Annotated in this window: 50 protein-coding genes, 1 pseudogene and 1 CRISPR repeat array (1 of these 52 only partly in view); of the genes and pseudogenes, 18 read left to right on the top strand and 33 right to left on the bottom strand. The window is 69.9% G+C overall.

Annotated elements, in window-relative coordinates:
* Window positions 1-138 precede the first annotated feature (138 nt).
* The 3 genes from ITX44_RS26495 to ITX44_RS26485 form a co-directional block, all read right to left on the bottom strand.
* On the bottom strand, window positions 139-981 hold the full coding sequence (locus ITX44_RS26495) for an MmyB family transcriptional regulator (RefSeq protein WP_205359902.1): 843 nt from the start codon (window positions 979-981) through the stop codon (window positions 139-141).
* A gap of 170 nt (window positions 982-1,151) precedes the next feature.
* Window positions 1,152-2,252 (bottom strand): helix-turn-helix transcriptional regulator, encoded by a 1,101-nt coding sequence (locus ITX44_RS26490; protein WP_205359901.1) that lies wholly within the window; start codon window positions 2,250-2,252, stop codon window positions 1,152-1,154.
* A 120-nt stretch (window positions 2,253-2,372) separates the two neighbouring features.
* Complete coding sequence (locus ITX44_RS26485) at window positions 2,373-2,891, bottom strand: hypothetical protein (protein WP_205359900.1); 519 nt, start codon at window positions 2,889-2,891, stop codon at window positions 2,373-2,375.
* A 1,060-nt stretch (window positions 2,892-3,951) separates the two neighbouring features.
* On the opposite strand from ITX44_RS26485, the gene ITX44_RS26480 reads away from it, so the two are divergent.
* The 9 genes from ITX44_RS26480 to ITX44_RS26440 all read left to right on the top strand — a co-directional run bounded on the left by ITX44_RS26480 (window position 3,952) and on the right by ITX44_RS26440 (window position 10,958).
* Entirely contained in the window at window positions 3,952-4,275 is a 324-nt protein-coding gene (locus ITX44_RS26480; protein WP_205359899.1) for a transcriptional regulator, read from the top strand.
* Window position 4,276: 1 nt separating this feature from the next.
* A complete protein-coding gene (locus tag ITX44_RS26475; protein WP_205359898.1) occupies window positions 4,277-5,383 on the top strand; it encodes a hypothetical protein in 1,107 nt (368 codons plus the stop codon).
* Window positions 5,383-6,081, top strand: coding sequence for an ATP-binding protein (locus ITX44_RS26470; RefSeq protein ID WP_205359897.1), 699 nt, complete (start codon window positions 5,383-5,385; stop codon window positions 6,079-6,081). The genes ITX44_RS26475 and ITX44_RS26470 overlap by 1 nt, the downstream gene beginning before the upstream one ends.
* Before the next feature lie 90 nt (window positions 6,082-6,171).
* Window positions 6,172-6,744: a WhiB family transcriptional regulator gene (locus tag ITX44_RS26465; RefSeq protein ID WP_205359896.1), complete on the top strand. Its 573-nt coding sequence runs from the start codon at window positions 6,172-6,174 to the stop codon at window positions 6,742-6,744.
* The gene (locus ITX44_RS26460) at window positions 6,741-7,790 is read left to right on the top strand and encodes a DUF2637 domain-containing protein (protein WP_205359895.1); all 1,050 of its coding nucleotides are present in this window, start codon (window positions 6,741-6,743) and stop codon (window positions 7,788-7,790) included. The genes ITX44_RS26465 and ITX44_RS26460 overlap by 4 nt, the downstream gene beginning before the upstream one ends.
* 104 nt (window positions 7,791-7,894) lie before the next feature.
* Window positions 7,895-8,119 carry a hypothetical protein gene (locus tag ITX44_RS26455; RefSeq protein ID WP_205359894.1) on the top strand — a complete coding sequence of 75 codons (225 nt, stop codon included), beginning with the start codon at window positions 7,895-7,897 and terminating at the stop codon, window positions 8,117-8,119.
* Window positions 8,029-8,724 carry a MobC family plasmid mobilization relaxosome protein gene (locus ITX44_RS43100; RefSeq protein WP_372440994.1) on the top strand — a complete coding sequence of 232 codons (696 nt, stop codon included), beginning with the start codon at window positions 8,029-8,031 and terminating at the stop codon, window positions 8,722-8,724. Before ITX44_RS26455 ends, ITX44_RS43100 begins: the two co-directional genes overlap by 91 nt.
* Entirely contained in the window at window positions 8,721-10,448 is a 1,728-nt protein-coding gene (locus ITX44_RS26445) for a relaxase/mobilization nuclease domain-containing protein (protein ID WP_205359892.1), read from the top strand. Before ITX44_RS43100 ends, ITX44_RS26445 begins: the two co-directional genes overlap by 4 nt.
* A gap of 105 nt (window positions 10,449-10,553) precedes the next feature.
* Window positions 10,554-10,958 (top strand): hypothetical protein, encoded by a 405-nt coding sequence (locus tag ITX44_RS26440; RefSeq protein ID WP_205359891.1) that lies wholly within the window; start codon window positions 10,554-10,556, stop codon window positions 10,956-10,958.
* Window positions 10,959-11,157: 199 nt separating this feature from the next.
* On the opposite strand, the gene ITX44_RS26435 is transcribed toward ITX44_RS26440, so the two are convergent.
* The 4 genes from ITX44_RS26435 to ITX44_RS26420 form a co-directional block, all read right to left on the bottom strand.
* Entirely contained in the window at window positions 11,158-11,373 is a 216-nt protein-coding gene (locus ITX44_RS26435; protein WP_236061639.1) for a hypothetical protein, read from the bottom strand.
* A 201-nt stretch (window positions 11,374-11,574) separates the two neighbouring features.
* Entirely contained in the window at window positions 11,575-11,787 is a 213-nt protein-coding gene (locus ITX44_RS26430; RefSeq protein ID WP_205359889.1) for a hypothetical protein, read from the bottom strand.
* A 107-nt stretch (window positions 11,788-11,894) separates the two neighbouring features.
* Entirely contained in the window at window positions 11,895-12,149 is a 255-nt protein-coding gene (locus tag ITX44_RS26425; protein WP_205359888.1) for an SPDY domain-containing protein, read from the bottom strand.
* An 825-nt stretch (window positions 12,150-12,974) separates the two neighbouring features.
* On the bottom strand, window positions 12,975-15,788 hold the full coding sequence (locus tag ITX44_RS26420; protein ID WP_205359887.1) for a hypothetical protein: 2,814 nt from the start codon (window positions 15,786-15,788) through the stop codon (window positions 12,975-12,977).
* 254 nt (window positions 15,789-16,042) lie between these two features.
* Between ITX44_RS26420 and ITX44_RS42300 the strand changes: the two genes are divergently transcribed.
* The gene (locus ITX44_RS42300; protein ID WP_265934298.1) at window positions 16,043-16,165 is read left to right on the top strand and encodes a hypothetical protein; all 123 of its coding nucleotides are present in this window, start codon (window positions 16,043-16,045) and stop codon (window positions 16,163-16,165) included.
* A 1,351-nt stretch (window positions 16,166-17,516) separates the two neighbouring features.
* Window positions 17,517-17,921 carry a hypothetical protein gene (locus tag ITX44_RS26415; RefSeq protein ID WP_205359886.1) on the top strand — a complete coding sequence of 135 codons (405 nt, stop codon included), beginning with the start codon at window positions 17,517-17,519 and terminating at the stop codon, window positions 17,919-17,921.
* A gap of 501 nt (window positions 17,922-18,422) precedes the next feature.
* Here ITX44_RS26415 and ITX44_RS26410 read toward each other — a convergent pair.
* The 8 genes from ITX44_RS26410 to ITX44_RS26375 all read right to left on the bottom strand — a co-directional run bounded on the left by ITX44_RS26410 (window position 18,423) and on the right by ITX44_RS26375 (window position 24,776).
* Window positions 18,423-19,346, bottom strand: coding sequence for an SPDY domain-containing protein (locus ITX44_RS26410; protein ID WP_205359885.1), 924 nt, complete (start codon window positions 19,344-19,346; stop codon window positions 18,423-18,425).
* 18 nt (window positions 19,347-19,364) lie between these two features.
* Entirely contained in the window at window positions 19,365-20,216 is an 852-nt protein-coding gene (locus tag ITX44_RS26405) for an SPDY domain-containing protein (protein WP_205359884.1), read from the bottom strand.
* A gap of 85 nt (window positions 20,217-20,301) precedes the next feature.
* On the bottom strand, window positions 20,302-21,138 hold the full coding sequence (locus ITX44_RS26400; RefSeq protein WP_205359883.1) for a winged helix-turn-helix transcriptional regulator: 837 nt from the start codon (window positions 21,136-21,138) through the stop codon (window positions 20,302-20,304).
* A gap of 18 nt (window positions 21,139-21,156) precedes the next feature.
* Window positions 21,157-22,263, bottom strand: coding sequence for a hypothetical protein (locus tag ITX44_RS26395; RefSeq protein ID WP_205359882.1), 1,107 nt, complete (start codon window positions 22,261-22,263; stop codon window positions 21,157-21,159).
* Window positions 22,260-22,940 carry a hypothetical protein gene (locus tag ITX44_RS26390; protein WP_205359881.1) on the bottom strand — a complete coding sequence of 227 codons (681 nt, stop codon included), beginning with the start codon at window positions 22,938-22,940 and terminating at the stop codon, window positions 22,260-22,262. Before ITX44_RS26390 ends, ITX44_RS26395 begins: the two co-directional genes overlap by 4 nt.
* Window positions 22,937-23,419 (bottom strand): type II toxin-antitoxin system RelE family toxin, encoded by a 483-nt coding sequence (locus ITX44_RS26385; RefSeq protein WP_205359880.1) that lies wholly within the window; start codon window positions 23,417-23,419, stop codon window positions 22,937-22,939. The genes ITX44_RS26390 and ITX44_RS26385 overlap by 4 nt, the downstream gene beginning before the upstream one ends.
* Window positions 23,416-24,180: a glycosyl hydrolase gene (locus tag ITX44_RS26380; RefSeq protein WP_205359879.1), complete on the bottom strand. Its 765-nt coding sequence runs from the start codon at window positions 24,178-24,180 to the stop codon at window positions 23,416-23,418. The genes ITX44_RS26385 and ITX44_RS26380 overlap by 4 nt, the downstream gene beginning before the upstream one ends.
* Window positions 24,177-24,776 (bottom strand): DUF4913 domain-containing protein, encoded by a 600-nt coding sequence (locus tag ITX44_RS26375; protein WP_205359878.1) that lies wholly within the window; start codon window positions 24,774-24,776, stop codon window positions 24,177-24,179. The genes ITX44_RS26380 and ITX44_RS26375 overlap by 4 nt, the downstream gene beginning before the upstream one ends.
* 963 nt (window positions 24,777-25,739) lie before the next feature.
* Between ITX44_RS26375 and ITX44_RS26370 the strand changes: the two genes are divergently transcribed.
* Complete coding sequence (locus ITX44_RS26370) at window positions 25,740-26,702, top strand: hypothetical protein (RefSeq protein WP_205359877.1); 963 nt, start codon at window positions 25,740-25,742, stop codon at window positions 26,700-26,702.
* Window positions 26,703-27,525: 823 nt separating this feature from the next.
* On the opposite strand, the gene ITX44_RS26365 is transcribed toward ITX44_RS26370, so the two are convergent.
* Entirely contained in the window at window positions 27,526-28,692 is a 1,167-nt protein-coding gene (locus ITX44_RS26365; RefSeq protein ID WP_205359876.1) for a DnaB-like helicase N-terminal domain-containing protein, read from the bottom strand.
* Between the two features lie 331 nt (window positions 28,693-29,023).
* Between ITX44_RS26365 and ITX44_RS26360 the strand changes: the two genes are divergently transcribed.
* Together ITX44_RS26360 and ITX44_RS26355 are read left to right on the top strand one after the other, a co-directional pair.
* Window positions 29,024-29,335 (top strand): hypothetical protein, encoded by a 312-nt coding sequence (locus ITX44_RS26360; RefSeq protein WP_205359875.1) that lies wholly within the window; start codon window positions 29,024-29,026, stop codon window positions 29,333-29,335.
* 116 nt (window positions 29,336-29,451) lie between these two features.
* Window positions 29,452-29,889: a DUF6228 family protein gene (locus ITX44_RS26355; RefSeq protein WP_205359874.1), complete on the top strand. Its 438-nt coding sequence runs from the start codon at window positions 29,452-29,454 to the stop codon at window positions 29,887-29,889.
* A gap of 23 nt (window positions 29,890-29,912) precedes the next feature.
* Here the strand turns inward: ITX44_RS26355 and ITX44_RS26350 are convergent.
* A pseudogene (locus tag ITX44_RS26350) lies at window positions 29,913-31,686 on the bottom strand (type IV secretory system conjugative DNA transfer family protein).
* A 224-nt stretch (window positions 31,687-31,910) separates the two neighbouring features.
* Between ITX44_RS26350 and ITX44_RS26340 the strand changes: the two are divergent.
* On the top strand, window positions 31,911-32,501 hold the full coding sequence (locus ITX44_RS26340; protein WP_236061637.1) for an SMI1/KNR4 family protein: 591 nt from the start codon (window positions 31,911-31,913) through the stop codon (window positions 32,499-32,501).
* 122 nt (window positions 32,502-32,623) lie between these two features.
* Here the strand turns inward: ITX44_RS26340 and ITX44_RS26335 are convergent, their stop codons facing one another.
* The 4 genes from ITX44_RS26335 to ITX44_RS41495 form a co-directional block, all read right to left on the bottom strand.
* A complete protein-coding gene (locus tag ITX44_RS26335) occupies window positions 32,624-33,064 on the bottom strand; it encodes a hypothetical protein (protein WP_205359872.1) in 441 nt (146 codons plus the stop codon).
* A 36-nt stretch (window positions 33,065-33,100) separates the two neighbouring features.
* A complete protein-coding gene (locus ITX44_RS26330) occupies window positions 33,101-34,348 on the bottom strand; it encodes an ATP-grasp domain-containing protein (protein WP_205359871.1) in 1,248 nt (415 codons plus the stop codon).
* Between the two features lie 89 nt (window positions 34,349-34,437).
* The gene (locus tag ITX44_RS26325) at window positions 34,438-35,712 is read right to left on the bottom strand and encodes an MFS transporter (protein WP_205359955.1); all 1,275 of its coding nucleotides are present in this window, start codon (window positions 35,710-35,712) and stop codon (window positions 34,438-34,440) included.
* A 5-nt stretch (window positions 35,713-35,717) separates the two neighbouring features.
* Window positions 35,718-36,941, bottom strand: a complete 1,224-nt coding sequence (locus tag ITX44_RS41495) for a hypothetical protein (RefSeq protein ID WP_236061635.1) — start codon at window positions 36,939-36,941, stop codon at window positions 35,718-35,720.
* A gap of 939 nt (window positions 36,942-37,880) precedes the next feature.
* Here ITX44_RS41495 and ITX44_RS26315 point away from each other — a divergent pair.
* A complete protein-coding gene (locus tag ITX44_RS26315) occupies window positions 37,881-38,489 on the top strand; it encodes a hypothetical protein (protein ID WP_205359870.1) in 609 nt (202 codons plus the stop codon).
* An 813-nt stretch (window positions 38,490-39,302) separates the two neighbouring features.
* On the opposite strand, the gene ITX44_RS26310 is transcribed toward ITX44_RS26315, so the two are convergent.
* The 9 genes from ITX44_RS26310 to ITX44_RS26270 form a co-directional block, all read right to left on the bottom strand.
* Window positions 39,303-39,800, bottom strand: a complete 498-nt coding sequence (locus ITX44_RS26310) for a hypothetical protein (RefSeq protein WP_205359869.1) — start codon at window positions 39,798-39,800, stop codon at window positions 39,303-39,305.
* 24 nt (window positions 39,801-39,824) lie between these two features.
* On the bottom strand, window positions 39,825-40,529 hold the full coding sequence (locus ITX44_RS26305; RefSeq protein ID WP_205359868.1) for a hypothetical protein: 705 nt from the start codon (window positions 40,527-40,529) through the stop codon (window positions 39,825-39,827).
* A 139-nt stretch (window positions 40,530-40,668) separates the two neighbouring features.
* Window positions 40,669-42,174, bottom strand: coding sequence for a putative type IV secretion/conjugal transfer ATPase (locus ITX44_RS26300; protein ID WP_205359867.1), 1,506 nt, complete (start codon window positions 42,172-42,174; stop codon window positions 40,669-40,671).
* Between the two features lie 34 nt (window positions 42,175-42,208).
* The gene (locus tag ITX44_RS26295; protein WP_205359866.1) at window positions 42,209-42,661 is read right to left on the bottom strand and encodes a DUF6238 family protein; all 453 of its coding nucleotides are present in this window, start codon (window positions 42,659-42,661) and stop codon (window positions 42,209-42,211) included.
* Between the two features lie 34 nt (window positions 42,662-42,695).
* Entirely contained in the window at window positions 42,696-44,162 is a 1,467-nt protein-coding gene (locus ITX44_RS26290) for an SCO6880 family protein (RefSeq protein WP_205359865.1), read from the bottom strand.
* A gap of 81 nt (window positions 44,163-44,243) precedes the next feature.
* Window positions 44,244-45,575 carry an SCO6881 family protein gene (locus ITX44_RS26285; RefSeq protein WP_205359864.1) on the bottom strand — a complete coding sequence of 444 codons (1,332 nt, stop codon included), beginning with the start codon at window positions 45,573-45,575 and terminating at the stop codon, window positions 44,244-44,246.
* Window positions 45,576-45,603: 28 nt separating this feature from the next.
* The gene (locus ITX44_RS26280; protein WP_205359863.1) at window positions 45,604-46,284 is read right to left on the bottom strand and encodes a hypothetical protein; all 681 of its coding nucleotides are present in this window, start codon (window positions 46,282-46,284) and stop codon (window positions 45,604-45,606) included.
* The gene (locus tag ITX44_RS26275; protein ID WP_205359862.1) at window positions 46,284-46,592 is read right to left on the bottom strand and encodes a DUF6112 family protein; all 309 of its coding nucleotides are present in this window, start codon (window positions 46,590-46,592) and stop codon (window positions 46,284-46,286) included. The genes ITX44_RS26280 and ITX44_RS26275 overlap by 1 nt, the downstream gene beginning before the upstream one ends.
* An 89-nt stretch (window positions 46,593-46,681) precedes the next feature.
* Window positions 46,682-47,827: a C40 family peptidase gene (locus ITX44_RS26270; protein ID WP_205359953.1), complete on the bottom strand. Its 1,146-nt coding sequence runs from the start codon at window positions 47,825-47,827 to the stop codon at window positions 46,682-46,684.
* A gap of 580 nt (window positions 47,828-48,407) precedes the next feature.
* Here ITX44_RS26270 and ITX44_RS26265 point away from each other — a divergent pair.
* On the top strand, window positions 48,408-49,154 hold the full coding sequence (locus ITX44_RS26265; RefSeq protein ID WP_205359861.1) for a DNA-methyltransferase: 747 nt from the start codon (window positions 48,408-48,410) through the stop codon (window positions 49,152-49,154).
* Between the two features lie 75 nt (window positions 49,155-49,229).
* Here the strand turns inward: ITX44_RS26265 and ITX44_RS26260 are convergent, their stop codons facing one another.
* The 3 genes from ITX44_RS26260 to ITX44_RS26250 all read right to left on the bottom strand — a co-directional run bounded on the left by ITX44_RS26260 (window position 49,230) and on the right by ITX44_RS26250 (window position 51,471).
* Complete coding sequence (locus ITX44_RS26260; protein WP_205359860.1) at window positions 49,230-49,496, bottom strand: hypothetical protein; 267 nt, start codon at window positions 49,494-49,496, stop codon at window positions 49,230-49,232.
* A 17-nt stretch (window positions 49,497-49,513) separates the two neighbouring features.
* The gene (locus ITX44_RS26255; protein WP_205359859.1) at window positions 49,514-50,362 is read right to left on the bottom strand and encodes a hypothetical protein; all 849 of its coding nucleotides are present in this window, start codon (window positions 50,360-50,362) and stop codon (window positions 49,514-49,516) included.
* Between the two features lie 173 nt (window positions 50,363-50,535).
* Window positions 50,536-51,471, bottom strand: coding sequence for a DUF5655 domain-containing protein (locus ITX44_RS26250; RefSeq protein ID WP_205359858.1), 936 nt, complete (start codon window positions 51,469-51,471; stop codon window positions 50,536-50,538).
* A gap of 131 nt (window positions 51,472-51,602) precedes the next feature.
* Window positions 51,603-54,255: direct repeats of the CRISPR family, unit length 29 nt; unit sequence CGGACCACCCCCGCCTGCGCGGGGAGAAC.
* 137 nt (window positions 54,256-54,392) lie between these two features.
* On the opposite strand from ITX44_RS26250, the gene ITX44_RS26245 reads away from it, so the two are divergent.
* Window positions 54,393-56,874: the 5' portion of a CRISPR-associated endonuclease Cas3'' gene (locus tag ITX44_RS26245; protein ID WP_205359857.1), read on the top strand. 470 nt of this gene lie beyond the right edge of the window; 2,482 of the gene's 2,952 nt are visible here — the first part of the coding sequence; its start codon is at window positions 54,393-54,395; its stop codon lies beyond the right edge, outside the window.

The following is a 56,874-nucleotide window of genomic DNA, read 5'->3' as shown; positions in this document are numbered from 1 at the left end:
CTGTCAACAGGCGCGGGTTTCCAAGAAGATGGAGTCATTGACGCCCCGTGATCCGACCGGAAGACCGTACCTGCCGACGCATCATCCCCGGATCCCGCCTTGCCGTCTGCTGTGGTCGTGCTCCGGTCACGTGACCCGTCACCGGCTGGCCGGTGCCGGGGTGGAGGTCGGTGCAGCGCCGGGGTGGAAGGTGGCGATGGTCAGGCGTGTGCCGGGGGCGTCGTCCGGGCTGGCTGTTGACAGAGTGAGCCAACCGGTGCCCCTCTGCGGGTGGCGGCAGGGGAGAGGTGTGCCGCTTGGCGGCGTGGTGATGGCCGTCGCGCTGTGTGCTTCGAACAACTCCGCCGTGCTCGCGTCGGAGAGGACATCGGTGCGCAGGCGGGTGAGAGGCGTGCTGTTTTCTTGGAGGGCGAGGGCGGCGCGTAGCCGGGCCATGAGGAATGGTGCCCACGCGGTTTCCCAGTCGATGAGGTTCACGCGGGCTTCGGGGGATGTCAGGGCCCATCGCAGGGGGTGCGAGGGTGCTCCGCCATGGTCGAACAACTGCGCGAAGGCCGCGTTGTGGGCGAGGAGACGCCCCTCGGGGTCGGAGATCCATGCGATGGACTCGATGCTGTCGAGTGCCGTCAGCCAGGCGCCCGGCAGGGTCAGGCCGGCTTTCTGAGAGAGCGGGTGCGGAGGGTCGGCGCCGAAGGCGAAGCGGTGGGCGGTGCGCCATTCGTCTTCGGTCAGGCGCAGTACGCGGGCGCTTTCTTCGAGGACGTTCTTGCGTACGCCGGTTCCCCGTTCGAGGCGTTCGTAGGTGCCGGGGGTACGGCCGAGCAGGATGTCCATGTGCGCCTGGGTGAGCCCGGTGTCGTGGCGGCGTCTGCCGCGGTTGTCCCGCTGGGCGAGGACCGATCGGAGTTCGGGGAACGCGGAGGCGTCAGTCCGTGACCGCGCGGAGCTCAGGAACTTCTTCAGCGCGGGCAGGTCGGCCATGGTGCGGGCTTTCTGTCGGTGGTGCAGCCGAAGCCGGGCCCGGCAGGACGAGGTCGTGGGCCCGCTGTCGGACTGTGCCGTTCCCTGCCCTGTTCGAGAGCACACCGAAGGTACGCGTTTTCACGCGTATGCCCGCTGCCTCCGGGCTGCGTCGCAGCAAGAGCGGCTGGTCATTCCAGGTCGTCGGGACTGTTGGCGGCGGGTTGGATGAGCCCGTGGCCGGCGGCGATGACGCCGAGCTGGAAGCGGCTCAGGGCGCCCATCTGTTCCATGAGCTCGGAGACTGCCCGGCCCACGGTCCGCACCGATATGCCCAGGCGGCGGCCGATCTGATCGTCTGTGAGCCCGTTGGCCAGGAGCTGGAGTACGGCGGGGTGCTTGACAGTTGTGGCTTGGGCGGCCACCGGGGGCGGGGCCTGCGGCGAGGTGAAGGGGATCGATCGCAGCCACACGTCCTCGTACAGGGCGATGTACGAGGGCATCAGACGCGATCCGCGCAGCACGAGGAGGGGGGCCTGGACCGGGTCACCGGGGTCGCCAGGCAGGAGCGTGGTCTGTGCGTCGTAGACCATCAGGTCGAAGGGGACCTGCGGCGCGAGACGGACCTCTGCCCCGAGCCCGGCCAGCTTGGCCAGGTACCAGCGGCCCCGCTGCCCGGAGACGGCGCTGCGTCCGTAGACGGCCCGTACCCGTACCCCGCGCTCGATCAGTGCGGCGTCCTGAGCCAGGGAGCTTTCGAGGACCTCGGCGGAGGGCAGCGGGCCGGGGTGCATGGACCAGTTGTCCTGCCGGGCGGAGGCGTTCAGGGCATGGATGAACCGCATACGGGCCTGGCCGCGTACTACCTCGACCTCAACCTCGACGGCTTCGCGCCGTACGGCCGGCCGGTAGCGGTGCACCAGGCTCTCGGCATCGGCCTGGAACCGTTCCAGGTCGTCGATCTGGGACTGCACGCGCGCCTCGTAGGACTCGAACAGGCTCATCAGGGCCGCGTCGGGATCGAGCGCGAGAACTCTGCCCGGTGACTCGGCCTGCTGGACCAGGCCCAGCTTCGCCAGACGCAGCGTCGCCCGTTCGGCCTCCTGTACGGGAATGCCCAGGCGTGTACCGAGTTCGGACGGCGAGGCTTCCCCGTGGCTGCGCAGGGTCAGGTACAGCCTGAGGCCCGTGTCGTCTGCCGGCAGCAGGGAAGACACTGCCCCAGGTGCGACCTGGTTGTCTACGGCCAGTGGTCGGCCCGAGGCGGATGCCGGCGTATGAACGACGGACATGGACGGAGAGTCCTTTCTTGGCGAGGCGATCGTGCGACGGCTGCGGTCGCATGTCGGTGGGGGCGCGCCGGGCCGGACCCGCAAGTCGGGCGCGCACACGATGGGAGGACACCGCCGGGGCTACTCGCTGAGCGCCGTGGCCCGGTGCCAGCAGTCGTCGAAGACCAGGCGCGCCAGGTAGACCCACACTGTGTTGCGCAGGACGACGGCCCCCGCGCCTGGGCGGTCGGGATCCACGGGCAGCATCACGGTCTCGCCGTCGATGATGATCATGTTGACGGGGACCAGGGGTGCCTGGCGCGCACGTACTCCCGCCGCAGCCAGTAGCCGCTGGTAGCGGCGCTGTTCGAAGGACAGCTGGCCGTCGTGCCGGTAGACGGTGCGCATGGCCACACCGCGGGCCGCGAGAGCGGAGCTGTCCACGAGACCGGCCAGGCCGCGGTTGGGCACCGGCTCGTCGAGAAGCGTGAGTCGGCTGGCGGTCGGCAGCTCGCTGAGCTCAGCGAGCAAACGGCGGACGTTCCGTGGTCCCGCGACCAGCTCCGCGTCGCTGCCCTCCAGCACGTACGGCACCCCGGGCCCGACCATTCGCTCCAGCCCCCACACTGCTGCAGCGATCTCCAACTCCCGCTCGCGCATCGTCGATCGGCACCGCGCCAGCAGCCTGCTGATTGCGACTGCCGCCTCGATCGGCGTCAGTTCCTCCGGACGCCGACCTTCGGGCAGCATTCGTGTGTGCGCAAGGCGATCCCAATCGCCCCCGAAATCAGGCGCATTGAGTCCCTGGAGGTCCGGCAGAGCTTCGTGCAATGACTTCCCATCGGCTCGGCCCCCGGCATAGGGTGCGTAGGAGCCGGCCTCTGAGGTTTCCACCCATCGGGTCGCCGAAGTCATCCGCCGCCTCTCCTCGCATGCACTCTGAAAAAGTCCTGGTCAGGGTGCTGTTGTGGTTCTGCGGACGAGTCTGGGCGGCTGTTCGCCGACATTTCCACGGTCTCTTTTTCTCCATAAAAAAAGACCCGGGAAAAACTGGAACCGTGTGGTGCGTGCCTCGACTGGCAGCGCCCTCGGTTCGTCCGCGTCCGCACACCTCCCCGTTGTCCCCCGCAGGGCCACTGCGAGGTTCAAGACATGTCGCAATCCGGTCAATGCGCAGGTCAGGGTGCCACCTGGGAGGCTCGGACGTAGGTCCGGTTGGGTATCTTCGCAGGTCAAAGGCCCTTTGGGTCGACGATCGTGCTCGTGTAACCCGCCCGAGTGGCGGGTGTCCATACTGGACATTTTCTTGATAGTCGCAGGTTGAAGGCCCTTCCGGGGCTGCGTTGACACCCGGCAGAGGGCGGTCGAAGATCCAGGCATCGACTTGCGGAAGAGGGCTGCGTGACCCGCGCCCAGGCGTGATGTCGTTTTGGCGTCGGAGTGCGGTAACCAGCCTTATCGGCTGGACCGTTGGCGGAGGCATACATACGTTGCTGGTCCCGGCGCGCGGTCGGGCAGCGACAGCGGGAAGGGGGGAGGCGCAGGTGGATTCGGCAGCGCTCGCTTCGCGCGGGGGCTGAAATACAACCGGCGCCCGGGAGCTACCAACTCCTGGGCGCCGGGCCGGCACCCCGAGGGGCGCCGATTCACATCTCGCGGGGCAGCGGGGCTACTGCACGAGAACCGCTGCACCGCGCTCCTACGAACAACGGAGTATTGCATGCACACCGCCGACGGCGGAAGTTTCGCCTGCCGGGACACCGACCGCGAACGTCGGCTGGCCGCTCAGCTCGCCGACATGATTCCCGGTGCGGCCACGCTGCGGGTCAGCCTCACCCATCCCGAGCATGCCTGGCCCCAGCCGCACGCCAGGGCGTGGAACGCCGCTGGCGAGCGAATTGTGCTCAGCCGGACGACGGCCATGGTCGCCGCGCGGTGGGTCACGCGGGTGTGGCCGGAGGCCGACTGGACCCGGCCCCACGTCCTGGACCTCACCACGGCGAAACTGATCTGCGGCGACGGCGCTTCCCGCCGGGGGCGCTGACGTGTCGCGTATCCGATCGGTCAAGCCGGAGACCTGGATCTCGGAATCGCTGGCCGAGGTCAGCGTCACCGCCGAGCGCACGTTCCTGGCGATGACCAACCACGCCGACGACCACGGCCGCCACCGCGACAACGCCGCAATCATCGCTGGGCTCGTCTGGCCGCTTCGAGCCGAGCACACCGCTGTGCACGTCGAAGACGACCTCACCCAGCTCGCCGACGCCGGGCTGATCTGCCGGTACACCGGATGTGACGGCAGGCGGTACTTCCACTACCCGACCTGGTCCAAGCACCAGAAGATCGACAAGCCGTCCCCGTCCCGGCTCCCAGCCTGCCCGAGGTGCGCGCCGGAGCGATGTGGGGTCTGCCAGGGCCCCTGCACCCAGCGCCCTCACCCACAGCGCGCCGACTCCTCCATGAAGGCTCCCGGACGACTCCCTGAGGGATCCCTGAATCCTCCCCGAGGATTCCTGGAGGACTCCCCGGAGGTTCCCGGAGGGCTCCGGGAGGACTCGGCGAACCTTTCCGGAGCCCTCGAACCGCCCGCGCGCCCCTCTCCGACCCCTGACGCACCCACGCGCGGCACCCGCGCGCCCAAGCAGGACACCCCGAATTCCCCCGAGGCCACCCGACCGGAGACTGCCGGTAATGCCGCAGGTCACACGGCATTCGCCGAACCCTCTCCGAAGGGTCCCCGAATCCTCCCGGAGGGCTCGGCCCCCGGATCCAGGATCAAGGATCCTGGATCTTCTATCCCTACGGGGCGCGATGCGCCCGGCGCCGGCAGCGTCTCCGCGAAGGAACTGGTCGCCGAGTACGTCGCAGCGTGCGGTCGGCGCCCGCCGGGAGAGGTCGTCGGCCACCTCGGGCGGATCGTCAAGAAGCTCCTCGACGAGGGCATCCCGGCCGAGTACGTCCGAGCGGGCCTGCAGCACTACGCCGAGATCCAGGGGCACCCGTCCCGGCTGCCCAGCCTGGTCAACGACGCGATGAACGCGCCCGGCGGACCAGGCGCCGGTTTGGCCCGACCGCGATACGCGCCTACCGTGCCCGCACACACCGCCTGGACCAACCCGGTTGACGCCGCCGCCTACTCCGAGGAGCTGTGATGCGCACCCCAAGCCGCGAACCACAGACCCTCGGCGGGGCAGGCACCCTCGACCGGATCGCCCGGATCCTCGCCGCCCGGGGCATCGACCCCACCGGCCCCGTCGCGGACGAGTCCGGGCCGAGCGCGCCGTCGGAGGCCCTACCGGCTGGGGTGCCGCCGCGCTACCGGGACGCGGTCGCTGACCACCCGCAGGTCCTGGCGTGGGCGCGGGAAGTCGACTCCCAGGCCGTAGCGCCGAGTGCCGGGGCCCGTCGGCAGGTGACCACCGGGCCGTCGCTGCTGATGGCGGGGGTGACGGGCGCGGGCAAGACGCACCAGGCGTACGGGGCGGTCCGGGCCCTGGCCGAGACCGGCGTTGGCGTGCGGTGGCGCGCGACGACCGCCGCCGACCTGTACGCGGAACTGCGCCCCCGCGCCGGGGTGGACAGCGAGCAGCAGCTGGCGGCCGTGGCCCGGATACCGCTGCTGATGCTGGACGACCTCGGTGCGGCCAAAGCGTCCGAGTGGGTCGAGGAAGTCACGTATCGGCTGGTCAATCGCCGCTACAACCACATGTTGCCGACCCTGATCACCACCAACCTCGCCATCAGGGACCTGCGCACCCACCTCGGTGACCGCGTCGCCTCCCGGCTCGCGCAGATGACCACCCGGGTCGAGTTTGCACCGGTCGATCGCAGACGCGCCCGCGTCGCCTGACCAACGTTCAGGCTGCCTCCCCGCACTCCTCCCCGACCAGGCAACTCCGCTGACGCCGCCGCGCGCGGAGAGCGATCGGAGTCCACACGCATGCCCAGCACCAGCACCGCGAACAACCGCCCGGTCCGCCACCGCTCGCGAGGCGACCAGACCTGGCAAGCCGAGGCCGTCTGCCAGCCCACCGACTACCACCCGGTCGACCCCGAGCTGTTCTTCCCCGAGCCCGATGAGATGGACAAGATCCACGCCGCCAAGGCCCTGTGCACCCAGTGCCCGGTCCGCCAGACCTGCCTGGATGCCGCCCTGGAGAACGGCGACACCTACGGCATCCGGGGCGGCCTCACCGAGGAGGAACGCGCGCCCCTGCACGAGAACCTTCCCGCCCGCCTGGACTACAGCCGCGTCAACGCCGCCGTCTCCGGGCAGGACCTGCACCTGACCAAGGCCGAGCGCCGCGCGGTCGTCCTGGCCGCCTACCGGCAGGGCGTCAGCGAGCGCCGTCTGGCCTGGCTGCTGAAGGTCAGCCCGCAGCATGCCAAGCGCCTGTACCGCGAAGCCCGCCGCGCCCTTCGCCACCGCGATGCGGAGCAGATCACGAACACCACACGACCACCCGAGCCCGAGGAGCCCCGGAACCGCGACGACTTCGGGACGGCGGCGTGACCCTGGCCAACGCCTCGACGGCGCATGTCACCGGGTGGGACCGCGCCGTCGTCATCGCCCTCGGCGGCGCCGGATGCGCCCTGTCGTACGACGCCCTCCAGCAGATGGCCGTCGCCATCCACGTCCGCGGCCCCCTCACGTACCTGTTCCCGCTGGTGATCGACGGGTTCATCGCCTACGGCATACGGGCCCTGCTGGTCCTGCGCGACGCCCCGCTGCGCGCCCGGCTGTACGTGTGGATGCTGTTCGGCACCGCCACCGCGGTCAGCGTGTGGGCCAACGCCCTGCACGCGGTCCGGCTCAACCAGCAGGAGCCGGTGTCCGACGGGCTGCGCCTGTCCGACACGGTGGTCGCAGTCCTGTCCACGGTCGCTCCACTGGCTCTGGCCGGCGCGGTGCACCTCTACATCCTGATCGCCCGCGGGCCGGTCGCGGACCGCCACTGGCCGACGGGCAAGGACGGTGATCGCCTGATCGGCCGGGCCGGTCACCAAGGCGACCACCTGCACCTCGGTCAGCCTGAACATGTGCCGGTCGCTGGCCCCGAGAGACCCGGTCAGCGGCGCCCGAATCCCGACCCGGTCAGTGCCAGTCAGCCGGTCACCGGCCTTCGGCCACTGAGCGACGGCGTGGCCTCCGGGGCGGCCACCAACCTGGTCAGTGCCCGCCCCGGAGGGAGGGACAGCGCCGCTGACGTGGTCGGACAGCCGGACAGCGGCTCACCGGTCAGTGACCAGCCAGCCGACAGCGGGCCGGTGACCGTACGTCCGGACAGCCCGGAACGGGTCACTGCCCCGTCGGTCACCGCTGCGCCGGTCAGTGACCGAGCGGCCCGGACAACCAGTGACCGGCGCACCGACCTGGACACCGAAGAACTGCTGGAGATCGCCCGGTCAGCGGTCAGAGCCGAGGACAAGCTGACCCGCAAGGTCGTCGCCCAGGCCATCCGCGGTCAGAAGATCCCCCTGTCCAGCGACACGCTGACCGCCCTGATGGTCCAGCTCCGCGAACAGCACGGACAGCCGGTCACCACCTCCCAGGAATGACCGGTCCGCCGGAGGCAGGTGACCGGGTCGAACAACGCCGCTCGGTCACCCGCCCCGCGCCACTCGACCAAGCCTTGAACAGCAACCGAAGCGGAGAACTGCTCATGCGCACCAACCCCGCCACTCCGGCCGAAGTGGAGTCCTGGCTGACGGTCCTGGTCCGGCAGGGCCACCTGCACCGCGCCGAAGCGGGCCCGGACGGCACCTGGATCGTGCAGCGGGGCCGGCACAGCCGCCCGTGGACCCTGCACCACCCCGTCCTGGCCATGGACTTCATCGAGGACATCCTGCGCGAGGTCCGCCAGCAGGAAGCGGAGCCGGGCCGGTGACGGTCATCGACCCGGCGGCCACCACCCCTGAACAGCAGCGCAACCTCAACACAGCTCCTGGCGGAGCAAGTTGTGGGGTAAGGAGTCCTTACCCCGCTTCCGCCCCGGAGGGGGCGGAAGCTGCCCGTGCGGAGCCAGGCCCGGGGGTGCCTGGCTCCGCACGGGAGGACGGCCCAGGGGTGCCGTCGGGGGAGAAACAGACGCTGCCCACCATCGCTACGCGGGTCGCGCCCCGCCGCCGACCGCGCCAGAGCGCTCTGCGTCCGCGCCGCGTGTGTCCCCGCTTCAGCGAAGACGAGTGGGCTGCCGTACAGCAAGCAGCCCACGCCACCGGCCTCGCTCCCGGCGGGTTCGCCGCAGCCGCAACCTTGGCTGCCGCTACCAGTACCAACCCGACCGCCGCCGTCGCCGATTACCGGCGCGGCGTGCAGGAGCTGATGGAGTCCAACCGCCAGCTCGCTGCTGTCGGAAACAACCTGAACCAGGTCGCCCACTTCCTCAACGCCGGCGGGGAGCCCGCCATCGACCTGCGTCGGCTGCTGCACCGTATCGACACCGCGATCGGCGCCGTTGACAACGCGGTCGCTCGGCTGGTCCGCCGGTGATCCCGAAGATCCGCACCGGCAAGGGCGGCACGTACGGCCTGATCCGCTACCTCTTCGGCCCTGGCAAGCGCGACGAACACACCGACCCGCACCTGGTCGCCTTCTGGAACGACTACGCCCCCGACCCCGGTCGCAACCCGCAGCACACCATCGCTCAGCTCGCCGGCCAGCTCGACCAGCCCGTCAATGCCGTCGGCGACAGGGCACCGGCCACCACGATCTGGCACTGCTCCGTCCGCGCCGACCCCGGCGACCGCCACCTCGACGACGCCGACTGGGCGGCCATCGCGCGCCGGATCGTCCAGGCCGTCGACATCGCCCCCGACGGCGACACGACGGCGTGCCGCTGGGTCGCCGTCCGTCACGCCGAGGACCACATCCACATCGCCGCCACCCTGGTACGCCAGGACGGCCGCCACGCCGACCTGAGGTTCGACAAGCGCAAGGCGCAGGCCGAAGCCCGCCGGATAGAGAAGGGCTACGGCCTGCGGCAACTCAACCCGGGCGACGGCACCGCCGCCAAAGCCCCCACCAGCCAGGAGCGGTTCAAAGCCGAACGAATCGGCCGCGCCGAGACGCCGCGCGAGACCCTGCGCGAGGCAGTCCGCCAAGCCATCGCCGGAGCCGCCACAGAGGACGAGTTCTTCACCCGGCTCCGCACGAAGGGCCTGCGCGTCAAGCTCACCCAGGGCTCGTCGGGCGACGTCCTCGGCTACGCAGTCGCGCTGCCCGGCGACCGCAACCGGAACGGCGAGCCCATCTGGTTCGCCGGCTCCACCCTCGCGCCCGACCTCTCCCTACCCCGCATTCAACGCCGCCTCGCAAGCGGTATCGCCGACGAGCCCGCCTCGCTGAAGGCCGGCACCCGGCGTCCGGACTGGTCCGCGCCCGCCCGGGGACGCCGTACCGCCGCGGGGATCGCCGAACACGCCGCGGCCCTCCTGGACAGCGACGGCGACGAAGCCGCCGACCAACTCGTCGGAATCGGTGCACTTCTCGACGCCCTTGTGCAGACATCCCCCGCGCCGGCCCGCGCCGAGTTGGCGGCCGCAGCGCGCTCCTTCGAACGCGCCACCCGCAGCCACACCCGTGCCGAACAAGCCGACGCCCGCGCCCTCCGTACGGCAGCACGAGGCATCGTTCTGGCCGGCAGCGCGCTGGGCCGGGGCGAGGACGGCGGCGCCACCGCCATGCTCCTGTCCACCCTGGTCCTGGCCGCCATCGCCGCCGTCCGCTGGCACTCCGCCCGCGGCCACGCCCAGCAAGCCGCCGCCGCCCGCCAGACTGCCGAACACCTGCGCGCCGCCTACCGCCAGACCGCCGCCGCACCCATGCGGGCCCTGCGCGACCACGCTCGCGCCCTTCCGGAACCGAAGCTACGTGGCTACGAGACGACCATCCGCGCTGCCCTCTCCGGGACTGATGCACTCCGTGTGGGCCGTACTGATGCCCTTGTCGCCACCGTGGCTCAGGCCGAAGAAGCCGGCCACGACCCCAAAGCTCTGCTCCAGCAGACCATCGGCATGCGGGAACTCGACACCGCAGAGAACATGACCGACGTCCTGGTCTGGCGTCTGCGCCGCCTCGCCGACCTCCCCGCACACCCAGGTTCGTCCGCGCGAGTCCCGCAGGCCCGCGCCAAGCCCGCCGACCGCCGGCCCCCAACTCCGGCAGCACCCCGCATCCCCACGACCGATCCCCGAAAACACCCACCGCGCCGCTGAACCACAATCCTGCAGGCAGCCATCGGTCTGCCCGACCGCAAGAAAGCCCTGGACACCAGTCCCACCCGCTGTTATGGATGAACCCGGGACGACCTTGAAAGGGAGATGAGGCTCGTGCTCAGAACCACCAATGAGCAGGCGGAACCCGCCGCCGCACCGCTACCGCTTCCCCCTGGCAGCGACCCGCTGCTGCGGCTCCAGCACGAGACCCAGCCGCTCTCCGGTCCCGACGTCACCCGCTGCACCGGTCACCCGCGGGAACTGCCCCTGCGCGGGATCCCCGTCATGTGCCCGGCCTGCCAGGCACGCCGCGACTGGGTCCTGATCAACCACCGCCGCAACGTCTGGATCGGCTGCCGCTGCGGCCACCAGTGGCTGGAGCCGGAGATCACCCGCGCGGACTTCGACGGTCTGCTCACCACCTCGAACTGCACGACCTACCCCAGCCTCGAACAGGCCCTGACGGCCCACGGCTTCGACGGCTCCTTCGCCGGCACGTACCTGATGTAGAAGAGGCTCGAGACCGGCGAACGCCGAGGAGCGCCACCGGCAGGCCGGTGGCGCTCCTTGCTTGTACAGCGATCAGCTGGCGTATGCGCTGCGTCGGGTCAGGCGGCCTTGTCGCTCGCCGCGTTGGACGTTTGCGGCACGTAGGGACGGCATACGGCGAAGGCGCCCCTGCTGGAGCGACGCAGGCGGCTTCTGGGCATCAGCGGTCGGCGAGGTGGTTGGCGAGGTCGAGGGCGGCGGTGGCCACAAGGAGCGCGCGGCACAGGCCGGTCACCTCGTAGAGGGTGGGACGGACAAGCTGGGGCCAGTTGTCGGGGGCGGCGGGCCAGCTGGCGAGATGCACTTCGGTGGTGGCCAGTGCGAGGCGGGCGGTGACGTCCCAGCCCCGGTGGGGGGCGGTCTCCCATCGGAGCAAGATGCGGCCGAGGGGGAGCCGGGGACTGCCGGTTCGGAGCCAGGAGATCTTGAGGGGGCCGTCGGGAACGGGCGAGACGCTCCGAACGAGTGCACCGCGAACTCCAGGTGGCATGGGTCGAAGTGCGAGCGGGTGCAGCGGGCGGGCGAGAAGCGCGGAGGGTGGCAGTGGAATGCGGGCCTCCAAGAGGACAGGGCGGGTTCAGGTCCAATCGAGGGCGTCGCGGGCCGGGACGGGCAGATAGTCCTCGTGGCCGTCTTCGGGGATGTAGGCCACGCCGTTGGTGACGACGATGGTGGTGCCGATGAAGTGGGCAAAGGGCCAATCGGGGTTGACCGCGAGGCGGATCGGCAGGCCGGGGTTGAGGTCTTGGAGCTGGCGGAGCAGGTGGCCGACGGTCAGGTATTGCGGCACGGGCGTCTCCTGCGAGATGTGCGGGGCGAACGGTGAGAGGAGAGCTACGGGATCACGCCGGAGGCTGTAGGCAGGGACGGTTCGGCCGTGGCCGGACCGTGGGCTGTTCAGTGGACGTGTCCGATCAGCCCACGGAGGAACCCGGCGACGGCGCCGCTGGGGACATCCGAGCTGAACTCCTGGATCCAGGGTTCGGCCTGGTCCGGGATGGCACGGATGGTCCATACGATGCCGCGCCGCCACGCGGCGGGGTCCTCGGGCAGCCATCCGACGTAGATGTGCCCGTCGGGGCTGGTGCAGTGCACGTTGGCCTCCGGCGTGGACACGACCGCCCAGCCACGCTCGCTCAGGAGGTCGAGCACCGGTGCGGCGCATCCGTCGCTGGACAGCGAAGGATGCGCCGCACCGAGGGGGCGAAAGAGGACGGGCAAGGAGTTCAAGAGACACGATCCCTTCGTTGACCTGCACTTTTTCCCGACACCGGTAGGTTGACATGGGGTGTGCAGAAGGTCGTAGTCGATTGCCCGGGGATCGTGTCTGCCATCGGCGAACTGGACGAGGGGCGATCCCAGCGGGTGGAAGTCAGCGTCAGGATGTTCACCGAGTCGACAGCGCAGCGGGAGCCCAACTCACCGCCGGCGCCGAGGTTGTCCCTCACGATGCTGGTCACGATGCTGTGGGGGCTGCCGCAGGGAGACACGCCCTCACTCAGCACCGGCACCCTCGCCGGGCGTCAGGTCATGATGACCACCGACAACGCTGACCCTGAAAACCCGACCGGAACACCTGGCGACCGCCTGACCAGCGCGCTTCGAGCAGGGCCCCCTGGTTGTCGTCAACTCCGTGATCTTCCGCACGTCGGGTCAGGACACCGGCACCTACACCGAAATGGCGTCCCGGCTGAGCGAACCTGTCCTCCTTGGCTTCGCAGTCCTCGCCGTCCGCAGTCGCATCAAACGCTGACCCTGGACGCACTCGGCTTTGTAGCCGTCGCCGCACTCGTCGGGTACCAGCCAACAGCGGTCTGCGGCGGTGAACCGCGGCCGATTCAAGGGCCCCGTGTAAGTCGTGTGCGGCAACCCCGGCCGCGGTGGCATCGTGCACGTGGACTGCACAAATGCTGCCATTGTGAGATTGACTGCGCGGAGACTCTTCGATCAGTTACCCAGCACCTTCGGTACTCGGGGTCAGCCCAAATCCGACCAGGTCCAAGCGTCAGCAGCAGTTCCGTCGGGTTCTCGTCCGTACAGGTACTTTTGCGTAAGACCGGTAATTCTGATGAATAGGTGGAAACGCCCTGCGCCGGGCAGGCGTTCGGATAGAGCGGTGATATGCTCGGCCGCTCCCGCCTCGCGCACGGTCCCCAGGAGCCGGAACAAACTGTCAGAGTTGGTCAGGTCGGCTCCGGCGGCGACGCGGTTCGCCACGACGCTGATCTGCTCGGTTGCTCCCGCTTCACGCAGGGCCCCCAGGAGCCGGAACAAGCCGTCAGGGTTGGTGAGGTCGGCTCCGGCGGCGACGCGGCTTAGCAAAACTGTGGTCTGCTCGCTTGCTCCCGCTTCACGCAGGGCCTCCAGGAGGCTGGCCACGCCGTCGGGGTTGGTGAGGTCCGCTTCGGCAGCGGGGTTGCGGCTCAGTAAAACCGTGGTCTGCTCGCTTGCTCCCGCTTCACGCAGGGCCTCCAGGAGGCTGGCCACGCCGTCGGGGTTGGTGAGGTCCGCTTCGGCAGCGGGGTTGCGGCTCAGTAAAACCGTGGTCTGCTCGGTTGCCCCCGCTTCACGCAGGGCCTCCAGGAGGCTGGCCACGCCGCCTGGGTAGCTGACGTTGGCCTCGATGGCGACGCGGTTGGCCACGATGGTGGTCTGCTCGGTTGCCCCCGCCTCACGCAGGGCGTTCAGGAAATCGGCCGCGCTGTCGGGGTTGGTGAGGTCGGCCTCGGCGACGACACGGTTCGACACGGCCATGATCTGCTCGGTCGCTCCCACCTCACTTAAAGCATCCAGAAGGTCGGCCGCGCCGTCGGGGTTGGTGAGGTCGGCCTCGGCGACGACACGGTTGGCCACGATGGTGGTCTGCTCGGTTGCTCCCGCTTCACGCAGGGCCTCCAGGAGGCTGGCCACGCCGCCTGGGTAGCTGACGTTGGCCTCGATGGCGACGCGGTTGGCCACGGACGTTGCCTGCTCTGTCGCTCCCGCTTCACGCAGGGCCCCCAGGAGGCTGGCCGCGCTGTCGGGGTTGGTGAGGTCGGCCTCAATGGCGACGCGGTTGGCCACGATGGTGGTCTGCTCGGTTGCCCCCGCCTCACCCAAAGCATCCAGGAGGCTGGCCGCGCCATCGGGGTTGGTGAGGTCGGCCTCGGCGACGACACGGTTCGCCACGGCCATGGTCTGCTCGGTCGCTCCCACCTCACTTAAAGCATCCAGAAGGTCGGCCGCGCCGTCGGGGTTGGTGAGGTCCACTTCAGCGGCGGCCCACTGGGCGGGGGCGCGGTCCAGCGGGCTGAGGCTGTGGAGGAGCCTTATGAGAGCAGCGGCGGAGATGGGGTCGTGGTGCGCGGCGTATTTGTACAGTTGGGCGGCGTCCCGGTATAGGCCACGATCCTGGGCGGAGCGGCCGAGGGCGCCCTTGTCGGCAGGGTGCGCCCGCATGGCGGCTGCGGTCCAGAATCCGATGGGTGGGATCTGCGCGCGGCGTTCGGTGCGGGCGTGTTGACCGAGGTAGTCGGCGAGCTGGTACAGCGGACTTCTCGGGCCTTGTGTGGGCTCCGGTGAGCCCGTGCGGGCACGGGAGATCCGCTGGTTGCGGGGCTTGCCTGTGCTGACAGGGGTGAGGATGCCGGGGACGCCATCACGGGGCGTGAGGTATTCAAGGACGGAAGCGAGCCACTCCATGCCTCCCGCTGTTATGGCGTTCCATTCAGTGTCGGTGAGGTAGGCGGGGGCGGCATCGACCAGCCACGCCAAGGGCAGATAGGGGCCGGCACCCAGGCGCCGGGCGTCCATCGCAGCATGGATGAGCCCGCGAGTGATGCCGCGAGAGGCACGGTATCGGGCGAGCAGGACGGGCGCGCCGGCCAGGTACTGGGCGATCTGCGCGTCCGCGGCATGGTCGGCGGCTGCCCGCAGCCTGGGATCAGTAGGCGCGTACTCTGCGAGGCGCGCGAGGTCGGCCTGCGTGAAGGCGTCGGGCACGTGGATCTCATGCCCGCTCAGCAGTTCCCGCGCCTGTGCATGCGCCGCCCCCGAGGCGGTCAGGGTCTCCCAGTGGCCCGGCCACAAGGTGGCAACGACCAGCACTGGGCCCCGGACGGGGTCGTTGAGTAGTGTGCGCAGCCCCGCTGCGACCTGCTCCCCCAGCGGGGCCGGCTGCAGGTAGTCCTGGGCCTCGTTGAGCCATACCACCGTCTGCGGCGCCACATTGATCAGTCCCGCCAAGAGGGCATCCGCACGTGTTGGGGCGAGGGGGTGCCACAGACGCCAGCCGTGCGGCAGGCCTTTTACCGCATCCCACAGGGCCCGGGTCTTGCCTGTGGACGACCCACCGACCAGGACTACGATGCCACTTCGGCCCTCACGGGCGGCCTGGACCACCGCGGCCAAGCGGTTGTCATGACTACGTGGGACGTAAGCGGGGAGCATATCCAGCCCCTGACCCACGGCTGTATCGAGGGACGGGTGGACTTCGAGGTCGTCCATGACGAGCCGGTCGTCGAACTCGCCGATCGGCCGGCCGGCGGCCTGGGCCGTCCCGGCCTCGACCCACAGGTTCCGTATCCGTGCTGCCAGGTCATCGGCGTCCATCGCTGCCCGACGGGCAAGGACCCGCGCGATAGCCACCACGTCAGCCTGCCTCGGCGGCACGGTGGGATCGCTGATACAGCGGCGGACAGTGTCCCGGCCCGGCGCCCCAGGCAGCTCGTTGTCCTCGGTTATGTCCTTGACGATTTCGTCCAGGCTCGGCGTACCCGCCGCCCTATACACCTCGTACAGCAGGCCTTTCAACGCACTCAGCGCACGCGGCCAGCCCACCCGTGCCCGCTCCAGGACCCGCGGCCGACGCCCCGGACCGCTCCCCCCGTCGCCATTCATCGCACCATCATCACCGCACCGCCGCGCGCGTGCCGCCTGAACAGGGCGAATTACCGGACACATTGGGCTCTCGTCGCAACTGGACCGGGCACCTCACCAGGCCCCGAGGCTGGAAGACAAGCCGGCCGGCCGACCACCCGCCCACCCCACGCAACCGTGAGGCCCGCATGTCTAGCACGCACCTGAACCGCAGCGAACGACTGACGCTGGTCCGCATGGCTCTGAGCGGCACCCTCTCTGGCATCGCCCGAGCCGTCACCACCTGGGTCTTGGAGCACATCTTCTCCTAGCCGCACCCCCTGTAGACCGTGGGGCGCAACCACGCCCTCCCACGATCGGGAGATGCAGAAGCGCTGAGATTCAACTGGCCTGTAGAGAACGCGGAGCGCTCAGCTCAGCTCGCGCTCAGCAACAGTGAAATGGGTCGCCACCAGAGGGACGATGTTGGAAAATGACCCCCACCCGTGCGTCCCGCCACCGTCGGCTGGCGGGACGTAGCTGCTTTGAAGTGGGCGATGCTGGCCTCGACTCCGGCACACAGGTCGTAGCGCCGCTTCCACTCGTCGCGGTCCGTGGCCGCGCCAGCCTGCCGCAGGGCCTCGCGGAGACAGAGCATGAGGGTGCACTTGGTTGGTTCGGGGCGTTGCGCATTTTCCGCGTTCCGGGCGGGGGTGCAGTGCCAGCCGGCGAACCGGACGTAGACGACGGGATTCCTGCCGGCACACGACGTTGGTCTGACCGTTGGGTAGGCGGCCGCGCGCGTGTCCCAGTCGATGGTGAAGGCATCCGTGCTGTAGCTGGCCGGTTTTCCTCTGAAGACAGGCCATGGCGGACGAGCAGCTCGACGACCCTGTCCCGGCAGGCGGCGGTCAAGTTGCGGCCATCGACGTAGCCAGCGTCGACGAGGTGCACGGAAGGCAGCCGTCCCTGCGTGGTCAGGTCGGCGTGAGTACGGCTGATCATCTTGACCTCTATGAACGCTGCCTCGGTGGTGGTCACGTGTGTGATCCGGTTCGGTGTGTCCGCGTCGCGCCTTCAACCTTCTTGGCTCCTGGTTCTATCCGCAAGGAGCCGTCGGCGACATCCTCACCCACCTGGGCGCCCGCGCTCGGGCGGAAGGTTTGGTCACCAGCCACAACGCCGCCGTCGACTGGTTGCCGAGAACTCCCGTCGTCAGCACCCCCGACGACGTTGCCGAGGGCAGGCCGGACGTTGCGCACCAGGAGTCCTGGCTTCCTGGTCGGTGACCGGTCCGGTGGGATGACCGGCGAGGCAGTCGTCGACTTGGTCGCCCGACCCACCCAACCCGCCATGCGCTCGTGGCGGGCCGGGGTGAGGCTGGGGGCATGGAACAGGTCACTGCGCCGGAAGGGCGCCAGGTATGCCGGAGTGGAAGTCGTGCCGCCCCGTGCGAAGGCCGGACCCGCGCGCAGCCGGGGGCGCGGCAATTAGGATCGGGCCGGTACCCCGGTCGACGTCCAGGCCGTCACCGATGAGCTGTACGCCGCGCCGCCCGACGGCTTCACCGCGCTGCGGGACGAGAAGGCCGCGGCCGCGCGCAGGGCCGGCGACCGTAACGCCGCCCGCGCCATCGCGGCCCTGCGCAAGCCCTCCCTGTCGGCGTGGGCGAGCAACCTGCTGGTGCGCCGCCGGCCGGACGAAACCGCGGCGTTCCTTGAGCTGGGTGAAGCGCTGCGGCAGGCGCACGGGGAACTGGACGCGCGGCGGACGCGGGAGCTGTCGGGGCAGCAGTGGCGGATCATCTCGGCTCTGTCCCAGCAGGCAGTGTGGCTGGCCGCCGAAGCCGGTCACCGCATCGGCCAGAGCGTTCAGCGCGAGCTGGAGACCACGTTGCGCGCTGCGGTCGCCGACCCTGAAGCCGCCCAGGAGTGGGCGAACGGCACCCTCACCGCCCCGCTCACCCCGCCTTCGACCTTCGCTCCCGCCGGCGGCGCCCGTACGGCCGCCGCTCCCGCAGCCGCCCCGTCGCCCGGCCGCGGCCCGGAGCACCCCGGCAAGGGCAAGGACCGGGACGAGCTCGCATAACGCCGTCGCCGGCAGTGTCAGGCGGAGCTGGAACGCGCCCACCAGGCCCTCACCGACGCCGGGACCCGCGTCCACCAGCAGCAGGCTACTCGGCGTGAGGCGAAAAAGGCTTACGACCGGACCCGCGGCGCCCGCGAACGCGCGGAGCGGAAGGTCCGCGAGCTGCACGAACAGCTGCGCCGGGCCGAGGACGACGCCGAGCACGCCACCTGGACCGAGCACGAAGCGGAAGACGAACTGCGTACAGCCGATGAGGCCCTCGCCCGTGCCGAGGAGAAACTGCGCGAAGCCCGCCAGGACGTCGAGCGCTTCAGTAAGGCAACGCCGTAGGCGTCGGCTCCGGCTCACGGGCCCGCCACCCGGTCGTGCGGAACCTCGCCATCGCCGCGTTCATCACCGGCCTGCTCCTCCGGGACCTTGCCGACCCCCGGTTCCTCTCGCTCGGTGGCGCCGGAAACGAAGGCTCTGCGTAGGGCTGGCGCGGTCTAGGCCGGTACCTGGTCAGCGACTATGCCGCGGCGTCGGCACGCTGCCCGACGGAGCGGCCCCAGGGGGCTGCCCAGCCCTGTCCGGTCGGTTCTCCGCCGACAGCGCGGTACGGATCCGCGCGGCTCGGACGCGCACGTCCGTATACGAGTCGCCGCTGGCACGTTGGACCGCATGGACGACGGCAGCCCGGCGTACGTCGAGTGGAGTCGGGGCGCGGCGGGCCTGCGGAGGGGGCGGATCGACGAGGGTGAGGGTGACCAGGTGCTGCATGCGGGGGTCGATCTGCTGGCGTTCGCGGATCACGGGTGTGGGGTCGGCCATGACGGCGGCTGTTGCAGCGATCAGGTGGGCGGGGGTGCGGGTGGTGAAGACCGCTTCGGCGCGGGTGCCCCAGCCGGGCGGGCCGGCCCACAGCGTCACGGTTTCGTCGTTCCAGCCGGAGAAGCGGTTGTCGATCAGGACGCCTGCCAGGCGGTCCGGCGCGATGAGCTCGACCGTGCCGCGCTCGGCCGCGGCGCGGGTCCAGCCGACGTTGATCAGGGGCTGAACGGCATCCGCCCAGTACAGCGACGGAGGCGCGAGGAAACGGTGGTTGTCGTCCGTGCTGTTGGCGTAGTCGCGGGCCAGGGCGGCGGTGAGGCCGGCGACGATCTCGGCTGGGGTGACGTGGTTGAAGGTCGCGGTCCAGCGGGGTGCGGAGACGGCGTCCTCGGCGGAGGTGATCTTCCACAGGTCGTAGTCGTCGCCGAACCAGCCGATGCGGATCCGCCCGTCGGGTGACGTGACCATGAGCTGGCAGGGGCCGTCGTCCAGGTGGTGGTGGGGCCAGTGGGCGACGGGAGCGAAGCCGACGTCGCCGGTGCCGTCCGACCCGGCGAGGTAGCGGGGGGTGACGAGGTATTCGCGCCACTGTTCGTCGTCTGCGTTGTACGGCATGCGATCCTCCTCGGTCCGTCAGCGGCGCCGGGAGCGCAGAGGCGAGCTGGGGTTGGGGGCGGCCGTACCGGTCTCCAGCGAGGGCCCGATAGGCAGGCCGCGTCCGGTACGGGTGAGGGCGGCCGACTGGCGGTGATCCGACACGTCATCTGCGATGGGCGTGATGGTCACGTAGGGCAGGTTCCGCTCGGGGATGCCGGAGCGCGGTCGCTCTACGGGTTCGGTGCTGCTGAACGCCCGCGTCACCTCGGTGATCAGGTGGAGGGGCGTGCGGTTGGTGAAGTCGGCGTGCCAGCGCTCGCCGTTGACCACGTCGACGCAGGCGTACATCGTCCACCGTGCCCGGTAGCCGCCTTCGAGTTCGGCGTAGTCGTTGACTCCGTGGCGGCTTTCGCTGAGGTAGGCGTGTCCGTCCGGGGAGCGGTGGCAGAAGTCCAAGTTGGTGTCGGTGTTGCGCCACCCTCGCTCAGCAAGTGTGTCGGCGGGCCGAGTGACCTGGCCCGCCGGGCCGGAGTTCCAGGAGTGGGGGTGGTCGCTGGCCAGGCGGTCGATCAGGGCGTCGGTGAAGGCGGAGATGATCTCGGTCGGGGTGTTGGGGCTGAAAGTGGCCGACCAGATGGGCATGCCGAGGGGTTCCCGGTACTGGGTGACTTTCCAGCCGCCGTAACGGCCTTGGGGCAGGTAGGCGATGTGGGTGTCGTGGCGGGGGCTGACGAAGATCTGCCCGGTGTCGGTGCTTGTCCAGCCCCAGTCGCGGTGCGCGTACAGAGAGTTGGAGAGGTCGGCGGGGTTCCCGCGTCCGGCCAGGTACGCAGGGGTGACCAGGACGTGCAGGTCGGGGTGCTGTTCGTCGGGCTGCTGGGCATTCATGGCGGGTGTGCTCCGGGGAACGGTGGGGTGGGGCGTCGGCCGGACGAGGGGAGGCGTGCGGGTCTGGCGAGGTGTTCCACGCCGGTCACCTGCCGCGGAACGGCACGGCCGCGGCGGTGACGGCTGTCGGTACAGGTGGCTGCGCCTGGGCTGCGGGGCTGAACAGGGCGCCTGGTACGAGCGGGCTGCGGCGCAGGGCCGCCGTGGATCGAGCGCCCTCCGGCGGCAGGACGGCCCCGGTGGAGACGCGGGTCTCCGCCACGGCCGGAGCGGCAGTGTGGCGGCGGGCGGCTGCGGCGGCGTCGTACCAGAGGGCGACAGCGGCATAGACCGGGCCCAGCGCTGCTCCGGCGTGGGTGAGGGTATAGGGGTCGCCGTGCCGGGGTCCGGTGCGGGTGACCAGGCCGTCGAACTGGAGCCGGACCAGGCGGGCGCGCGCATAGCTGTCGTCGAGCCCGCTCTGCTCGGCGATGGCCACGAACCGCATCGGTCCGCTGCCGAGTGCCTGGATGACAGTGGTGGAGTGGCGCAGGTGCAGTCGGCGCAGGGCGTCTTCGACACGTTCGGCGCCGGCCATGGGGCCGAGCTTGAGGTGGCTTTCGGACCAGTCGGCCAGCGCGTGGTGTACCGGGACCAGCGCCGCACCGAATGCGCTGAGCTGGTACGGGGCGCCGCGGCGGTCACCGACTCGGATCACCAGTCCGTCGGCCTGCATCTGGGCGAGGCGCTTGCTGACGAACTGCTCGCTGACGAAGGGCAGGCGGGTGGCGATGTCGCGTACCCGCATCGGTCCCCCGCGCTGGGCGAGGGTCTGCAGGGACCAGGTGGTCCATTTCGGCGCCATCAGGGCCAGGGTGTCCTCGACGCGCTGCGAGTCGAAGGCGCCGAATGCGGGGGTGAGGGGCTGGGTGAACGTGGGCATGGGCAAGGTTCCTCTCATTCAGCGGGAGCGTGCCGGTCGCGCTGCGGTATTGAGGCCGGCGGGGCTACCCTGCTCGGGCGTGGGGCCGCTGCTGTGGGCGGTGCGGCGCAGCGCGGCAGTAGCGCGCGGGTCCTGGGCGCGGCCGGTGCGTAGGGCGGCTTCGCCGCGCGGGGTGAGCGACAGGACCTGCCCGACGCTGAGGGCGCTGGTGGTGTCCCGTACGACCCAGCCCTCGGTCTGCATCAGGTCGACGGTGGTCAGGGAGATACGGGCACTGCTGTCGGTGGCGACGTACAAGCCGTTGCGGAAGCCGCGTTCCATGACCAGCACGCGGCCGTGCTCGATCTCCTCCAGCGCCACCAGCTCCTCCTGCGCGGGGGGCCTGTCCGGCGCGTCATTCGCACCGGCATGGACGCGGCTTGCGGACGTCTGGCTGTCGGTGGCCCGTAGGGCTGCTTCGCCCCGGTCGGTGAGGGACAGGCGCTGTCCCTCGTAGAGGGACGTGCTCGTGTCGAGGTGCAGCAGTCCACCGGCGAGCATCCGCTGCACTGTCTCCGGCCACACGGCTGGGCGGTCGCCAGTGTCGCCGGCGACGTACGGGTCGTTACCGATGGCGGTGCAGCCAAGGCGCAGTCCGCCCCGGGCGACCGCCCGCAGAGCTACGGTCTGCCGCTCGCCCGCAACAGCCCAGTCATCGTCCCGGCCGGGGTCTGCGGCGTCCAGATGTTGCTTGTTTTCATGAGCAGCGGACGGGTCGGCGGTCTCGAGCAGCAGACGTTGGTAGGCGGACACCGCGCGGGTCAGGTGCTCGTAAGCAGCACTGCGCCGGGCGGCCAGCAGTTCGATGCGCGGGCCAGTTGCCTCGAAGAGGCCGTACGATCCCAGCGTCCGCGGGGCTTCACCACGGCTGATGGGTTCGAGGACGTCGATCGCGGACTGTGCGGCACGGATGAGGTCGGCGTGCAGGGCGTCGACCTCGAGCGCGGCGGCGGCGACCATCCAGCCGACGGCGCGCAGCGGGTCGTCCGACGGGTGGCGATCGCTGAGGTCCCTGGGGTCGTCGACCCCTAGGCCGTCGGCGACCAGGCGCGCGCCGGGCCGTACGGCTGGGTCGTGGGGGTTCATTGCGCCGTCTCCATTTCCATGCGGGCGAGCAGGGAGCGCACCAGCGCGGGCAGGCTGCCGGAGCCCTCGCCGGTCGCGGCGCGGCCGGGCGCCTGCGTCGCCACGTACGAGGCGTCCTCGCGCAGCCCGGAGGCGATCTCCTCGCAGTCGGTGCGAAAGGTGAGCGCGGCGGCGCTCACCACCCCGGCCGTGATCACGTAAGCCTCGGCCGGCAGGCCGGTGGCCTCGGCGGCGCCGAGCATGCTGTTCCACTCGTCGTCGGTGAACAGGGCGGCGAAGTCCTGGATCAGCTCTTCGACCCTGTGTGGGCCAGGGACTTCGGAGTGGTTGAGGACAGCCTCGGTGACCGTGTCGAGGAGGCCGGGCACCAGTGCCACCGTCTCCGTGAGCTCCACGAGGCTCTCGGTGAGCCAGCCGAGCGCGGAGGCGTAGGAGGCGAGGATGAACAGGCTCGCGCTGCTGGTGGGAAGCGGCTCGGCGAAGAGTCCTTCGAGCCGCTCGGTCAGCTCGCCGACGATGCCTGGGCCGGCGGAGAGCGGGCCCAAGACGGGGCGCAAGTAGGAGCGGCCGACGGGGGCGGGGTACTCGGCGCTGATGAGGTCGGAGATGCGCTGCGCGGCGCCGGTGAGCAGTTCGGCCAGATCCGCGTGCTCCAGAGGGGCGCGGTCGGCGGTCACCGGATGATCTTTCGCGCGTCGGCGGGTGTACTGGTGCTGTACGCAACCGGTACGGCCTGCGCGGTGGGAGAGAGGGCGCCGGCGTGCGGGGAGCGCGATTGGGCCGCGCGGATGCGGGCGGCGGTCGCCGGGTCAAGCGGCGGGGCCTGGGTACGGCCGGTGCGCTGCTGGGCGGCGCGGTAAACCGCGTAGTCCTTACGGGGGCCGGCAGCGACGAGGTACACCTCCCGGTGGTGCCTTGAGGTAGGAGGTGCGGGCCGGAACTGGACGACGAGGCGGTGGCTGGCCCAGTCTGAGCCGACGCCGAGGAGGACCTTGTGGAAGCCTTCGAGCCGGCCCTCCAGGCGCGTGGCGACGCGTTCGCCGTGGATGAGGTCCTGTAGGTGCAGTAGCGCCTGGTCCCGGATGGGTTCGGGCAGGCTGCGCAGGTCGGCGAGGGCTTCGGGGTGGGCGGCGAAGGCATAGCGCGCGGAGGTCACAGTGACCTGCCCGGATTCGGCTGCTGCGCGGTGGTGGGAGATGGGGGAAGGGTGTCGAGCCCGCAGGCCGTCGTGAGGGGGGCGGTGCCCGGGGACCGGGTGAGAGCGGCGTGGGTACGCAGTGCGGTCGTGTCGCCGCGGTCTTCGGGCGGAGGCGGCAGGGGGCCGTTGCGGGTGTTCAGCCATTCGCGGGCAGCGTCCTCGTCGGGGAAAGCGCCTTCCCGCACCGTGTAGGCGAACGCGTCCAGGTCGGCGTCTTTGAGGAAGACGCGGATCGGGTTCTGGGCCGCGAGGGTGTCGCGGGCAAGGATCCAGGTCTCGCATGGAGCGTCGTCCCAGGTCCAGGACTCCAGCACGTCGTAGCGCTGTCCTGCCTCGCGGATCTTCTGCTCTACGCGGCGGGTGAGGTCGTCGGAGGCTTCCATGAACTCGCCCACGTAGGTGATGGCTTCGTCAGGCGGGCAGCCACGCTCGATCAGCCAGGCTTGAGCGAACGACAGTTCGGCGTGGTATCCGGCCTGCAGGACGAACGTACGGCGCTGGACATCGCGGGCGATCATGATTGCGGTGAGTTGCGGCTGGCCGGGTGTGCCCCAGGTCACGGAGGTGTCGTGGGCTACGAGGTAGCTGCGCGACCCGTCCGGGGAGTGGTGCTCGACGATGAGCTGCAGGTCGCTCGCCCACAGGCTGTCCATGGCCTGCTCGGAGTCGATGTCGGCGGGCCGGAGCCCGTCCAGGGCGAAGTCGGGTCCGTCGTTCACCGGTCACCGCCTGTCGGTTCAGGCGCGGGGGTGGTCAGCAGCCGGTGGGTCGGCCGGGCCGGGCTGGTGGTACATGCGGCGAACGGCCCATCCGCTGCGCGGAGTTGCGCGAGGGCGTGGTCGAGGTGGTCCCGGTGCCACGTTGAGGGGCCAGACAGGCCGGCCTCAGTGTCCGTGTACTGCTGCCAGGCCAGCCAGAGCCCGTGGAGACGGGCGACGGCCTCGGGGTGTTCGTACCACTGGTGGCACCACGGGCGGGTGGTGCTGATTTCCCGGCCGTAGACCGGCAGGAGAAGGTAGTCGACCCAGTCAGCGAGTGCGGCCAGCTCGGTGGCGTACTTCTCGCCGCCCAGGGCGAGGATGAACAGCGACGCCGGGCGCTCACCCTGCTCCGCGTCGGTGCCCGCCGCTTCTCCGGCTGCCGGGAGAGCTGGGGCAGGGTCGGGTTCTGAGGCGAGGCGGTCGAGGATGACGCCGTGGTGGCGCACCTCGTCGATGGTCTTGGCGAGGGTGCTGGCGAGGTCGTCGAGATCGTCGTCCTGGATACGGAACGGCTCAGGCTCGGAGGTGGGGGCGGCCGTGCTGGGTTCGGACATGGCGGATCCATCAGGTGGGAGCGAGCAGGGCGAGGCGGAGTGCTCTGCGCTCTTCTGCAGGTCATCGCGGTACTCCTTCGCTCGGCGCGCGGTGCGGGGAAGAGGATCCGCGGAATCAGGGATTTGACCGGACCGCGAAGAGGAGATAAGGGGCTACGGCGCCAGGCAGCGGACGCAGCGGGGGAACGGCGGCGCGAGCAACCGGAGAGCGTGCGCGGCTTGTTGGGGGATGACGCCGTTGCCGAGGGCCGTGAGCTGGGCGGGCCGGCCCAGGCCCGGCGTCCCGGTGACCCAGCCCGCTGGCAGGCCCTAAAGTCCGCGCGCATACGGCCAGCCGCGTCGGTCGGTGGCGGTGCCGGGCGGGTGAGCGTCTCCCATCGGGCGATGGCAGTGGCGTACGGTCGCCACCGCACTCCGTGCTCTCCGAGGCCGGCGGCGTTTCCTGCCGCAGCGGCAAGATCGCCGTTGAGCGGGGTGCTCGCAGGTTTTTCTCCCGACGGCGTCCAGAGGCGCAGCCTGTCTCGGGCGTGGGCCGCAGGGAGGCTGCCGCGCTGGACAGGGTCAGGTCGCCGTTGCCGTGCCGTTGGTTCGGTGAGCCCTTGATTCCGTCCGACGCCTTCGGGGTCAGCAGGAGCCACTCGATCTCTGTCGTGGCAGGGCGGGGAACAGGTCGTGGACGGGGTGGTCGATCGCGTGGCGGGTGACGACGGTGACTAGGGCCGGACTGGTCGTGATCCTCCGGCTTGCCGAGGGTGGAGAGAGGAGCACTTGCCGTTCCTCCGTCGTCAGGATAAGAGCGTCTGGCAACCGCTGGGCGTTCAGCAGGCCTCGTGGGACTTCTCGACCGGGATGCCGCGCGCATCCAGATCGGTGTGAGCGTGAGTACGTGACGGTATCCCGGCGCGACTTCCCATGACGGGAAACGCCTTTCCCTGGTCGGTGCCTTCTGGCAGGGTGTGGCGCGTGACAGGCGAGGGCGATGCCAGCAGGAACGACGAGGCGTGGGCGATGGAATTCATCGACCGGCTGAACCGAGGCACACAGGAGGCGCATGAGCGTCGCGACGCGCTCGCGGTAGCGGTCGACGAAATAGCGGATGGATTCACGCAGTTGGGCCTCAAGTCTTGGAAAGTGGGGCGAAAGAGCCCGGCGCGAGAGGACATGAAGGCCCCCGACGTCCTGCTCGGCGACCGCGCCGAACCAGCCGCGACGATTCTCAGGTATGAATCAACGGTCAACATCCTTAGCGCCGCCGATCAGCTTCGGGGTTTCGCCGTCCTGCTTCGCGCGGAGGCATCGTTGATGGGTGCGGTCTCGGTCGCGCGCGGCATCTTCGAGGCGTGCCTGTGGGCCACAGCGGTGATCGACCCGACCATCACCACTGACGAGCGTCTGCAACGTGCCCTGACGCGTCGTCTCGCACGGCTCTCGGCAGGTATCCGTCTCAAGGACATGCTCGGCGGTGGTGTCACCGACGTCGACCAGGTCATCGACAACGACGGCGACGTCGATGACGCACATGGGACCAACCGCGATCCCGCGAAGGACATCGCCGACATCGTGATCTACGCCAAGGGCCGGGGCTGGCCCGTGAAGAAGAGCCGCCGCGCCTCCGAGATCACGCCCCTTTCGATTGATTGGCTCACCGAGAACCTTGAGCGCCGAATCGGGATCGAGGGGTACGCCTGGACGAGCGGGTCGTCGATGGCGCACGGCGAGCATGCCGCCGACACGGCGTCGTGGGTTGAGCTGTCACAAAACCTCGGCACGGCTCCGGCGTGGTTGATCCGATTGTGGTCGACTGGCGCTTGGGCGGGACCGCGTCTCTTCCTTGCAACGCTCGCCAACTACACAGGGAGGGTGAGCCTAGGCCGCGAGTATCAGCGATTTGAGGAGTTGTTCTGGGACGGGGGCGGCAAGAGATAAAGGCTTGCAGATCATTAAGGTGTTGCTTCCACTCTCATGGCTCGTTGATGTGGGATAGGCATCCCGGATGAGGTCCGTGTCCAATTCGCGAAGGCTCAGCCGTTCTTGCGCTGCAGCGGAGTGATCAGCCCTCTCATATGTGCGAGAGCTGACTCGCGGGGTTCTGAACGGTTGAACCGATGCACGAACCGCATATGCAAAACGTTCAGTTCACGCGCCTACAACCTGACATCAGCAAGGTCTCCACGCGTAACCACACCAACCACCGAACTGGCCAGCAGTCACCGCAAGCACCGTTGCAGTACTACCTGAACTTGAACGGGTGTTGTCGGGGCAGGGCGAGCTTGGTGGTGCCCCGGGTCGGCTCCGCGTGTGGCTGTCGCGTCAGGATTAGGGCATGACCCAGAGTGAAACCGCAGTGAAGCCGCAGTCTTCTTCGGCGGTCCGGCGACCCGGCTGGAAAGTGATTTCGCAGCTCGCTGCACGGCTGAGCAGGACACCCAGGACTCCAGCGAGTACGGACGCGTCGTCGTGCCCGCGGACGCGACCGTATGCGGAACCCGGATCGTCGTCTGTGTAAGCAAGTTCGGCTCACTGGCCCTGGTCTGCGCGGACAACCCCGGTGCCTTCCTCGGAACGGAGGACGCCCAGGCCGAGGGCGAGCTGGACGACGCGACCTTGCCAAGTGCGGGAGGGGTCGGGACTAGTTTCGGCGTGCCAGGCCACGGTGCCGCCGAGCGTGGCCTGCACTCCGAGGTCCAGGCCGCCGTAGCCTGAGCACAAGCTGCCGATCAGCGGCCCCGTCGGTGACGGGAAGGGCATGTTACCGCCCCTTTTCTGCGCGAGGTGCGACATCAGCGGGCGCTGGAGGGGCGGGTGAGGAGGCCTTCCCCGCTGGCGCCCGGGGACGTGTGGCGCTGCGGGCGCGTGCGGCGTGCACCTGCCTGGCGGGTGGGCCGGTTGCGGGTTCGTCGGACTTCCGGGTTGGTGGTGCGGGCGACTGGGTGCCGGTGGTCCAGCGTTGCCGGATGTCGTCGAGGGCGCCGAGGGTGGCCAGGGCTTGGTTGATGAGTTGGCCGGGTGCCAGGGTGTCGGTGGCGGCGAGGTCGCGGATCGCGTGGGCGGATGCGGCGGCTGTCCGTAGCAGTGCGGAGCGGGTCACCTGTTCGCCGAGCCACTGGGCGCCGCCGGGACCGGTGCCGTCGCAGATCGTGGTGATCTGCTCGCCGGTCACGGTGCCGTCGGCGAGGAGTCCGCGTCGCTGGGCCTCCCACAGCAGCGTCATCTGGTCGATGGGCTCTCCGCGGTGGTGCAGTGCGCCAAGGCAGCGGTAGAGGTGGCCGTGGGCGGGATCGGCGAAGTCCTGCGGGCGCAGCCAGCCGACGACTTCGTCCATGCCGTGCGGCCGGTTGGTGAGGACGGATAGGAGGAGCCGCTCGTTGTCCGCCAGTGCCTGAGTCTCGGCAGGGTCCGGGCCCCCTGGGGTGATGGGTGGGGTGACGGCCGGGCGGGGGCCGGTGCCCCAGCGTCGGGCGAGGTCGTCCAGCACGGCGGCCAGGACGTCCGCATAGCGCAGGGTGGTCTCGACCTCACCGCGGGCAGCGTCGGCGCGGGCGAGCTGGTGGAGGCGTACGGCGTGCTCGGTGACCGTGCGGTGGATGGCGCCTTCGAGGACCATCCGGCCGTAGACGGGTGCGTGCACGGGACGGGGGCAGGCCGAGACCAGGGTGTGTGCGTAGACGGTGGTCAGTCCTCGCACGTGCTGTCCGGCTTCGGCGACGGTGTCGGTCACCCACGACAGCGGCACGGTGCCGTCGTCGGCCAACTCGGTCTGCCCGGCCAAGCGGAGGCGTCGCATCGCGGCGAACAGCGCCTGATGTGCGGGCCGGTAGAAGTGCACGGGCTCCAGCCAGTCGAGCTGGTCGAGCTGATCCGGGTCAAGCAGGATGGCGCCCAGGACGGCCTGCTCTGCCCGCAGTAGCGGCCTCATCGCGGGCTCGCAGGTATGGCAGCGACGGCCCTGTCGGCGGCGGCCATTGCCACCGCGAAGCGGTCCAGTTCGGCCGCGAGCGCTTGGCCGGCAGGAACGGTGTCGCGGCCAGCGGCCAGCGGCCAGCAGCCACCGGCCGGCGCGTCGGACAACCGACACAGCGTCGAAGGGCCGTACAGCAGGGACGGAAGCGGAGGAAGGCATGCGTACTCCAGGTGGGAGGCGATGGTTGGTGGTCAGCAGGGTGTTTTGCCTGGTAGGCATGCGGGGTGGCTGAGTTCATGACGTTCTTCGACGGTTCGACCACACTTGGAGGATCGACCCTGCGATCGTGACTCCCTTGATCACGGATCTCTGGGGAGATGTGGAGGTCGACGGGACGCGACGAAGCGAGGTGTGCGCCTTCAGATGGAGCTTCTCCACTGATGAGGGTCCAGGCGAGGTGTGCATGCCTGAAGACGGCACCGGCCTGTACTTGGACGCGACCCTGCCTGACTCTGCTCGACTCGCTTGCTCCATGCGGGCATTCGTGCCGGATGACGTCGAGATGGTCTTCTGCGATGAGGGCTACACGTTTGATGTTCTGGTCAGCCCGGGCGCCAGCGTGGCCGAGCTCATCATTGAGGTGAACGCCCAGCCGTGAACGCAATGGCGCAGGCTTTGCTGGGAAGTGCGGCGCGGCATCCCCCTTGCGCCTCCTCCCTCAGGAGCCGCTTGTGTTTGCCGGCGGGCTGAGCCCAAGTCCGTATCCTTCGGCCCGTGGGTCTGATCGAGGTTGGTCCGGGGCAGGTCGAGCTTGTCGTCCGTGGGGCGGCGGGTTCGCCGGATGTGCGAGTTCGGCTGTTCGACTGGGCGAGGGAAGACGAATACCACGTCGTCTTCGGTATTGAGGCCAGCGACAACGGGGTTCGGGCCCGCGTCGGGACTGTTGGGGTAAACGTGTGGGACACGCTGGAGGACTTCTTTGACGGTCTCGCCCGGGACTTCCGTGGCTGGGAGGGCGAGAGGGTCTGGACGGCCAACCATCTGGTGGTGGCTGCGACGTTCGGTCGCGGTGGTCATGTGCGCCTGAGCTGGACGCTGCGGGCCAACGTCTTCGACAACGGGTGGCAGTGCACGGTGTCGACCGTGGTCGAGGGAGGCGAGGAGATGACGACGCTCGCTGCGGATCTGCGGGCCTTCCTGGGACAGGGATAGGCCGGGCGGCGGGCTTTCCGGGTTCATTCAGCGCGGCCTTCTGCCCTGGCGACGGCCCGTTCGGTGATGGCCTTCGTCGCGGCGGCCGAGGCGGGACCGATCACCTTGGCGGAGGGCTGCTCGTACCAGGGCTTGAGGTCCAGCATTGCGATCCGCAGGCCGGTGGCGAGCAGGAGTGCCGTGCCCTTCGGCAGCGCGCGCACGGCGTCGGGCGGCAGGATCCGTTCGGCCCGCATCGACACGGACGTGGACTTGCCGGACTCGGACGTGGAGACCGAGGTCGTGGGCATGTCGTGGTCGCCGACCATTCGGGACAGGCGGTCGGCGAAGTCCGCGTCGTCGATCCCTGAGCCGACGATCTTGATGGTGGCGGCGGACCAGAGGGCGTCCATTCCGGTCTCCCCCCACACGCGCTGGCCCTGCCGGTAGGACTGCAGGATCGTGATGGGGATGACGCCCCGGCTGCCCAGGTGGGAGTAAAGGTCCGGCAAATCGCTGATCTTGCAGACGTTCGCGGCCTCGTCCAGGACGCACAGGGCAGGAGGGTCGAGCCGGCCGCTGGCGCGCTCGGCCACGGTGACCGCGGCACGCATCACTGCGTCGGCGGCTGCCGCGATGATCGCCGAGGCCGAGCCGCCGCCATCCTTGCTGAGCAGGTACAGCGTGTCGCGGCTGGTGGCGAAAGCGTACGGGTCGAACTGCGGCAGCGTCTTCTCTGGGGTGACCCAGGCGGCGACTTCGGGGTCGAGCAGGCAGCTGGCGTACTGCCGGGCGGTCTCGTAGATGCCGTCGCGGGTCTCGGTGGCGCCGGAGACGGTGCCCTGGAGCTGGGCGGCGACGGCGTGGTGGCCGGCGTCGGTGAGTAGGTCGACCGGGGTGCGGTCGGCGGGGGAGGCGAGCCAGGCCAGGACGTCGGTGATGGGGCGCCGGTGTGAGGCGGCGGCCAGGAACAGTGCGCCCAAGGTGTTCGAGGCGGCGGTGGACCAGAAGTCGGAGCCGCTGGACTCGTCCACTGAGGCGGCCACGAAGTGTCCGGCCAGGCGCTTGGCCCCTGCCAGGTCCCGGGCGTCGGCCAGGATGTCCCACCATGTCTCCCGCGGATGGTGGGCGATCTGCTGCGGGTCGAGCGTCCAGACCGTACCGACCTCGGAGCGTGCATCGAGCGTGGCGGTGAAGGCGTCGTTGGCGGCCTTGTTGGAGGTGAGGAGCACCGGGCCGGGGGCGGCGAGGATCGCGGGGATCGCGAGCCCGGAGGTCTTTCCGGACCGGGGAGCCATGATCGCGACGATCACGTCCTCCCACGAGGCGCGCACCTCGGCCCGCCCGGGGGACAGCGTGCCGAGCAGGATGCCACGGTCAGCGGAGGCGATGTCTTTTCCAGCTCCGGCCGTTCAGGCTCGGCCGCAGGCTGCGGGCCTTGACCGCGATCTCCTTGCCCAGCAGCGGGGCAAGGTCCGTCTTGCGGGCGAGGCCGGTCCTTGAGGTGCTGCGCATACGCAGCCACAGCACGGCGCCAGCGGCGGCGATTGCGGCAGTGAGCAGGCCAGGAACGATGCGGGCGCCGATCAGTACGGCGGTGGGGCTCAAGTGTGGCCACAGCGCGCTGGGGTGAAGCAGGGCGTGGGTGGCTGAGAAGGGAGCCCAGGGGTCGGTGCCGGCGAGGGCGTTGGTGAGATTGCCGGTCAGCCAGGCCAGGCAGCCGAAGATGAGGGCGGCGCCGAGGACGCCGAACAGGAGATAGAGGAGCGCGTCGGTGCCGGTGGCGGTCGAGGGCGCGCGGGTACGCGGGGATGGCATGGCGAAGTCCAGGGGTGTGGGCAGGTCAGGTGATGGGCGGCGACGAAGAGGGTTCTTCTGTGGGTCACGGCTGGGTCTCCTGCCGGTGTGGCGAGCGGTGATCGTCGTGAGTGGCAGCGGTGGTTGTGCGGCTAGCGACGGAGTACCGGGTAGTCGTGCAGTCGGCGGCTGCTGGCGAGATGCGGTTGGCGGGGGCCCGTTGTCGGCCACTGTGCCGTGCAGCAATGCAGGACGGGGTGCCGAGACCGGCTGTCAGCGCTGTCTGTCAGCATGCCGACGTGACTGCCACACGTGATCAGCGTCCTGCCGAAGCCACGCTCGACTTCCTGCGTTCCGCGTTCCCGCCCGAATGGCGCGAACCGGCGCTCGGCCATGAAGCCGTCGCGGCGTGGGAGGCGGACAGCGGGGTGGTCCTTCCCGAGCCGTACAGGACTTTCATCGCGGAGATCAGCAACGGGTCCGGTCTCGGCCCGGCTGAGGACGGTGGTCTGCAGCCACTCGGCTGGCTGCCGGCGAGTTGGCCCGACCTCGGGCTGCGGCGGCCGGCGGAACCGTTCCCCCTGCAGGCAGCCTGGCACTGGGAGGACGACGAGACCGCCGATCCCGAGGACCCGAGGATCGATGCCGCGTTCAACGACGGGTCCATCGTGCTCGGTTCCGAGGACGGGCAGTTGTTCTGGCTCCTGCTGACCACGGGTCCCCGCCGCGGCGAGGTCTGGATGGTCTCCGACGTCGGCGCAGTCCCGACACCCGGAGACAACGCATGGGGCTTCGAGGAATGGGTGCGGCGCTGGCACACCGGCACCGGCTGGTGAGACTGAACACGTCCCGTGCACCGCCGAAACTCACGGACCGCTCGAGCCCTCGGTGTGCTCTGCCCGTCGGCGGCACTGACCGCGTCGGCCGATGCTCAGGTGGAACTCGGGCACGAATTCTCCTACTGGGCGCGGCGGATGAGTGTAGGGGCGGCCGTAGGCGGTAGCGGCGTGACGGTGGCGGCCTGGTGCTCGGCGGCGGGAATCGATCGTATGGCCGCCGCCCTTTGCCGACGGCGGGCTTCGGCGAGGTAGGGAGGAAGGGCGTCCTCGTTGTAGAGGGCGGGGTCGAGGTTCACGCGGAAGCCGGAGATGGTGAGGGATTCCGCTGCGCGGGTGGCGCGCAGTTGCCGTTCCGGCCAGGGCAGGTCCGCCGTCAGCTCGTGGGAGTCGAGGATCCCGGGGTGGCTGACGCGGACGAAGCCGTACAGGCGCAGGAGTTCGAGTGCGGTGGGTGGTATGCCGGTTCGGGTGTCGGCCCAGATGGACTGGTCGGGCCAGGGGAAGATGTCGATGTCCGTGCCGTAGGCGTCGGCGCGGTTGACGTGGGCGTCGAGGGGCATCGTCGCTCCGCGAGTGGGACGGAAATCGCTTCGGTTTCACGCGGCGGTGTGGGACTCGGCGACCGTGAGCGTCAGGCCGTCGGCGATGTGGGTGAGCCGGTGGCGGGCTTCGGCCGGGTTGTCGGCGGTGACGATGGCGAAGCCGACCCGCCCGGTGAACAGGTCGCCTTCCGGAGGCAGGGCGACCCGGTCGCCGACCTGGCGCAGCCATGTGACCTGGTGCAGCCACGGGTGCTCCGGCCCGGGCTCGACCGTGAGATCGCGGGCGGTAAGGGCGCCGGTAGCCGGGGGATAAAGGATCTTGATCGCGGCCGTCCGGTGTGCCGTCGGGTTCAGGGAGGGAGCGTTTCCGCAGGCGATGTCGGCGGCGATGCGGGGCAGGTCCAGGCCGGTGGCGAGGCGGACGAGCTGGCCGATCATGTCCCCGCCGATCCGGGCGTTGACTTCGATGATCCGCGGGCCGGACGCGGTCAGGCGCATCTCGACGTGCTGCACGCCGTCGGTGATGCCCAGCGCCCGTACTGCCTGGGCGGCGACGGAGGCGACGTGGGGCCGGAGCGGGTCGTCGGCGGTGACGGTGTGGCCGGTCTCCTCGAAGTACGGGGCGAAACCGACCTCCTTGCGCGTGACCGCGAGCGCGGTGGTGACCCCTGCGACCGTGGCGCATTCCACGGAGATCTCGGGTCCGTCGAGGTATTCCTCGACCAGGACGCCCCGGCCCTCCGGCCCCTGCTGGCTCGCTCCGGCGGCGGCGAACTCCCACGCGTCGGTGAGGCGTTCGGGGGTGTCGACACGGATGACGCCGATGCTCGCCGCGTGACTGGCGGGCTTGAAGACGACCGGGAAGCCGATGCGGTGCGCGGCGACCGTGGCCTGGGCCGGGGTGCGTACCCGGATGGACCTCGCGGAGGGCACACCGTGCTCGGCGAACAGGCGTCGGCTGGCTGCCTTGTCGCGGGCGGCGCTCATCGCCGCGACGGTGTTGCCGCGTACTCCCAGACGGGCGACCAGTTCTGCGGTGGGGACCAGCGCGTACTCGTCCCAGGTGACGACGCCGGCTATGGCGTGGCGTTCGGCCAGCGCGAGGCCGGCGGCGACGACGGCGGCCGAGTCGCGGGTGTCGGCAACCTCGTGGTCGGCGACCAGATGCTGCTGCCAGGTCGGCGGCTTGGCGTCGATCAGCGCGATGCCGTACCCGGCGGCAGTCTGCTCCAGGCAGTAGCCCCGGTACACCGGGTCCGTACCGGAGACGACGATCAGCAGGTGGCGGGTGGACCGGGACATCGGGAAGCCTCCAGAAGGCGGGAAATGGGCGTACGAAGCCAAGGAGAGAGGGGAGAGGGAGAGGCGAGAGCGCGGCCTGGTGGGGGCGGTCATGGCTGGTCCGCGGACTGAAGATCGCTGCGGCGGTGCTGGACAAGCACCGGGGTGGCCACATCGGTGTATGAGGAGCGATGGCGCCGCAGGCCGGCGAAACAGGTAGCCAGCACCAGGCCCTGCAAGGCAGCGCAGGCCAGCAGCAGATGCGAGATGGCAGCGGCAGGGACGCTGGCGATGAGGACTCCGGCCACGGGCAGCGGTACCAGGACCAGGATGATCGTGACCGCCAGGGTCGAGCCGAACGCCGCGGGCGGGATCAGGCGGCTACGCAGGGTGCGGAGTACCACCGTCATGGCACCTTCCGCCGCCATGACTGCCGCGACCGACGCAATGTAGAAGCCGAATCCCGGAGCCAGGGCCGTGGCCCCGCACGCAACCGTGGCGACGGCGGCGGCGAACGCGCCCACCGGCCACACCTGCCAGCGGTCCATCGCCCGGCGGGTGGCCCACACCGCGAGCAGGGAGCCGACGGCCGCCATGGTCCACACCACGCCGACGGAGGCGGTGGAGCGGCGGATGTGGTGGATCACCATGATCGGGGCCGCGGCCTGCAGGACGCCGGTGGCGAGGTTGGAAGCGGCAAGGCCGGCGACCAGCCAGACCAGCGCGGGAGTTCGTCGAAGAGTCCGCCAGCCGGTGAGCAGGCTGCTGGGCACCGGCTGGTGCGCCATCGGATTTGCCTCGTCGGGTACGTACGAAGCCGCTGTCATCGCCAGTGCGGCAACCACCGCCGGCAGCAGGCCCGGACCGGCCAGCAGGAGCAGACCTCCCAGCAGCGGACCGACCAGGATCGCACCCTGGTCGATGCCGGTCTGTACGGCCTGCACCCTGTAGGCCTGGTTTCCTAGGCGTCGGCCGGCCTCGGAGCCGAGGGTTTCCACGGCGACGAAGGAGATCTGGGCCAGTAGTCCCGAGGTGGCACCGAACGCCAGGACCACACAGGTGGCCGCAGTCCCTGCTTGGGGTAGGAACATCAGTACGGCGCCGGCGAGGGCGACCACGGTGGCACGGATGACGTTGGCGCAGCGGAAGACGGCTCCGGCACCCCAGCGGTCGACCAGGGCTCCGGCGAAGGTGAAGGCGGCCAGGCGCGGCGTCCACTCCAGCACGAAGGCGATACCGGTCAACGCGGTCGAGCCTGTGGTGACCAGGACCAGCAGGGGGATGGCGTAGGTGGCTGTTGTGCTTGCCAGGGCGTCGGTGCTCCGCATGAAGTAGAGCTGCGCGGTGCCGCCGGAACGCAGGCATCGTGCGAGCGTGGGAAGCATCGTGGTCACCGAGTCCGCGGGGCGGAGGTGTGGCCCGGGCCGGTCAACGGGGGCACGTTCTGAGGGGCCGACGCCGTACCGTGCGAAGGACGGCCCTCAGCGGCTGCGGGTGACTTGACCAGAGCTGCCGCGTGCGCCACAGGCCGAAGCGAGGGTTCGGGGCTGCTCATCTGCTCCAGCTCACTGCGGATGCCGACCAGTTCACCTTCAGCCGCACCTACGAACTCGGCGGCGACAGTGAGGCGGTCGGCGAGCGTGAAAGCCTCGTCGTCAAGGTCGGAGACCTTCTCGGACGCCGCTTCGAGAGCCTCTCGGAGGCGCTCCAGAGCGCCGTGCTCGGGGTGCAGAAGGTGGTCAAGAACGTGCGCGAGGTCGTGTCCGGTCCCGGCCTCCCCGATCCGGTCGGTCACCGCGAGCAGTTCGGCTCCGGCGCGGTAAGGGCCCAAGACACCCGTGGGAGCCGTCGATTCTCCGGCGTCCAGAACAGGGTCGAGGTCGACCTGATAGCGGGCGGCGCGCAGCATCCGGGTGGCATCGGAGATGGCTACAGCCTGCTCCTCGGGAGGCATGCCGGCCGGCAGCCGGTGGCGTGGGCCGTGCCAGTCGTTGACGTAGGGGAATCCCGCGTGATCGAGCAGGCAGACGGCCAGACTGTCGCCCCCGCGGGCGACCACGCTGCCACTGGGCTCGCGCGTGATGGTGACCTTGCGGTGGTCTGCGGCGGCCGCCGCGATCCGCTTGGCCTCGCGGCTGGCAGCCGTCCCGTTGGGGAAGGTTGCGCGGTATTGATTACCGATCCGCTGGCACGCGTTGAACGCCGCCGCCGACAGATTGTGGCTGGGTACCGGCGTGCCGTCCTCGCGTACGAGAGTGGCCACGATGTGGACCTGCCGGGGCCCGGACCGCAGCGCGACCCACCGGCACGAGTTCGGGCCGTCTGCTGCGGCGACCTTGGTCGCGGCGAGCACCTGCCGGGCGATCCGGCTCCACTCGGTGTCGCCGGGGTCCGGCAGGTCGACGGCGGACTCGATCGTGCACAGCCACACCGGCTCTTCCGGCGCCTCGGCCCCGGCGCGCTCGACGGTTGTGTGCAGGAGCTGGGCCAACTGGCTCACGGAACGGTCCACCAACGGCCCACTGTGGCAGTCACCATCGATCAGGCCGACCTCGCCGCCGCCGTACGGGAACAGGCCGGCAAGCACGTCATCACTGCGCTGACCGCGCTTCATGGAGGGGATCACGGAATACCTCAAGGGAAGGGGTGCCGGCGCGGTGACGCCGCTCAGTCCCGGAGAGGATCCGCAGATTCAATGATTTGGCCCGACCGCAGATCGGTGATAGACGGCATCGGGGCTAGCCTGCTTTGCCGATGCCCTGGTCGTGGGTGAAGTTCTCGACAGCGCTCACGGACCGATGTGCTTATGAGTAGGCGGCCTGCAGCGGCGGCACAGGTAAGGGCAACGCTCGCCTTGCGCGCAGTGCTGATCCCCGCTCGGCATTCACCGCACGCTGGTCGGCGTCAGTTCCGGCACGACCCAGGATGTGATGAACGGCCTGAACCAGGGCGACGGTGAGAAGGTGCCTGACGAGGCCGGTCGCTGTGCCCGGCGGTAGCCCAACTCTCCAGATACGTCGCAGATCCGTAACGGTGTGGCAGCACTGCGCACAGGGGAGTTACGGGGACGATTGGATGGCATCCATGCAGAACCTAGCTGCCGCAACCGGGCGTTAGCCGACTACGCCGAAGTCCTGACCGAAGAGGGCACGGTAGTACGCCACTTCCGGTTCGCGTTCCATCCAGATGTTGCCGGTGGGGGTCTCCGTTGTTGCGTTGTCGGACCATCCGGTTGGTTTCCGCTGCGCCCTTCGAGATGCACGACGAATGGATCGCCTTACCTCGCCGCCGATATGGGTGATATCTACCGTAAACTATCTTTTAGTTCCTTCATGCTACCCAACGCACCGCAATCAACCGCCAGTTGATCCCCAACGCCATGACGAGGGCCCCTACCTGGCGGATGCGCGTTCCCGACCGAGTGGCACTCGCTTCGGTATCCTCCCGTGCAGGTCGTCGGAGGCCATTTACCCAAAGATTACTGGGCAGTTGACCTCAGGGTTTCGTGGTAGCGTGCTTGTTCGGAGGGACAGTGCAACCTGAAAGGGAAATCGTGAACACGGAGAAGATCGCCGCTCGTCGCCTCTCGCTGGAAGAGGTGACGAAGCTCGGCGTGATGGACAGGCTCTTCGTTTCCGCCGATACGGCAGAACTCAAGCTTCCCGACTGCTATGTCCCTGCTTTTCTGACCAAGTCCGGTGAGGATTTCGAGGGCGGCTTGATCACGGCGAGAACCATATTCCAGGAAGAGGTCTCCTGCCTTCCTGACGACGAGAATGAAGCCGGAATCTACTTGGCTGACGAGAACGGCTCGGTGACCATCGAGGTCCTCCAGTCCGCCGGTGTCGTGCTGGACCTGGCGCTTTTCGTCCCTGGTGGGGACAAGGGGGCCCTCACAGCCCTTTACGCTGCGGCCCGGCAGGCGTTCGGCGCCGACGTTGTGCAGATCTGGCGCCAGGGCCTCAAGGAGGTTCCCGACGTGAAGGTCGACATCTTCGAGGAGCAGATTCCCCGGGGACGCAAGGGGAGCGACAGCTCCAAGCGTGACCGTCGCGCGATCGACACCTACCCCACCCGTGCGGACTTCATCGAGTTCTCCGCGGGATGGAAGCCGGTCGTTGAGATTCACAGGCCGATTGTTGACGACACCCCGACCATCTGAGGCGGCGTTATCTCTCGGTCTCGGCCTGAAGGAACGCCGAGAACGCATGCGCCGGACCCGATCGACCCCTGAGCGGCCCAGGGAGCTGTCGGAAAATAACTCATGAACGCCGAAGCGCCGTTCCACTCGATGACCTCGCGAGACAGCCCGCCTGACCAAGATCAAAGCCTGAAGTTATTGCGACAGCCCTCAAGGCTTCGGCATAGTCGAGTGACGTCCACTTCGTGCTCAGGCGAGGCCGAGGAGCGTGAGGGGTCGGCGGGCGTCACGCATTACGGCGACGGTCGGAGGCGATGTTCTTCGCGCCGTTCAGTCGCAGGGCGCCGACCGCGAGGTTGCGGCAGGTCGCCATAGTGCGGGGTGGGCTGTCGGTCCGCCACCGCGCACGCGGTCAGGTCGAGGACGACGGCCAGCGCGTGCCGCACTCCTCGCAGCCGGATCATCTGCTACCAGCCCGAACGCCCAGCCCAGCTGCTCATCCCATGCACGAGCGTCGTCCGCATCTGCACCTGTCTCTTCAGCCACGCAGGGGATCATCTCCCGGCACCGTCGGCTGGCTCCGCCCGACGGTACGGGGAGACGCAGGCCACCGAGGCGCAATGGACATGAAAAAGGAACCGTCCGTTCGCGCTCCCTTCACCGCAAGTGGTCACGAAACGGACGCCCGCCGACTACGCCGAAGCCCTGGACCAGCGTGGCCGCCTTGGGGCGATTGGTATCTCGCCAAACCTTGAATCGGCGTGTGCGTCGCACATCCAGGTGTGCGACCGTGCCGCCGGTTACCAAAGGCGCAATGCATGGGGCGTCGGAGGGTCAGAAATAGGGGTTCTCGACGGGTCGGTCGGCGCCGGTCGCCGCGTCGAGGAGCTCGGTCAGGTCACCGGGCTCGCCGTCGCGCTGGTCGATCCACCATCCGGCGCGCGTGACGGCGCGGGCCGCGTCCTCGACGGCCTCCCACTCGGCTTCCGTGGCGTCGCCTTCGACGACCAGGGCGGTGTACGCGGCAGCCAGCATGTGGTGGCGGCACCGTACCGCCCAGGTCACCGCGCGCTCGCTGCCCTCCAGCGGGGGCATTCGGTACTTCTGCGACCAGGCTTCGGCGTCGGCCTGCTCCTCTGCGCGCTTGGCCTCGATCCACTTCCTGGTGACGGCAGCGTCGGCCTGGTGGGCCGTCTTCCAGCAGTCGGTGCAGGGCCGCTCGGTCAGCCAGCGAGCGAAGCCCGCGCGCTCGTCGGCTGGGCGGCCGGACAGGTCGTGCTCGGCGATGTGTCCACAGGTGTGGGTGATGGGCCAGACCTTCTTGACGCTCATGGGGACTTCCTTTTGGGGGTGGGGTCAGCGGCTGCGGGAGAAGGCGATGCGTGGGTCCACCGGGCTCGGCGCCGGGGCGGCGGCGGGTGGCTTGCCGGGAAGTCCGAAGCTCGTGGGCTGCACGCCCTGCGCGAGACGTGCCGTGGTGCTGGGTTCTGTGGCATGGCGCTTGCTGACGTCGCGGGCGAGGGTGGGCTGCGCGGCGACCTGGAGGCCGGTGCGGTGCATGGCGAGGACGGCGTGAGCGACGTTGTCGAGTGCCTCGCGCCGGCCGATCGCGGGCGGCAGCGTGTGGATGTCCAGGCTCGGGTGCTGGCGCCACCCGTGTTCTTCGAGGAGTTGACGGCCACGGACGGTGCACAGATCGCTGGTGGCTGCGACGATGCCCAGTTCGGGGTGCTCGGCGAAGGCGATGTCGGGATCTATGCGGGGCGGCTGGTCGGGGGAGCCGCCTGCCCTGGAGGTCTGCCAGGGGGCCAAGGCGTCGTCGGCGTCGACCTTGTAATGAGCCTCGCGGAGCGCGGCGACGGCCCGACTGGCACGGTCGTTGCCGTCGTGCCCCTGGTCGGCGAGCGCGTACAGGTCGGGGCGGCCAGAGACGGGGCGGAAGCCTGCGCCTTTGAGCAAGGCGTCTGCCGCGAGGTGCTTGGGGCTGGTGGCCACGATGCCGAGGTCGGGGTGGCGGCCGACCACGACATCGGGAAGCGACTGATAATCGGGGCTGGGCACGGCGAGTCCATTCGTTCAGGTCAGCGGTTCGCAGGCACGGGTCGGTGGCGGGTCTACGGGCGTGGTGCATAAGGGGCCCTTCTGGCCGACGGCGGTTGGGGGAGGCGGAAGCCTGCGGCTGAGTGCGCGATGGTGCGGTTCAGGCGGACATGCGGGCGTCGGTGTCGAACAACTGCCGTTCGACTGGGTGGAGGATGTGCTGGGTGATGAAGCTGCGGCCGGCGACTTTCCACAAGCCGCGGCCCTTGGTCAGAGCCGAGACGGCCTGGGCCTCGACCCCGGTGAGGCCGAGCAGGGAGGCTGCGGTGGCGAGTTGGTCCGGCTCTTGGCGGTAGATGATCCGGGTCGAGCAGTCGGCGAGCAGGCCCTCGGCCAGGACCCGGCCGTGCGAGCCGGCGTCGCCTGCTGACAGCAAGTCGGACAGCCGGTGAATGATCATCAGGTTCGCGATACCCAGACCCCGGCTGAGCTTCCACTGGGACTGCATACGTTCCAGCAGTCCGATGTGGCGCATCACCCGCCACGCCTCGTCGTAGATGACCCAGCGCCGGCCGCCGTCCGGGTCAGCCACGGCGGATTCCATCCACGCCGACGCGCACGTCATCGCCAGCACCAGCGCGGTGTCGTCGCCCGCTCCGCCGAGCCGGGACAGGTCGATCGAAAGCATCGGTACGGTCGGGTCGAAGGCGACGGTGGAGGGGGCGTCGAACATGCCGGACAGGTCGCCGTGGACCAGGCGGCGCAGGGCGTGGGCGAGGTCCTGGGCGGCAGCGGCCAGGTGGCCGGCCTGGTCGGGAAGGGCAGCGTCCAGGTGGGCCGGGGAGCCGAGGACGTAGGCGACCTGGCCGAGCAGCGGCTCGGTGCCCTGGGCGCGGGCGTGTGTGACGACCTGGTCGAGGGCGATGTCGAGGGCGGTGTGTTCCATCGGTTTGAGGTCGCGTCCCAGCACGGTGCGGGCGAGTGAGCCCAGCAGGGCCAGGCGTCGCTTGCGGACCTCGCCGGTCCAGTCCGCCGGCGCCACGGTGCTGGGCCTTGCGGGAGCGTCCAGGGGGTTGAGCCGGCCGGGCAGTCCGGGGCCCAGGGCGATGGTGTGGCCGCCCAAGGCGCGGGAGACGGCGGTCCACTCGCCCTTGGGGTCGGAGGGGACGTAGATCCGGTAGCCGTGGGCGATGGCGCGGGTGGCGATGGACTTGGCCAGCGCGGACTTGCCCATGCCGATGATCCCGGCCAAGACGGCGTTGGGGTTGGTGAAGCCTTCGATCCGCCCGGAGCCGTACAGCGAGAACGGATCGAAGCAGAAGGCCGCCTCGGCGTGGACGTCACGGCCGATGAAGATGCCTTCTGCGCCGAGGCCGCCTTCGGCGAGGAAGGGGTAGGCGCCGGATGCCACCGCGGTGGTCATGCGGTGGGCGGGCAGGTGGAGCTTCCCGCCGCGCGCCGAGGCCGGGCCGGGACGGCCAGACGGCGGGTATGCGGGCCGCTGGTCCTCGTTGAGGAGCTCATCCGCACGGCGCTGGGCGGGGGCGGCCGCTTGGCGGGCGCGGTGGCGTGCGGTGGCGAACCCGGAGCGGACGGCGCGTTGTTGCTCCCGGGATCCTTTGCGGGGAACGAATAGCTGCGTGGCGCTGGTGCGGGTCCTGGGCATGAAGGCTTTTCTCCAGATCACGTGGTCCGGGGGTTCAGCGGCGGATGAGGCCGGTGAACGGGGCGTGCAGGTCGGCGGGGGTCGTGTGGCGGCGGACCAAGTGGGTGGCGGTCTGGTGGCGGCGGCAGATGGTCATTTCGGGTGCGCCCTCCGGCAGCCCGGGCCGACACTCCTCGCGGTTGGGTATCTCACCGGAGCCGGGTCGGGGGGCGGCGTGGTAGGCGGCGTGGACGTGGTCGGCGGCCTGCCAGATCCGAGTCCGGGCCATGCTGAGCCGCTCGCCTTCGGCCGGAACGAGTGAGGCGGTGCGGATGGCGTGGGCGTCGAGCAGTTCGAACAGGGAGACCAGGTGGTCGTGGAGGGAGTCGAGTTCGGCCCGGGAGGTGACGAGCGGGCCGGCCGGGAGGTTGATGGCGCGGTGGAAGTCGAGCGCGGCGGTGGCGAAGGGCACGAAGTCCTGCGCGGCCGAGGTCGGGGTGCGGGACATGGAGGTGCTCTTCCGGATCGGGTGGGTGCGGGCATCAGACAGCGACGGCGAGTGGCAGGGCGGCGGCGGTGAAGGCTTCGGCCTGCTGCCAGGTGAGCGGGCGCAGGTCGAGCTGGGCGCCGACGGCCGCTGTCTCGACCACCGCGCACGCCTGGCGCAGCTCGTCCTCGGTGTCCGCCGAGACGGTCAGCAGGCCGGTGAGCGCGACATCCGCGTGGCCGGCGATGAGCTGGCGTTCGCGGGTCTTGATGTCCTCGTACTCGATCGCGTCGGCTTCGGAGTCGACCTGGCCGCGCCGGGCGCGCTCGGCGGAGTCCGCGATCACCGATGCCTTCCTACGCTGGACGTCGCGCAGCGCAGAGTCCAGGGCCTTCGGCGCGTAGGACAGGCTGAGGGTGCGGCGGGCCCCGGCGGTGAACAGGAGCTGATGCAGGAAGCCCGCGCTGGTTTCGGTCCGGGGCCAGTTCTCGATCCAGTACGTGGTGTGGAAAGCGGAGTCGGTGGCGATGTGGTCGGCCTTCTCCACCATGACGACCGGGCCGGCCGCGATCGGATCGGCTTCCGGGCGCCCGGAGCGCGACCAGCGGTCGAGCGCGGCCAGGGCTTTGGGGTCGTAGGCGGTCCGTACGACGGCGGCGATCTCGTTGGCCGACAGCCAGCCTGTGGGGTTGAGGCCGTCGGTGCGGGCGGCCTGGTCGAAGGCGGAGGTGAGTTGGGCGAGTACGGCGAAGGCGCCTGTCAGGCCGCCGCCTGCCTGGTTGATCAGGCGACGGGCGGCCCTGGCGTCCAGCGAGATTGCGACGTACGCCTCGTGCGGCGCGGCTGCCGGGCCCGCGCTTTGGATGAGTTCGCTGTAGAGCTGCCCGGCCACCGGGGAGTGGGGTTGGCCGTGTTCCTCCCAGTAGCGGCGCAGTGCGTCGCCGGAGTCCGGGACGGTGCGCTCCAGCACCTGGATACGGGCGACCTGGCCGGTGCGGGCAAGTGCGGCGAGCGTTCGTCCCCAACCGGCCACGTTGGCGTTCTGCGTGCCGGGGTCGAGCAGGGCGTAGGCGCGGGAGGAGACCTTGACGACGGCGGTCAGGGTGCCGGTGTGGGGGTTGTGGACGGCGCTGTAGCGCCGATCGGGCGCGGTGACCACCCGAAGGGAGGCGGTGGTCCCGGGCAGGTGAAGGAGTCCTTCGCGGGCCGGGCGGCTGGAGGGGCGGGCCAGCCACAGGAGCTGCCCGCCGGCGCGTCGCAGCGCGTAGCGCAGCACGATCGGGGTCCAGTCGGTCAGCGATCGGCCCTGGGAGCGGACGAAGACGAGCAGACCGATGCCCGCCCACAGCGGGACGAGTTCGAGAGCACCGACGACTCCGCGCATGAGGAGCACGGCGAGCAGGAGCAGCCCCGTCAGGGTGACGGTGAGCAGTTGCGGGGCGGTCAGGCCGAGGAGGATGCCGCGCTTGGAGCGGTGCGGGAACCTCACGGTGGCCGCAGCGGCTTGGCGGTGATCAGACATTGGCGGGTCCAGAGGTAAGAGCGATCCGGGGGAGGGGCGGGCCGCAGCGGCGTTGTGCGGCTCGCTCCCGGGAGAGGCTGGTCAGGAGTCGGAAGGTGGCTGGTCGGGGCCGATCCAAATGGCCGGGGAGCCGGCAGTCGACGGCCCGCTCCCATCGGGTGCGGGCTTCAGGACACCCGCGCTCTCAGGGATTTCACCTTCGGGCCGGCTGGCGGAGTCGCCACCGGAAGTGGCCCGTGTGATCAGCGGGGGGAGACCGGGCCGCTGGACGAGGGGGTGGCCCTTGTCGCCGGCGGCGTTGGGGTCTTCGCCGTACCGGAATGCGGTCCGCGCGGCCGGTGTGCCGTCGATGCCCTCCCTGCTGAGCTGACCGCCGGTGGGGTCAATGCCCGACGTCACGCCGTCAGCGCCCGCGCCCGGCACCTGAGCCGGACCCTGCGGTGCGGGGGTGCCGGTGCGGGCCTGCATCGCGAGGCTGCTGGCGGTCTTCGCCGCACCTGCGGCGACCGCGACTCCGGCTATGCCGGTGCGGTGCCGGTCGTCGTGGCCACCGCCGTCGGAGGCCCAGTGGACGAACTTGTAGGTCGCGTAGGGGCAGAGCAGCACCAGGACCATGACGACGAGGCCGGCCATCGCGTCGGACAGGGCGGACAGTCCGTCGTGGGAGTCGGACTTGCCCATCGCTGAGACGCCGATGAGGAACACCACGGTCATCAGCAGCTTGGAGACGACGAGAGTGGCGGTGGCCTCGATCCAGCCGCGCCGCCAGCGCCGTGCTGCTTCCCAGCCGCCGCCGGATCCGGCGAAGACCGCGAGGGCGACCAGGATGAGGACGCCGACCTTGCGGGCGACCATGACGCCCCAGTACATGAACGCCCCGATCGCCATCCCCATCGCAACCAGGGCCGGCACGGCCCAGCCCAGACCGAACATGGCGCCGAGTTCGTCGACCTCCACGACGCGGCGGATCGCGTCGTCGATGGAGGTGCCTGCTGCCTGGAACAGGCCGTGTGACAGGGCGTCGACCACGGTGATGGCAACCGAGGTGAAGGCGACGGCGCAGAAGGAGAACAGGACGCCGGTCATGGTGCCGATGGCGGCTTGGGCCAAGGCCCGCTCGTCCCTGCGCCAAGCCGCGGACATCAACTGCAGGCAGAACGTGCCGACGGTGATGGCCAGGCCGATCGGCAGCAAGAGTTCGTAGTTGGCCCGGAACCAGGGGGCGTTCAGGTCGATCGCGGTGGTCTCGTTCACGGCCCGGGCAGCGAGGTCAGCGGCGCTGGCGGCCAGATCGCCGACGGACTTGGCCAGCCACGCGCCGATGCCGTCGGTGACGGCCTTGCCCGTGCTGGACACGACGCCGCCGATGGTGTCGCAGACGGTGGACATCAGGGGGAGGTCGCAGGCTCCCATAGTGAGTTCCTCCTTCGGGAACGGGTGGTCAGGGGGCCACGTTCGGCAGGACACCGGCCAGTGCACAGGGCCGGTCGGGGCGGCACTGGACGGCCAGGGTGATCGCACGGGCTTCGGCGCCTCCGCGGGGAGAGCCCCGCCAGGCGATGGACTGGCTGCCGGTAACGGTGACCGCGTAGACGTACGCGGTCGTGATCGCGCCGGGGTCGGCCTGCAGGGCTTGGGTGAAGGAGGCGGGGAAGTGCGCCTCGTTCGCGGTCGCGGTGGCGTACTGGGCGTTGTCGGCCATCCGCGTCCACAGCACCGGCGAGGGCACAAGGGCGTCGACGGATGCGCGGTCCGCGTACTTCGTTTCGCTGGTCAGCCAGTGGTGGAGGGCGTCCAGCAGCTCGGGTTGGGAGGAGGTGCGGGTGTCGTAGGACCACAGCGCTACGGCCGCTGCCTTTCCGAAGGCGATCGGGTCGTGGGTGTCCGGTGGCACGGGCAGCGTGGCGTTGACGCCGTGGGGCGGGGGAGTGGTCTCAGGCACGGCCGAGGTAAGGGCGCCTGAACTCGCAGGCGCAGCAGAAGGCTTGGACGGAGTACGTCCGTCGCGGGTGACGTACACGGCCAGGCCGGCCAGAGCGACAAGCACCACCAGCATGGCGGTGCCGAGCAGCGCCCGCTGCCGCACACGTGAAGCGCTGGGATGCGAGGACGTGAAGGGCATCAGTGGACCTGCGTCCCGAGTGTGGAGAAGAACGCGACGATCCCGTTGGCGGCACCCAGCAGGAGCGCGGCCCCTGCGGAGACGAGGACGCCCTTCTTGCCGTTGGCCTCGGCCTGGTGCCCGCCGGAGTGGTGGCCCCAGGCCCACACGCCCGCGCTGACCGCCAGCGCCCCGACGACGGCGATGATCCCGAACAAGTTGATCGAGCCCATCACCTGCTTGAGTACGGAAAGCCCGGGCAGGCCGCCCTCGTTGGGCTTGATCCCGGGGTCGTAGGCGAGACGTACGAACCTGTCGTTGAGGTACATATGAACTCCAGTTCGAGTAATGGCATGCCAAAGTCCACCGGGGGCGTAGCCGTGGCACGGAGAAGGGGAGAGAGACGGAGCGAGTCGGGTCAGACGATGCGGCGAGCGGCGAGGATCTGCGGTTGCCAGTCGGCGATGGTGTTGATGTCGACCACCGCGCCGGTGTGCGGGGCGTTGATGATCAGGCCTTGGCCGATGTACATCCCTACGTGTTTCGGGGCAGCAGCGGTGCCCTCGGTGAACAGCAGGTCACCGGGCCGCAGAGCGTCCACCCGGACCGGCCTGCCTTCCTTGACTTGCGTATACGTCGTGCGTGACAGGGTGACCCCGGCGGCCTTGTACGCCTGCTGCATCAGCGACGAGCAGTCGCAGCGCTGCATCGGGTCCGGGCCGTGCGCGTTCGTGCACGAGCCGCCCCACTGGTAGTCGGTGCCGAGCTGGCCCAGCGCCCACCGGATCGCGGCCTGCACCTGCGGCGGGGCGTCGGCCGGGATCACGTAGCCGGCCGGCACCGAGCCCGGCGGGATGACCCCGAAGCCGGAACCGTCCTCCTCAGCCGAACAGCCCCCGCCGAGACCGGCTGCAACGGGCGCAGTGGTGGATGAGCCGGGTGGCGTGGGGATGGGCGAGGAACTGCTGACCGGTGCCAGCAGGGGTTCGAGCGCCTTCTGCAGTGCGGTCGCCAGCGGTTCCCATGCCGCGTAGGCGTCGGGGAAGGCCGACTTCTGCACCGCCTGCGCGGCCTCCCCTACCGACAGCGACTGCCAACCAGGCACGTTCTCCAACGCCTCGTAGAAGCGCGTCGAGGCGTACACCGGGGCGAGGATCTGCTCCGCAGTCCCCCATCCCTGCGCCGGCCGCTGCTGGAACAGCCCCAGCGAATCCCGGTCGCCGTAGGTGAGGTTGCGCAGACCGCTCTCCTGAAGCGCGGTCGCCAACGCCACGATCTGCCCACGGGCCGGGACGTCCAGGGCGATGCCGGTGGCCTGGACGGTCTTCGCGTTGGGCACCTGCTCGGCCGGATCATTCAGACCCGGCACGGCCACGGTACCGGCGCTGCTGCCGTCCAGGATTGTTTTAACCCGGGCGGTGATACCGGCGGTATCCACAGGCTGTGTGGCGGTTGTGGAACAGGCAGCCTGGGCCGAGCCATCCATCGCCACGACCAACGGCACGGCGAGTAAGAACGGCGTGATGGCCACCAGGCCGACGACGGCTGCGGCGGTCTTCTTCACCACCGTCACCGCCTGTCGGACCGAACAGGACCCCCGGGCACCCGAGCGGGGCTGGGGCACGCAGGGGCCGGGATCAAGGCGCGCTGCATCGCAGCGTCTCCTTGCGCTTCGTAGGAGGCGCGGTGCCGGCTTCTCGTGCAAAGCCGCCGGCACCGCGCTGATATGAATCCGCCCCGAGGGCAGGCCCGGCTCACGGGAGTTGGTAGCTCCCGGACGCCGGTGTCAGGTCATGCGCGGCAGCCGGCCGCGCTCGTAATCTCAGGCACCGCAATCGGGCTCCTCGAGCTTTGGCGAAGAACGGCTGAACCTGCCGACCCTGCAACACATTTGGACGCGACAGCACGCATCGGCACAGGTCAGCCGGGGTGGAGTGGCGCTCCGCCCTGGTGACGTGGGCAGACGGTAGACGGGAAACGCGGTCGCACCAAACGACCCGGAAACCGGCCCCCGGGCACCCTCGGCCTTGTTAGGCGTGACCGCGAATCACGGCTACCCTGCCGCGCAACCCCGGCTCCGCCGCGCCGCCTCGGGCGTTAGCAGGACCGGGTCCGACCCTGTCGCGCCCAGAAGAGGCCCGCGTATGACCTACACGCTGCACCGGGGCGATGCCCTCACGGTGCTCAAGACCCTGCCCGCCGAATCGATCCACGCCGTCATCACCGACCCGCCGTACAACAGCGGCGGGCGCACGAGCTCCGACCGCACCAGCCGTACCGCCCGCGCCAAGTACGTCACCAGCGGATCCGCACACGACCTGGCCAACTTCCCCGGCGAGAACCGCGACCAGCGCTCGTACCGTGCCTGGCTGACCGAACTGCTCACCGAGTCCTACCGGGCCGCCGTCGAGCACACCGTCGCCATGGTCTTCTCCGACTGGCGCCAGGAACCCACCACGTCCGACGCCCTCCAGATGGCCGGCTGGACCTGGTCCGGCACCATCCCCTGGATCAAACCCGCCTCCAGGCCGAGGAAGGGCGGCTTCAAGCAGGCCGCCGAGTTCATCACCTGGGGCGTCAAAGGCACCCTGGACCACAGCCGGGACCTGTACTTGCCCGGCCACTTCATCGCCTCCCAGCCCCGCAAGGACCGCGTCCACATCACCCAGAAGCCGGTCGAGATCATGCAGCAGCTCGTCCGCATCTGCCCCGCCGGCGGCACCGTCCTGGACCCCTTCACCGGCAGCGGTTCCACCGGCGTCGCCGCCCTGCGCGAAGGCCGGCACTTCGTCGGAGTCGAACTCTCCGACCACTACGCCGCCGTGGCCGAGCGCAGGCTTCAGGCCGAGCTGACCCAGGACGACTTCGTTCTGGCCGGACCGGAAGAATGACCGTGAGGAGACCGCAGACGCCGAAGGGCGGTCGGCATCCCGGGAGTAATCGGGCTGCCAGCCGCCCTCATCGGCTCACCCGAGATTCTGATCCGTGGGTACGGGGCTGGCCGACGGCCTTGGCCTGGCAGCTTCTTCCTCGCTGTAGTTGGCCATACGCCACGATCGTCGACGACGGTCGGCCAGCTCAATTTTGCGCAGCGCCAGTTCGCGGCGGTCGGCGGAGTCCTGAGGCAGCAGGAGCGCTAGCCCGTGACACAGAATGAAACCCGCGCAGGCCGAAGCCAGCACCAATCCAATGGACGTCAGCACCGGGGTCGGTACTGCCAAAAGGATGTCCATGCCGCTACGGGCTGACCTCATGGCTGGGCGTCCGTAGGATCGGCTGCCTGTGGCGGCAGCCACAGGCCAGTGTCTGTAGCGGACGTGCGTCGCCGCACGTACTCCCGGCCCTGACGTCGCAGCTTCCGCCGGACCCGTTCGCCGAACTCAGCCGGCGACACGACCCCTACGCGCTCGGCAGCCTCCTTCCATGTCGTTGCCCCGCCAAACGCCCATGCTCTGGCGACATCTTGTTCAAGCGGTGCCAGCTTTCCGAGGACCGCCGCAAGGCGCTGATCGTCGAGTACGGCTCGCAAGACGATTTTTTCGGCCCCACTGCCATCACTGACCAAGTCTCGCAGCGATAACCCGTCGGCTACCGGCATGTCGATCAGTTGAAGGTGTTGGCCGCCAATCTTGTGCTGCCACAGCGGTTGGAGTTGACGGTGTACGCGGCGTACCTCGCCTCGCAGGTAGCCTGCTAGCTCTGCAGATCCGAAACGGCCATTGCAGGCGTCGGCGACAGCGTCGTACCACCCGCCCAGAAGGGCCATAGAAACGGCTTCACGCCAGCGTGCCGCCCTAGTGATCGGGATCGAAAGCAAGCTTTGACTGAAAAGATCGATGACATCGTCCTGCCCATGAAGCGCCGCAATTGAGGCTTCCAGTGTGACTAGGACCCCGTCGTCTGTGAACTTTGGTCGGGGAATCTCCAAGACTCCGTCGAGCACCGCGTAGTCCTGCAGCTGCGGTATCAGGGAAAAGAGAGTCTCCCTGGGCCATACGACCTCTCTGCAAGAGGAAACTCGGGATTCCGGATACGACAAATGGATATTTCCGGGGGTCTCTTCGCTGACGGCCACAGTAGTTAATTCGGCTGCAGTCATACGGCACACCTTCGCTTGTAGAGAGTCAATGAGCATCCCCTACAGGGCTCGCCAGGGTCCTGCGTCGGCAAAGGATCTTCTTGCTTCCGGTGTGACTTGCGTCACGAAGAATGGACTGTGGTGCAAGACGCGCCACGGTGCTGGCGAGCCCAGGAGCGCGCGTGCCCTGTGTTTCAGGCCGCCTCGAACGCCCGCCGGATCAGCGGCCCCGCCTTCTCCAGATCGGCCGCCGACGCGATCCGGACCTCCAGATCGCCTGTCCCGAGGTGGCCGATACCACGCATGTCGCGCGTGAAACCCTCCTCCAACCCGACCGCATCCGGGTCGAGGGTGAGGTACACCAGGATCACCCCGTGCGAAGGACGGAACAGCACCGAGGCGCGGTTCACCATCAGGCGATAGGCGACGTAGTGCCGCAGCGTCCGTACCTCGATTTCACCCCACGCGGTAAGCATCTCGTCCAGCTCGCCGTACAGGTCCCGCAGAGGTTCGGGCGCCGCCGCCAGAGCGCAACGCGCAGCCGGGCCGGCCTCCAGGACGTCCGCCTCAGCGGGCTCCGGGGTCCGGTGCCGGGCGCGAACGCGGACGGGGCTTGCGGCGCCGGTGGAGGACTCGACCAGCAGGAGGCTCAGCAGTCCGCCCTCGAAAAGCCGGTATTTCACCAGGTCGATCCGCTTGGGGTAGTCGTGCACCGCAACCCGGTCGTGATGGGAGAAGCCAGCCGCGATGCAGATGGCCCGAGGGCTGCGCCAGTCGACCGATCTGGCTGTCTGCGCGCCTAGCTTCTCCTCGACCAGCGCCTCGAACTCGAAGCGCGCCGAGCACAGCCAGGTCAGGTACGACACGGCCTGCGACAGGACCCCGCTGTCGGCGCCTTTCTTGTACTCCACGACCACCGGACTGCCGTTCTCGTCCAGCCCCAGCGAATCGATCCGCCCCCGGTGCCACGGCCCTGTCGGATACTCCGACGCCAGGAACCGCACCCCCAGCATCGCCTCCATCCCGGCCTCGACCCGACGCTGCAGCTCCACCTCCAGCGCCGCCGACGACCCCGGAACCTCGACATCCCGCTCGTCGGCGCCCAGCCGGAAGACCTTCAGCTCGGTCACGTGCTCCACCTCCCCACCTGCCATGCAGCAACGAATCTGTGGGGAACACTGGATATTCCCCCGAGGAGGGACGATGGACCTTTTCTCTGGCTGGATTCGGCCGTGACGATAGCGCTGGGCACTCCGAAGAACGGACCACCCCCGCCTGCGCGGGGAGAACTGACAGCCGTTCATCAACCGGCGGGCCGCGTCCGGACCACCCCCGCCTGCGCGGGGAGAACTGACGGAGCAGCGACCGCATCTGGGCGTGCCGCGGACCACCCCCGCCTGCGCGGGGAGAACGACGGCGTGGGAGCGGGCCATGGCCGTGGCGGCGGACCACCCCCGCCTGCGCGGGGAGAACGCCAGCGTGGTCACCACGGCCCCGCAGGCCGGCGGACCACCCCCGCCTGCGCGGGGAGAACGCGTGCCCGACGACCCGGGCCCCGTCCGGCACCGGACCACCCCCGCCTGCGCGGGGAGAACCATCGGGGAGACGTTGGCGGTGTAGTTGCCGACGGACCACCCCCGCCTGCGCGGGGAGAACATCTGACCGTCCGCACCGAGTGGAACGGAATACGGACCACCCCCGCCTGCGCGGGGAGAACGAGATGGACGCGATCGGCAAGGCCCTCGGCAGCGGACCACCCCCGCCTGCGCGGGGAGAACACGCACCCGGACAACGACGGAGATGAAGTGCACGGACCACCCCCGCCTGCGCGGGGAGAACTCCCGTGCCCGCGCGTCAGGCAGCAGCCGCGGCGGACCACCCCCGCCTGCGCGGGGAGAACATGAGCCCAGGGCGATAGGCGGCCTGCGCCGCCGGACCACCCCCGCCTGCGCGGGGAGAACATGAGCCCAGGGCGATAGGCGGCCTGCGCCGCCGGACCACCCCCGCCTGCGCGGGGAGAACTTCGTCGTTGGGCCGCAGGATCCCGTGCGACTCGGACCACCCCCGCCTGCGCGGGGAGAACTAGCGGTCGTCGATGCCGAGGATGATCGGCACCGGACCACCCCCGCCTGCGCGGGGAGAACGCCACGTCCACCGAGCCCCCCACCCCGCGCGACGGACCACCCCCGCCTGCGCGGGGAGAACAAGGACCGCATCAGGTGTCCGTGAACAAGCTGCGGACCACCCCCGCCTGCGCGGGGAGAACCGGACCGTTTATCACGGTTACGGTCCAGTCACCGGACCACCCCCGCCTGCGCGGGGAGAACGTGCGGATACGGCCGAGTTCGGCGGCCTGCCGCGGACCACCCCCGCCTGCGCGGGGAGAACGCCGCGGCGGCCGCAACCGTGGACGCGATCACCGGACCACCCCCGCCTGCGCGGGGAGAACTGGAGCGACCGGGGCACGGCCGCGGCGATCGCCGGACCACCCCCGCCTGCGCGGGGAGAACCAGTTGCCGCCCTAGTCGTTCGAGTTCGTTCACGGACCACCCCCGCCTGCGCGGGGAGAACGTCCAGGCCCGGAACGAGATGGACGCGATCGGCGGACCACCCCCGCCTGCGCGGGGAGAACGCACGCATCACGGCCAGCGCGAGGGCGGCCTGCGGACCACCCCCGCCTGCGCGGGGAGAACCTCCGGCGCCAGATACGACAGCGGCTGCGTGCCGGACCACCCCCGCCTGCGCGGGGAGAACGCGAGAACGGCGCGATGCCGCACACCCACCCCGGGACCACCCCCGCCTGCGCGGGGAGAACGTGACGGATCGTATCTACGCCCCCAGCAGCCGCGGACCACCCCCGCCTGCGCGGGGAGAACGTCGTGGTGGGCACGGGCTCAGTCCGCCCATTGGGACCACCCCCGCCTGCGCGGGGAGAACCGCAACGGCACGCACCCGCCGTCCCCCCGCAACGGACCACCCCCGCCTGCGCGGGGAGAACTGGTACTCGCGCACCTTGGCGTTCGCGCGTCGCGGACCACCCCCGCCTGCGCGGGGAGAACATCTCGGCCGTGCCGTAGAGCACGCTGCCGGGCGGACCACCCCCGCCTGCGCGGGGAGAACGACGGCGTGGGAGCGGGCCATGGCCGTGGCGGCGGACCACCCCCGCCTGCGCGGGGAGAACCCTGCCGCCCAATCCCGCTTCCCCGTGGCGCACGGACCACCCCCGCCTGCGCGGGGAGAACATCTGACCGTCCGCACCGAGTGGAACGGAATACGGACCACCCCCGCCTGCGCGGGGAGAACAGCATCGGCACGAGCTTCGGCGCCATCCACGGCGGACCACCCCCGCCTGCGCGGGGAGAACTCCAGCTCCTCCGGGGTCGGTACCGGCCCCTTCGGACCACCCCCGCCTGCGCGGGGAGAACCCTCGATCACCGTCGAACGCCTGTGGAAGGAGCGGACCACCCCCCGCCTGCGCGGGGAGAACGCGAGAGCCACCCCGCGATGGTGTCCCACCGGCGGACCACCCCCGCCTGCGCGGGGAGAACGGATCGACGGTCACCCACACTTCCCGGCGCGTCGGACCACCCCCGCCTGCGCGGGGAGAACACAGTGACGATCGCGCCCCCGATACTCAGCGCCGGACCACCCCCGCCTGCGCGGGGAGAACTCAAGGTGTTGAAGCAGCGCGGTCCGAACCTGCGGACCACCCCCGCCTGCGCGGGGAGAACTTCACCGACGGCCTTGTCGAGCACTTCGCCCACGGACCACCCCCGCCTGCGCGGGGAGAACTGCCCAGGCCATCAGCCGGCCACCGGTCGCGGTGGACCACCCCCGCCTGCGCGGGGAGAACGCCGTGGCCGCCTGCAACGGCACCACGGACTACGGACCACCCCCGCCTGCGCGGGGAGAACACTTCACGACCTGCGGGTTTGGAGGGGCTTTGCAATTGCTTGACTGGGCCGCCGCTGGTGCATGCGGTCAGTGTGTCAGAGGCAGGTGGTGGAATACCCGGGTCTGGCCGAGGGCGGTCTGGGGTTGAGGGGGAGAGATGGTCGATGTTCGGGTGTGGGGTAAGGAGCGCGGGCTGGTGGAGCCGTATCCGCTGATCGGGCATCTGGTGGATACGGGGGTGGTGGCGGGGGCGTTGTGGGACGGGTTTCTGGCGGAGTCGCAACAGGCAGCGATCGCGGGGGAGTTAGGGGTCCGGCCGGAGGAGGCGCGGTCGATGGTCTCGTTCTGGGCCGGGTTGCACGACGTGGGGAAGATCCAGCCGGGCTTCCAGTTTCAGCGCGATGCGCTCCGGCACGGGTCATGCGCGGCGCTGTTGGCGGACGGGGCCTTCGCTGGACGCGTGGTGGGGGACAGCGGAGCCACCGTGTTGGGGCATCAGGTGGCGGGTGCCCGGGTGCTGCCCGAGCTGCTGGCGGAGTTGGGGTATCCGGAGGGGAGGCGGCGGCCTGCGGGATGGCTCGTGGTACGGGTGGCGCAGTTGCTGGGCGGGCATCACGGGCGGTATCCGGGTCTGCCGGACGCGCGGAATGTGTTCAATGCGCTGAAGGATTTCCCGGAGCTGGGTGCTGGGGGATGGGAGGTGCAGCGGCGGGAGCATGTGGCCGCGTTGCGGGAGGTGCTGGGGCATCCGGAAGGGGGGCCGACAGGAGCGGGGCTGTCGGTGCAAGCGGCGGTTGTGGTGGCGGGGTTGGTGGTGGTGGCCGACTGGCTGGCCAGTCAGGACGATTTCGTGGTGCGGCAGCAGGCCGCCGATGCCGCCGATGGCGGGCTGGGGACGATGGAGGCGTTGCGCGCGCATGCTGGTCGCGCGGCGGCGGAGGCGCCCGGGTTGTTGCGGGGCGCGGAGCTGGCCCGGGCACAGTTCGCGGTTCGGGGCTTCCGGGAGCGTTTTCCCGAGATCCGGCAGCCGCATCCGTTACAGGACAGCGTCGACGCGGAGCTGACGCAGGCTGGGGTGTTCGGGGGCGGGCCGGGGGTTCTGCTGGTGACGGCGCCGCCCGGCGAGGGCAAGACGGAGGTGGCGCTGGCGGCGGCTGCCGCGATGGGGCAGGCGGCGGGGTGCCCCGGCGTGGCGTTCCTGCTGCCGACCAGGGCGACGGCCGACCAGCTCTACGGACGGGTGGCCGCGTTCGGCCGGGCCAACCTGCTGGGGGATGCGGCCTTGACCCTGCTGCACGGCGCAGCCGATCTGAACGAGCGGTACTCGCCGGACAGACAGTCCGAGCCGGAGTTGGAGCCGCGCACGCTGACCGAGGACGACACACGAACCAGCGGAGCGTCGGTCTCGGCGGGCGGGTGGCTGCGGACCCGCGGGCGAGGACTGCTGGCTCCGCTGTCCGTCGGCACCGTGGACCAGGCGCTCCTGGCGGTGCTTCCGTTGCGACACAACGCGCTGCGGCAGTTGGGCCTGGCGGGCAAGACAGTGGTGGTCGACGAGGCGCACGCGTACGACGCCTTCACCCATGCCTTGCTGCTGCGGTTGCTCGTCTGGCTGGGGGCGATGCGAGTTCCGGTGGTGCTGCTGTCAGCGACGCTGACCGGGCGTACGGCCACCGGGATGGTGGAGGCGTATCTGACGGGTGCGGGGCGGAAGCCGGGTTCGTACGAGTTGCCCGCGCCGTCGTATCCGGGCTGGGTCTATGCGGACGGTGCCACTGCGGCGGTCACGGTGCCGAGCGGCCCGATCGGTACCAACCGGCCTTCCAGCCTCCGCATCGACCTGCTTCCGGTGACCCACACCTATGACCCTGCCGCCGGGAACGGCCGGCTGGCGGCATTGCTGCGGGAGCTGACCCCGGTCGCCGAGGCCGGCGGGTGCGTGGCCGTGATCTGTACGACGGTCGGTGAGGCCCAGCAGACGTTCAACGCTCTGCGTGAGCACTTCCGCCCGCGGTTCGGGCCGGACTACCAAGGCTGGGACGACCGTGTGGCGGACCCCGGTGAACCGGACGGCCCGGACGGCGGCGCGGGTGCTGGACTGAGGGAGCCCCGACTGCGGCTGCTGCATGCGCGGTTCCCCGGCCGGCGCCGGAACGCCATCACCCGGGAGGCCGAAAAGTGGTTCGGGCGTGTGGAGAAGAAGGGGGTGCGGCGTCCCGAGCCGCCGCGCGGCACGATCCTGGTCGCCACCCAGGTGATCGAGCAGTCGCTCGACATGGACTTCGACCTCATCGTCTCCGATCTCGCGCCGATGGCGCTGCTCCTGCAACGGGCTGGCCGGGTCTGGCGGCACCAGGGCACAGCCCCCTACCGGCCGGCCTGGAGCCGTGGCCCACGGCTGGCAGTTCTTGTCCCGGTGGACGACAAGGGCGGCCTCAACGTCCCGAAGTCCTGGGGCGACGTCTATGCGCCGGCCCTGCTGCGCCGCACCCTCGAATCGCTGGAGGACCGGGCGGGAAAGCCGGTGGAAGTGCCCGCCGACGTACAGGAATTGGTCGACGGGGTCTACGACGAGGCGTTCGCGTCCAAGACCCCGGAACTCCTGCTGAAGGAGGACATCGACCGGCTGAGCGACACGA

This window comes from Actinacidiphila acididurans, assembly GCF_016918855.1.
GTDB classification, from domain to species: domain Bacteria; phylum Actinomycetota; class Actinomycetes; order Streptomycetales; family Streptomycetaceae; genus Actinacidiphila; species Actinacidiphila acididurans.
The sequence above is the reverse complement of the archived record's forward strand: the minus strand, read 5'-3'. Positions and strand labels throughout refer to the sequence as shown.

Bases quoted from the DNA above. Each gene is read 5' to 3' on its own strand.
- ITX44_RS26405 (WP_205359884.1), bottom strand. From the start codon at position 20,216: ATGAATGCCCAGCAGCCCGACGAACAGCACCCCGACCTGCACGTCCTG.
- ITX44_RS26495 (WP_205359902.1), bottom strand. From the start codon at position 981: ATGGCCGACCTGCCCGCGCTGAAGAAGTTCCTGAGCTCCGCGCGGTCA.
- ITX44_RS26365 (WP_205359876.1), bottom strand. From the start codon at position 28,692: ATGAGGCCGCTACTGCGGGCAGAGCAGGCCGTCCTGGGCGCCATCCTG.
- ITX44_RS26290 (WP_205359865.1), bottom strand. From the start codon at position 44,162: ATGTCTGATCACCGCCAAGCCGCTGCGGCCACCGTGAGGTTCCCGCAC.
- ITX44_RS26285 (WP_205359864.1), bottom strand. From the start codon at position 45,575: ATGGGAGCCTGCGACCTCCCCCTGATGTCCACCGTCTGCGACACCATC.
- ITX44_RS26310 (WP_205359869.1), bottom strand. From the start codon at position 39,800: ATGAGCGTCAAGAAGGTCTGGCCCATCACCCACACCTGTGGACACATC.
- ITX44_RS26410 (WP_205359885.1), bottom strand. From the start codon at position 19,346: ATGCCGTACAACGCAGACGACGAACAGTGGCGCGAATACCTCGTCACC.
- ITX44_RS26335 (WP_205359872.1), bottom strand. From the start codon at position 33,064: ATGCCCCTCGACGCCCACGTCAACCGCGCCGACGCCTACGGCACGGAC.
- ITX44_RS26400 (WP_205359883.1), bottom strand. From the start codon at position 21,138: ATGCCCACGTTCACCCAGCCCCTCACCCCCGCATTCGGCGCCTTCGAC.
- ITX44_RS26295 (WP_205359866.1), bottom strand. From the start codon at position 42,661: ATGTCCCGCACCCCGACCTCGGCCGCGCAGGACTTCGTGCCCTTCGCC.
- ITX44_RS26275 (WP_205359862.1), bottom strand. From the start codon at position 46,592: ATGTACCTCAACGACAGGTTCGTACGTCTCGCCTACGACCCCGGGATC.
- ITX44_RS26485 (WP_205359900.1), bottom strand. From the start codon at position 2,891: ATGCGCGAGCGGGAGTTGGAGATCGCTGCAGCAGTGTGGGGGCTGGAG.
- ITX44_RS26255 (WP_205359859.1), bottom strand. From the start codon at position 50,362: ATGACTGCAGCCGAATTAACTACTGTGGCCGTCAGCGAAGAGACCCCC.
- ITX44_RS41495 (WP_236061635.1), bottom strand. From the start codon at position 36,941: ATGAAGCGCGGTCAGCGCAGTGATGACGTGCTTGCCGGCCTGTTCCCG.
- ITX44_RS26465 (WP_205359896.1), top strand. From the start codon at position 6,172: ATGCCCAGCACCAGCACCGCGAACAACCGCCCGGTCCGCCACCGCTCG.
- ITX44_RS26490 (WP_205359901.1), bottom strand. From the start codon at position 2,252: ATGTCCGTCGTTCATACGCCGGCATCCGCCTCGGGCCGACCACTGGCC.
- ITX44_RS26395 (WP_205359882.1), bottom strand. From the start codon at position 22,263: ATGAACCCCCACGACCCAGCCGTACGGCCCGGCGCGCGCCTGGTCGCC.
- ITX44_RS26340 (WP_236061637.1), top strand. From the start codon at position 31,911: ATGCAGGACGGGGTGCCGAGACCGGCTGTCAGCGCTGTCTGTCAGCAT.
- ITX44_RS26440 (WP_205359891.1), top strand. From the start codon at position 10,554: ATGAGGCTCGTGCTCAGAACCACCAATGAGCAGGCGGAACCCGCCGCC.
- ITX44_RS26455 (WP_205359894.1), top strand. From the start codon at position 7,895: ATGCGCACCAACCCCGCCACTCCGGCCGAAGTGGAGTCCTGGCTGACG.
- ITX44_RS26330 (WP_205359871.1), bottom strand. From the start codon at position 34,348: ATGTCCCGGTCCACCCGCCACCTGCTGATCGTCGTCTCCGGTACGGAC.
- ITX44_RS26480 (WP_205359899.1), top strand. From the start codon at position 3,952: ATGCACACCGCCGACGGCGGAAGTTTCGCCTGCCGGGACACCGACCGC.
- ITX44_RS26470 (WP_205359897.1), top strand. From the start codon at position 5,383: ATGCGCACCCCAAGCCGCGAACCACAGACCCTCGGCGGGGCAGGCACC.
- ITX44_RS26375 (WP_205359878.1), bottom strand. From the start codon at position 24,776: ATGTCCGAACCCAGCACGGCCGCCCCCACCTCCGAGCCTGAGCCGTTC.
- ITX44_RS26265 (WP_205359861.1), top strand. From the start codon at position 48,408: ATGACCTACACGCTGCACCGGGGCGATGCCCTCACGGTGCTCAAGACC.
- ITX44_RS26325 (WP_205359955.1), bottom strand. From the start codon at position 35,712: ATGCTTCCCACGCTCGCACGATGCCTGCGTTCCGGCGGCACCGCGCAG.
- ITX44_RS26260 (WP_205359860.1), bottom strand. From the start codon at position 49,496: ATGGACATCCTTTTGGCAGTACCGACCCCGGTGCTGACGTCCATTGGA.
- ITX44_RS26280 (WP_205359863.1), bottom strand. From the start codon at position 46,284: ATGCCCTTCACGTCCTCGCATCCCAGCGCTTCACGTGTGCGGCAGCGG.
- ITX44_RS42300 (WP_265934298.1), top strand. From the start codon at position 16,043: ATGTCTAGCACGCACCTGAACCGCAGCGAACGACTGACGCTGGTCCGC.
- ITX44_RS26300 (WP_205359867.1), bottom strand. From the start codon at position 42,174: ATGCCCAGGACCCGCACCAGCGCCACGCAGCTATTCGTTCCCCGCAAA.